The 57671-nt window shown below is 54.7% G+C and carries 40 protein-coding genes and 2 pseudogenes (2 of these 42 running past the window's edge); 28 read left to right on the forward strand and 14 right to left on the reverse strand.

The features are described from left to right. The 9 genes from B1C80_RS11800 to B1C80_RS11840 all read right to left on the reverse strand — a co-directional run. Positions 1-121 carry the 5' end (the start) of a cyclase family protein gene (locus tag B1C80_RS11800; RefSeq protein ID WP_077921299.1) on the reverse strand. 668 nt of this gene lie to the left of the window's left edge, so the window shows 121 of its 789 coding nt (coding positions 1-121); the start codon lies at positions 119-121; its stop codon lies beyond the left edge, outside the window. A 55-nt stretch (positions 122-176) separates the two neighbouring features. After that, on the reverse strand, positions 177-1649 hold the full coding sequence (locus B1C80_RS11805; protein ID WP_077921300.1) for a CoA-acylating methylmalonate-semialdehyde dehydrogenase: 1473 nt from the start codon (positions 1647-1649) through the stop codon (positions 177-179). Between the two features lie 63 nt (positions 1650-1712). Further along, positions 1713-2642: a TIM barrel protein gene (locus B1C80_RS11810; protein WP_077921301.1), complete on the reverse strand. Its 930-nt coding sequence runs from the start codon at positions 2640-2642 to the stop codon at positions 1713-1715. Positions 2643-2655: 13 nt separating this feature from the next. After that, complete coding sequence (locus B1C80_RS11815) at positions 2656-3099, reverse strand: DMT family transporter (protein WP_077921302.1); 444 nt, start codon at positions 3097-3099, stop codon at positions 2656-2658. A gap of 72 nt (positions 3100-3171) precedes the next feature. Beyond that, entirely contained in the window at positions 3172-5133 is a 1962-nt protein-coding gene (locus tag B1C80_RS11820; protein WP_077921303.1) for an FG-GAP-like repeat-containing protein, read from the reverse strand. Positions 5134-5323: 190 nt separating this feature from the next. Next, positions 5324-6829, reverse strand: a complete 1506-nt coding sequence (locus B1C80_RS11825; RefSeq protein ID WP_077921304.1) for a RagB/SusD family nutrient uptake outer membrane protein — start codon at positions 6827-6829, stop codon at positions 5324-5326. A 78-nt stretch (positions 6830-6907) separates the two neighbouring features. Continuing rightward, on the reverse strand, positions 6908-10312 hold the full coding sequence (locus tag B1C80_RS11830) for a SusC/RagA family TonB-linked outer membrane protein (protein ID WP_161492752.1): 3405 nt from the start codon (positions 10310-10312) through the stop codon (positions 6908-6910). 84 nt (positions 10313-10396) lie between these two features. Continuing rightward, the gene (locus B1C80_RS11835) at positions 10397-11419 is read right to left on the reverse strand and encodes a FecR family protein (RefSeq protein WP_077921306.1); all 1023 of its coding nucleotides are present in this window, start codon (positions 11417-11419) and stop codon (positions 10397-10399) included. Between the two features lie 73 nt (positions 11420-11492). Beyond that, the gene (locus tag B1C80_RS11840; RefSeq protein WP_077921307.1) at positions 11493-12185 is read right to left on the reverse strand and encodes an RNA polymerase sigma-70 factor; all 693 of its coding nucleotides are present in this window, start codon (positions 12183-12185) and stop codon (positions 11493-11495) included. Positions 12186-12970: 785 nt separating this feature from the next. On the opposite strand from B1C80_RS11840, the gene B1C80_RS11845 reads away from it, so the two are divergent. The 26 genes and pseudogenes from B1C80_RS11845 (at position 12971) to B1C80_RS11970 (ending at position 52468) form a co-directional block, all read left to right on the forward strand. After that, positions 12971-13567: an RNA polymerase sigma factor gene (locus B1C80_RS11845; RefSeq protein ID WP_077921308.1), complete on the forward strand. Its 597-nt coding sequence runs from the start codon at positions 12971-12973 to the stop codon at positions 13565-13567. Between the two features lie 57 nt (positions 13568-13624). Further along, positions 13625-14695: a FecR family protein gene (locus B1C80_RS11850; protein WP_077921309.1), complete on the forward strand. Its 1071-nt coding sequence runs from the start codon at positions 13625-13627 to the stop codon at positions 14693-14695. Positions 14696-14912: 217 nt separating this feature from the next. Beyond that, positions 14913-18371 carry a TonB-dependent receptor gene (locus B1C80_RS11855; protein ID WP_369822698.1) on the forward strand — a complete coding sequence of 1153 codons (3459 nt, stop codon included), beginning with the start codon at positions 14913-14915 and terminating at the stop codon, positions 18369-18371. 14 nt (positions 18372-18385) lie between these two features. After that, positions 18386-20200 carry a RagB/SusD family nutrient uptake outer membrane protein gene (locus B1C80_RS11860; RefSeq protein WP_077921311.1) on the forward strand — a complete coding sequence of 605 codons (1815 nt, stop codon included), beginning with the start codon at positions 18386-18388 and terminating at the stop codon, positions 20198-20200. 164 nt (positions 20201-20364) lie between these two features. After that, on the forward strand, positions 20365-22830 hold the full coding sequence (locus B1C80_RS11865) for a glycoside hydrolase N-terminal domain-containing protein (protein WP_077921312.1): 2466 nt from the start codon (positions 20365-20367) through the stop codon (positions 22828-22830). Positions 22831-22936: 106 nt separating this feature from the next. Continuing rightward, a complete protein-coding gene (locus B1C80_RS11870) occupies positions 22937-24613 on the forward strand; it encodes a glycoside hydrolase family 43 protein (RefSeq protein WP_077921735.1) in 1677 nt (558 codons plus the stop codon). A gap of 60 nt (positions 24614-24673) precedes the next feature. Further along, positions 24674-26956, forward strand: coding sequence for a glycoside hydrolase family 127 protein (locus B1C80_RS11875; RefSeq protein WP_077921313.1), 2283 nt, complete (start codon positions 24674-24676; stop codon positions 26954-26956). 32 nt (positions 26957-26988) lie between these two features. Next, on the forward strand, positions 26989-27507 hold the full coding sequence (locus B1C80_RS11880) for a VOC family protein (protein WP_077921736.1): 519 nt from the start codon (positions 26989-26991) through the stop codon (positions 27505-27507). 66 nt (positions 27508-27573) lie between these two features. Beyond that, entirely contained in the window at positions 27574-29181 is a 1608-nt protein-coding gene (locus B1C80_RS11885) for a glycoside hydrolase 43 family protein (protein WP_139361644.1), read from the forward strand. Between the two features lie 41 nt (positions 29182-29222). After that, positions 29223-31760, forward strand: a complete 2538-nt coding sequence (locus tag B1C80_RS11890; protein WP_077921314.1) for a glycoside hydrolase family 9 protein — start codon at positions 29223-29225, stop codon at positions 31758-31760. Between the two features lie 11 nt (positions 31761-31771). Continuing rightward, positions 31772-32602: a glycoside hydrolase family 97 N-terminal domain-containing protein gene (locus B1C80_RS11895; protein WP_077921315.1), complete on the forward strand. Its 831-nt coding sequence runs from the start codon at positions 31772-31774 to the stop codon at positions 32600-32602. A gap of 67 nt (positions 32603-32669) precedes the next feature. Further along, the gene (locus B1C80_RS11900; RefSeq protein ID WP_077921316.1) at positions 32670-34637 is read left to right on the forward strand and encodes a family 43 glycosylhydrolase; all 1968 of its coding nucleotides are present in this window, start codon (positions 32670-32672) and stop codon (positions 34635-34637) included. Between the two features lie 43 nt (positions 34638-34680). After that, positions 34681-35535, forward strand: coding sequence for a sialate O-acetylesterase (locus tag B1C80_RS11905; RefSeq protein ID WP_077921317.1), 855 nt, complete (start codon positions 34681-34683; stop codon positions 35533-35535). 130 nt (positions 35536-35665) lie between these two features. Then, entirely contained in the window at positions 35666-36583 is a 918-nt protein-coding gene (locus B1C80_RS11910) for an alpha/beta hydrolase (protein ID WP_077921318.1), read from the forward strand. 33 nt (positions 36584-36616) lie between these two features. Continuing rightward, the gene (locus tag B1C80_RS11915; RefSeq protein WP_077921319.1) at positions 36617-38290 is read left to right on the forward strand and encodes a beta-xylosidase; all 1674 of its coding nucleotides are present in this window, start codon (positions 36617-36619) and stop codon (positions 38288-38290) included. Positions 38291-38300: 10 nt separating this feature from the next. Continuing rightward, positions 38301-39356: pseudogene (locus tag B1C80_RS11920) on the forward strand (alpha-L-fucosidase); the annotation flags it as partial. A gap of 149 nt (positions 39357-39505) precedes the next feature. Beyond that, complete coding sequence (locus B1C80_RS11925; protein WP_236648738.1) at positions 39506-40942, forward strand: discoidin domain-containing protein; 1437 nt, start codon at positions 39506-39508, stop codon at positions 40940-40942. Between the two features lie 96 nt (positions 40943-41038). Then, positions 41039-42202 (forward strand): esterase, encoded by a 1164-nt coding sequence (locus B1C80_RS11930; protein ID WP_077921320.1) that lies wholly within the window; start codon positions 41039-41041, stop codon positions 42200-42202. A 13-nt stretch (positions 42203-42215) separates the two neighbouring features. After that, on the forward strand, positions 42216-43292 hold the full coding sequence (locus tag B1C80_RS11935; protein ID WP_077921321.1) for an alpha/beta hydrolase-fold protein: 1077 nt from the start codon (positions 42216-42218) through the stop codon (positions 43290-43292). A gap of 151 nt (positions 43293-43443) precedes the next feature. Next, positions 43444-44550 (forward strand): alpha/beta hydrolase-fold protein, encoded by a 1107-nt coding sequence (locus B1C80_RS11940; protein WP_077921322.1) that lies wholly within the window; start codon positions 43444-43446, stop codon positions 44548-44550. Positions 44551-44769: 219 nt separating this feature from the next. Next, a complete protein-coding gene (locus B1C80_RS11945; protein WP_369822699.1) occupies positions 44770-45987 on the forward strand; it encodes a glycosyl hydrolase family 8 in 1218 nt (405 codons plus the stop codon). Positions 45988-46272: 285 nt separating this feature from the next. Next, positions 46273-47412, forward strand: a complete 1140-nt coding sequence (locus B1C80_RS11950; protein WP_077921324.1) for an alpha/beta hydrolase-fold protein — start codon at positions 46273-46275, stop codon at positions 47410-47412. Positions 47413-47482: 70 nt separating this feature from the next. After that, the gene (locus B1C80_RS11955; RefSeq protein WP_077921325.1) at positions 47483-49405 is read left to right on the forward strand and encodes an alpha/beta hydrolase-fold protein; all 1923 of its coding nucleotides are present in this window, start codon (positions 47483-47485) and stop codon (positions 49403-49405) included. 148 nt (positions 49406-49553) lie between these two features. Beyond that, positions 49554-50357, forward strand: a complete 804-nt coding sequence (locus B1C80_RS11960) for an oxidoreductase (protein WP_077921326.1) — start codon at positions 49554-49556, stop codon at positions 50355-50357. A gap of 9 nt (positions 50358-50366) precedes the next feature. Continuing rightward, positions 50367-51281 (forward strand): AraC family transcriptional regulator, encoded by a 915-nt coding sequence (locus tag B1C80_RS11965; protein ID WP_077921327.1) that lies wholly within the window; start codon positions 50367-50369, stop codon positions 51279-51281. Between the two features lie 71 nt (positions 51282-51352). Further along, entirely contained in the window at positions 51353-52468 is a 1116-nt protein-coding gene (locus B1C80_RS11970) for an endo-1,4-beta-xylanase (RefSeq protein ID WP_077921328.1), read from the forward strand. Positions 52469-52541: 73 nt separating this feature from the next. On the opposite strand, the gene B1C80_RS11975 is transcribed toward B1C80_RS11970, so the two are convergent. Further along, a complete protein-coding gene (locus B1C80_RS11975) occupies positions 52542-52934 on the reverse strand; it encodes a RidA family protein (RefSeq protein WP_077921329.1) in 393 nt (130 codons plus the stop codon). A gap of 84 nt (positions 52935-53018) precedes the next feature. Further along, positions 53019-53999 carry a YafY family protein gene (locus B1C80_RS11980; protein WP_077921330.1) on the reverse strand — a complete coding sequence of 327 codons (981 nt, stop codon included), beginning with the start codon at positions 53997-53999 and terminating at the stop codon, positions 53019-53021. A 237-nt stretch (positions 54000-54236) separates the two neighbouring features. Between B1C80_RS11980 and B1C80_RS11985 the strand changes: the two are divergent. Continuing rightward, positions 54237-54461: pseudogene (locus tag B1C80_RS11985) on the forward strand (endo-1,4-beta-xylanase); the annotation flags it as partial. A 39-nt stretch (positions 54462-54500) separates the two neighbouring features. Here B1C80_RS11985 and B1C80_RS11990 read toward each other — a convergent pair. From B1C80_RS11990 to B1C80_RS12000, 3 genes are all read right to left on the reverse strand, one after another. Continuing rightward, positions 54501-55583, reverse strand: a complete 1083-nt coding sequence (locus B1C80_RS11990) for an acyl-CoA desaturase (RefSeq protein WP_077921331.1) — start codon at positions 55581-55583, stop codon at positions 54501-54503. 10 nt (positions 55584-55593) lie between these two features. Continuing rightward, a complete protein-coding gene (locus B1C80_RS11995; protein WP_077921332.1) occupies positions 55594-55923 on the reverse strand; it encodes a helix-turn-helix domain-containing protein in 330 nt (109 codons plus the stop codon). A gap of 288 nt (positions 55924-56211) precedes the next feature. Then, complete coding sequence (locus tag B1C80_RS12000) at positions 56212-57333, reverse strand: endonuclease/exonuclease/phosphatase family protein (protein WP_077921333.1); 1122 nt, start codon at positions 57331-57333, stop codon at positions 56212-56214. Positions 57334-57524: 191 nt separating this feature from the next. Between B1C80_RS12000 and rimP the strand changes: the two genes are divergently transcribed. Beyond that, positions 57525-57671: the 5' portion of a ribosome maturation factor RimP gene (gene rimP / locus B1C80_RS12005; RefSeq protein ID WP_077921334.1), read on the forward strand. The gene runs 363 nt beyond the window's last position; 147 of the gene's 510 nt are visible here — the first part of the coding sequence; the start codon lies at positions 57525-57527; the stop codon falls past the right edge of the window.

Here is a 57671-nt window from a genome sequence, read left to right on the forward strand (position 1 = left end):
AGGTAGGGTCTTCGGTGCTGATGGTATGACTGAGGTCCGTTACGACACAGTCGATGCCCAGGAAGTTGATCCGGGTCTGGAGGCTGAAAGGCGGGCAGAAGGCTTTTTGCAAGGTTGACATACGTTTTGATTCGCTAAGGATGAGGAGCAGAACCGCTCAGAACCGACCTGTACCGCTAGAACTTACGCGACCATTCTTTGGGCCACCGCTCCACAACGACTTTGGTTTGGGTGAAAAACTCGACCGCGTGCCGACCCTGCCCGTGCAGATCACCGAAGAAGCTTTCGTTCCAGCCGCTGAAGGGAAACTGCGCCATGGGAGCCGCCACCCCGATGTTGATGCCGATGTTGCCGGCCATGGCCTGACTCCGGAACTTGCGGGCGTTGGCTCCGCTGCTGGTAAACAGACAGGCCATATTGCCATATCGGCCGCTGTTGATGAAGGTCAGGGCCTCGTCTACCGTACCGAGTTCGATAAGGCTCATAACAGGGCCAAAAATCTCGGTGCGAATCACCTCGCCATCGAGCGGCAGGCCTTCCAGAATGGTGGGCCTGATGAAGTTGCCCTGCTCGAAACCGCTGATGGCCGGCTTGCGGCCATCCAGCAGCACCCGCCCCCCCTCCTGAATGCCTTTATCGATCAGGTGTTCGATCCGGGACCGGCTGTCTGGGGTAATGACTGGCCCCATCTCGACCGATTCGTCCAGGCCGAAGCCGGTCGTTCGGGATTTGGCCGACTCGTACAAGGCATCTTTGATGGCCCCCTGATCGCCCACGGTGATGATGTTGGACGCGGCCAGGCAGCGCTGACCCGCGCAGCCGAATACGCTGTCGGTGATGATCTTCACGGATATGTCCAGATCGGCATCGGGCAGTACCACCACCGGATTTTTGGCTCCTCCCTGGGCCTGAACCCGTTTTCCGTTGGCGGCTCCTTTGGCGTAGATGTATCTGGCAATCTGCGTAGACCCCACAAAACTGATGGCCTTAACGTCGGGGTGTTCCAGCAGGGCGTCTACCGTTTCCTTACCACCGTGGACCAGATTGATAACCCCCTCGGGCAGATCCAGCTGATCGATGAGCTCGAACACCTTCAGCATGGTCAGCGGCACTTTTTCCGATGGCTTTATGATGAAGGTGTTGCCGCAGGCGATGGCGTAGGGCAGAAACCAGAACGGAATCATGCCCGGGAAGTTGAACGGCGCAATGCAGGCGCAGACGCCCAGCGGCTGACGAATCATGAACTCATCGATGCCCGGCGCGATATTTTCCGAGAACTCGCTCTGCATCAGCACCGGCATGCCGCAGGCTACCTCCACGTTCTCGATGGCCCGCTGAATTTCTCCCCTCGACTCGGCCAGGGTTTTGCCGCATTCGAGCGTAATGGTCCGGGCAATCTCCTCGGCGTTGGCTTCGAGTAGCTGCTTCAGTTTGTAGAGCGGCTGTACCCGCTTCATGACGGGCACGTCGCGCCAGGCCGCAAACGCTCCGGCGGCTGCCGCTACCGCACTGGCCACATCGGCGGACGTATGGCTCCCCAGCGGAACAGTACCGATCACTTCCTGCGAGGCCGGGTTGATCACAGCCACCGTATTTTCTTCCTTACTTTTTGTCCACGTACCGCCGATATAATTCGCTAGAACTTCCATAAACCAGGGGAAAACAAATCTTGATTAACGCGTTTTTGACTGCCAGACGCTGGCGTATGTCGGCTAGGCTACGAACTTGTATCCCAGCTTTTTAAGGTAATCCCGGGATACTTTAGCCGACTCGAATTCTGTCATCGGCATCTTGTTTTTCCGGTCCGAATCGAGTTCGAACATGATCATGCCGGCCATGTCTTTCTTGCGGGGTTCGAGCATATCGAGGATTTTTTTCAGGTCTACTTTACCGGCGCCCAGGGGCGCGTAGCCGAGGTAGCCGTTGTCGTTGCCGCCCGAAAAATCTTTCAGGTGAACGTGCTGAACGAGTGGCAGAAAATCCTGTACGATCTTGACCGGGTCGCTGCCGCCTTTGGCCAGCTGCCCCACATCCGGCCCGAACTTCATGTAGTTCGTGTCCAGATTCTCCATGATGAAGTATACCTCTTCGCGGGTTTCGATGGGCGTACCCGTATGCGGATGGAGCGCGCAGACCAGCCCCATATCGGTGACGACTTTGGCGTACTCGTTCATGGAGTCGACCAGGTTCTTCTTATGCTCCTTGTAGTCGTAGCCGTCGCGTTTGATACCGGTGGGGCAGTATTCGACGACTTTGCCGCCGTTTTCTTTTAGCAGCTGCGCCCAGCGTTCCAGCTTCTTCCGCTCGGCCGGCCGTTTGGCGGGGTCCAGGACGTCGGTCATGCAGAAGGCCGAGATGATGGGAACGCCGTATTTCTGAACGACCTTACCGAATCCGCCCCGCTTTTCTTCCCATTCCTGAATAACCTGTCCGAAGGTCTCGAACGAATGGTAGCCTAGTTTGGCCATGTCGCTGAGCGAGGCTTCGAGGTTGTCGGCGCCGTATCCCCACAGGATGAAGGTGGCACCGATTTCGTTTTTTCTGGCGAGTTGTTCCAGGGCCAGGGTGGGCAGGGCCAGCGAGGCCGCGCCGGCCATACCGGCCACTTTGATAAAATCCCTTCGGGTCAATGGCGTATGCATAGATTTCAGGCTGTTATTTGGAAAATGTGCAGACGGCGGCCCCGGCAACCAGCAGCAGTGCCCCCACCACTTTCATGGCAGAAATGGGCTCCACTGGCGACCCCAGCGCGCCAAAGTGAGACAGGACCAGGCCGGTCACCACCTGACCGGCAATCATCAGGACGAAGGCGGTAGCGGCCCCGACTTTAGGAACCGTCCAGGCAATGCCGAACACCAGTGCGGCCCCCATAACGCCCGCCGTAAGCAGCCAGACCGGCACCTCGCGCAGCCGGGAAAACGCTTCGGTATCGCCGGAAGAAAAGCCGATCGCCAGGGCGGTAAGGGCACCAATACCCCAGAAGATAGCATTGCCTACTTTGGGATTCCGGATAATGGCGCCCACCTGGGCGTTCATGGTCAGGTGCAGGGACAGGATGACCCCGATGAAGAGCATCAGTACGATCAAATACATTTTCATGAGTTATGGCTAAGGGGTTTGGAATGAGGATTTATCGGATTGAAAGCCAGCACAACAGTCTGGCGGTGAGACTTATTCTGACCGGGACGGCTGTTTTTTAGGTTTGCTGCCAGCGGGGGTATTCCAGAAAATGAAGGTGCCCCGGTTGGTTGAGGTAACGATGTCGATGGCGCCGTCTTTGTTGATATCGACCGCGGTTACTTCGGAGCCCGCCCCCGAGCGGTTATGAATCAGTTCGGGCACAAACTCGGCCCCGCCGGGCGCTTTCGGATTCCGGACGGTTCGGTACCAGTACAGCACCGGCGCGCCGTACGAGTCGGGATCGTACATGTTGTCGAGGTGGGTGAAGTAGCGTTTGCCAACGATGAAATCGCGAATACCGTCGCCGTCTACGTCGGCATAGGTGGCGCCGTGGGGTTGCGAGAAGGTCACGTTACCGGCGCTCTTTGTCGAGTAGTCGTCGCTGATCATGTGGCGGGTAAACGAGATCGCACCGGCCCTGTCGCGCACCTGCTCGAACCAGGCCAGGCCAAAGCCATGTACGTTGAGGTTGGTGATCACATCGTTCAGCCCGTCGCCGTTGGCGTCGAATACGGCCATCAGCGTGCCGCCGATGTTACTACCGCGGTTGCCGTAGCGACCAAACGCATACGGATGGTACGCCCAGAGGGTTTCGGGCGTCTTTTGGTCGGGCTGCTCCCACCAGCCGTAGGCGTTCAGGATGTCGAGCCGGCCGTCGCCGTTGATATCGCCGGTTCCGATGCCGTGGGCCAGCGCGTAGCCTTTGTCCGAAATAATGAATTCTTTCCAGGGTTTGGTCGGGTCGGCTCTGTCGGGCTTCGCATACCGCAGGGAGCCGCTGGCCGCATACACCAGTTCGGGCTGGCCGTCTTTGTCGATATCCACCAGATCGGTGATTTCGCTCTGCACAGCCGGCAGAATATCGTAGCTTTTCCAGCGCCGGGACTCCCCTTTCGGGTTGATCAGCACACTGGCCCCCGACGGGCTGATGAGCACATCGGGCCAGCCGTCGCCGTTGAAGTCGTGCGTAAACTGCACGTGGGTGCGGGTGAACTCCTTCGATGGACTCACCGCAATGGCCGGAAAAATTTCCCGATGCTTCGTGTAGTCAGGCCCGTAATAGATGTAGGGACCCGCAACTACGTCCATGATGCCGTCTTTATTGAAATCGGCGGCATCGGCACCCCACGAATAGTACATATCACTGATACACTGCACGTTGAACCGGGGAGACGACTTTTCGGCCGGGTTCACGCGCATCGCAATGTCCTTGACCATGATGTCTTTGAAGCGAACCTCACCCGACCCGCCTGCGTAGAGCGCAATAGGACCGTATTCGTATGTAGCCGAATCGCCATCCACGGCCCCACCGATCTCGGCGCCATCGTTCAGAAAATTGCGGATGACGTTCAGCTCGACAAACGTTTCGACCATATTCCAGTCGTCGGCGCGGAAGTCCGTATTGGGTCGGGCCAGCGGCAGGTTGGCGGGGGTAGCGGGGCGGGGTGGCATAGCCCGGCGGGCGTTGGCCTGGGCGTCGTTCTTCGGGGGGGCCAGCCGGTAGTAGATACCGCCCGCATACCGCAACTTTTCGCGCTCGGTTATTTTCCCCTGCGCATCGATGGATACCGCATAAGGAGCCACTTCGTCTTTGTTGAGGGTCAGGAAAATACCCTTCATGCCCCGATCGGTTTTCTGCATCCGCAACAGCACCCCCGTTTCGGCCGAGGGGCTGCACTTGAACAGCGCATGAAGACCGACATCCTGATATGAACGATCCAGCACGAGCCAGCTCCCCCGGGAATCAGGCGCTAGCCGCGCAACGATCTCTCCGTTCTGCGCCTGCCAGTCGGCCTGCCCAACCACCTGGAACGAGTTGATATCGGAGGCCCTGACTACCTGGTCTGGCACAAACGTCTGACCGAACGCCGGCTTTTCAGACGCCGTCATATCCTGACCAAACAAGCTGGCAGACAACACCATTAAAGCAAATACACTTACAAACAGCCGCATGGAAGAGGTAGTTTAAACCAGGCCGGAGCGCCGGACTGTGGGAGAATAAGAAGCAGAGAGACAGGCGGGGGTCAGTCACCCGCAGCCGGTTTTCGGGAGCCGGGTGACTGACTTCGGACAACTGGTATGGTTTGAGGAAGGCATAGTTCGCCCAACCCACGCCCGTCTGGTACGATGACATGTCCTGCGTTTAGTAGCCCGGATTCTGCTTGATTTTGCCGCCACTCAAATTGATTTCGAGCTGCGGAATCGGGAATATTTCGTTGATGCCGTCGCGGAAGCCGGCGCCTTTGGCGGTTTTGTATTTTTCGCCGTAAGCCCGCAGCACTTTCCCGGCCCGGCCCTGGCGAACCAGCTCGAAGAAGCGCTCATACTCCTGCCCGAACTCGACCCGCTGCTCCTGCCAGATTCGTTCGCGAAGCGCCACTTTATCGGTCACCGTTACGTCGGGTAGTACTCCCGTTTTTCCCTGCCGGGCGCGGGCCCGAACCTGATTCAGGGCGTTCAGGGCAGCGGTTGTGTTTCCGTTTTCGTTGGCTGCTTCGGCGTACCACAGCAGTACTTTCCCCAGCCGCATGTAGATATCGTCTCGACCCGCCTGCAGCGACCCGGCAATGCGCTCATATTCGGGCACGTACACTTTCTTGTTCAGGTAGCCGGTGCTGCTGTTGCCTACGTTGGCCACGAGCCCGTCGGGCATGACATCGCCCGTTTTGTAGACCGACTGTTCCAGGCGGGGGTCGCCGGGCTCGAAAGCGCTGACAAAATCGGGGGTAGGGTTATTGAAGCCCCAGCCATTGCGGGCGCGGCTGGCCATCACGATGTTGATCTGATTATTGGCTGGCTGCGCACCCTGATCGTTCAGGAACTGCACCTGGAAGATATGCTCCCGGCTGGTTTCACCGGCCCGCAGAAACATGCCCATGTAATCGGCATGCAACGCGTACTCACCCGACTTGATCACTTTGTCGAACCATTCTTCGGCCTTGGCGAAATTATTCATATACAGGTAGACCTTACCCAGATAAGCCTGAGCGGCCCCTTTGGTGGCCCGGCCCCGGTCGGCAGCCGGGTACTTACTGGCCAGCGGGAGTACCTCGGCGGCTTCTTCCAGGTCTTTGATGATCTGGGCGTAGACCTGCTGTTTGGGCGTGCGCTCCATGTCGTAGGTATTCTGCGAAGCAGTCAGCACCAGCGGCACATCCCCGAAGGTTTTGACCAGATTGATGTAGTACCAGGCCCGCAGAAACTTGGCTTCGGCCAGGTACTGGTTTTTGAGGGCCGCGTCCATCTGGATGTTGGGTACGTTGTCAAGCACCAGGTTGGCCCGCCGTATGCCGATGTACTCCGTCGACCAGGCGAAGCGGGCCGCATCGTTGTCCGACTGAATGTTGAAGAGGGAAATCTGCTGCGCATACAGCTGATCGGACCCCGATTCGCCCCCTTTTTCGGTATCGTCAGACGCTACGTTGGCTAGTACCCAGTGCATATAGCCGGTTCCTACGTAGGTGCAGCACCAGTTATTACCGGCCAGCGGGGTATAAGTAGCGGTTACGGCCCGGCGGGCATCATCGGCGGTGATGTAGGCGCTGGAGGCACTGATCTGCGCCAGGGGTTCTTTATCCAGTACGCTCTTGCAGCCCTGCGAGGTGAACCAGCAAAAACAGGTTAATAAGACGTATGATAGTAGCTTCATGGCTAATGGGTCTTGGGTTTAAGGAGCGCTTTTGTGGCAGCGTGTTCACGGTAGCGCCGGAAAGCGCTTTGGACAATATCAAAGGCCAATGTTGACGCCCAGGGTATAGATCCGGGGCAGCGGGTAGTTTGTCTCGTCGATACCGATGTAGAGGGGGCTGTTGCCGCGGTTGCTACCCAGCTCAGGATCGAATCCGGGATATTTGGTGAAGGTCAGCGCGTTCTGAACCGACGCGTATACCCGCAGACTCCGCAGATTGACCACGCTCTTCGGAATGCGGTAGCCGATCTGGATATTCCGCAGCCGCAGATACGATCCGTCTTCTACGTAGTATTCCGACGAGCGCATGTTGTTATTCGGGTCGTTGGTATTCAGGCGGGGCACCGTATTGCTGGTGTTCGGGCCGGTCCAGCGGTTTTCCCAGACGTTCATGGTATAGTTGAAGAAGTTGGCGCCTTCCATTCTGAATTTCAGACCCATGAATATGTCGTTGCCGTAGGTGCCCTGCAGCTGCATCCGGAAGTCGAGGTTCTTGAACGACGCGTAGGACGTTAGCCCGTAGGTGAACTTGGGCCAGGGGTTGCCGATCACGGTCTGGTCATTGGCGTTAATGACGCCGTTGCCGTCCAGGTCCACGAAGCGGATATCGCCGGGCGCGGTTCCGGTGCTCTGGAACGCGTGGGCCGCAATTTCTTCGCGGCTCTGGAAGAGGCCATTGGTCCGCCAGCCCCAGAATGAAGCGATGGGGCTGCCCACCTGCGTAACGTTTACCAGACCAACAAAGCTGATGAACTGGTTGATGGCCGTCCCGGAGTTGCTCAGCGCATTTACCCGGTTCTGGTTGAAGGCGATATTGCCCGACACACCGTAGTTGAAACCACCGGGAATGCTGTTGTTCCGATCGTAGCCCAGCGACAGTTCAACCCCTTTGTTGGTCACGCTGCCTCCGTTTACGTAAGGGGCGTTCTGAATACCGGAGTAGCTGACAACCGGCACCTGCAGGAGCATGTCGGTCGTTTTCTTGTTGTACACGTCGACCGAAGCCGTAACCCGGTTGTTGAAGCCGGTAAAGTCGACCCCTATGTTGGTTTCTTTGGTCGACTCCCACCGCAGGTCCGGGTTACCCATGCTGGTGACGGCCTGGCCGCGTACCACCGTCTGCGGGTTGCCGAAGGTGTAGTTGATATTAGGCGTAACCAGCTCCGTGAAGGCGTAGTTGGGTAACGAGTTCTGGTTGCCCAGAGACCCCCATCCGCCCCGCAGCATCAGGTTATTCACCCAGGTGACCTCTTTCAGGAAAGGCTCTTCGGACAGTTTCCAACCCAGCGAAAACGAGGGAAAATACCCGAATTTGTTGTTCTCCCCGAAGCGCGACGACCCGTCGGCCCGGAAGTTCACCGTCGTGAAATACTTGCTCTTGTAGTTGTAGTTAATCCGGCCGAGGTACGATAAGATGCCCCAGGCGCCGGCGTCGCCCTCTACCCGGTTGCTTTGGGTCGACAGGTTGAGGTAACGCAGATTCGGATTCTGGGTCGCGTTCAGTGGCAGTCCGGCCGCGTAGGCCAGTATACCCTGCGTGTAGGATTCCTGAACGGTTACCCCGCCCAGAATATCGAACGTATGATCACCGATGTTTTTCTGGTAGGTCAGCGTGTTTACCCAGCTGTATTCACGAAAACGGCTGGTACTTTCGGTCAGGTTGGCTACGTCGTTGAAGTTACTGGTAGAGATACGATACGCGGGGTTGAACACCGAGTTCTCCGAATAGCCAATGTTGAAGTTATACTGAGAGCGGAAGGTCAGCCCCTCCAGCGGAATGATCTCCGCGTATACATTGCCATTGATGACGGGCCGCCGGGTGTTGTTGTTGGTGTAATTGATACTGGCCAAGGGGTTGCCGGAGTTCAGCGAGGTTGGCGAATAACCCCAGTTGCCATCGGGCATCCTGACCGGAATTTCGGGGTTGGCCGTCAGCGTACTGCCCAGTATCGACCCGAAGTTGAACTCCGATATCTGCTTATACTGCGCCAGACTACCCGACAGGTTCTGACCGACCCGGAGATACCGGTTAATCGTGTGCGACGAGTTGATCCGCAGGTTGGCGCGGTTGAAACCCGATCCTTTTATGATACCCTCCTGGTTGATGTAGCCCCCCGAAAAGAAGAACTTGCTGTTCTCGTTACCCCCGCTGGCCGACAGGCTCACGTCGGTCATGGGCGCTACCTGAAACACTTCTTTCTGCCAGTTGGTACCCTCGCCCAGGGCCGATGGATTCGGGTAGAGCGGCTGCTGGCCCGCGTTGACCAGACCTTCGTTATAGAGCGTTGCGTACTGAAACGCGTTGGTAACGGGGAAGTATTTCCGGATTTGCTGTACCCCCTGCGACAGGCTGACATCCAGCTGGGATTTGCCCGCCCGGCCTTGCTTGGTGGTGATCAGAATCACGCCGTTGGCGCCCTGAGCCCCGTAAATAGCGGCTGCGCTGGCACTTTTCAGCACCTGAATGCTCTCAATCTGGTCCGGCACCAGATCGAGCGGGTTGCTGTTCAGGTTGCCGTCCACGACGTAGAGCGGGTCCGAATTGTTGACGGTACCCGTACCCCGAACGCGGATCAGCAGGCCGGAACCGGGAGCCCCTGAATTTTGGGTTACCTGCAAACCGGCCACCTTGCCCTGCAATGCCTGACCAATCTGGACCACCGGCTCATCCTGAATTTCTTTGGCACTGATCGACCCAACGGCGCCCGTGATGTCACTGCGTTTCTGGGTACCATAGCCCACAACGACCACTTCGTTGATCAGCTTGAGATCGGTTTTGAGCTGTACATTGACAATGCTGCGGTTGTTGACCGCAATCTCCTGGGGCAGGTAGCCGACAAACGAGAAGATAAGCACGGCCGCGCTGTTGGGCGAGTTACCCTCGCTGATTCGGAAGGTATAATTGCCCTGCACGTCGGTGGCGGTTCCTTTCTGAGTGCCTTTCAGCAGGATGTTGACCCCCGGCAGCGCGCCCCCGCTCTCGTCGGTAACCCGCCCGGAAACGACCTGATCGGCCACTTTCAGGCTCAGTGTGCCGGCTTTACCTGACTGGGCGTCGGCCTCCAGCTGATGGCCGGCCATTGCCGTAGCCGTAACATGATCGGTCAGGCCGGGGGTAGCCGGGGCGCTGTTCGATACGCTTTTCCTACGATCCCGCTTCTCATCCAGAATCAGGTACGAGCCTTCTTTCACCTTCTTGTAACGCAGATGCGTCGGCTTCAGAATGGCGTTGAGGTTCTGCTCCAGCGGCAGGCTGTAGTTGATGCTGATGACCGACGTAGTCACGTTTTCGACTACCCCACCCTCAAAAATGATGTCGACCTGGTAGCGGTACTTGAGTTCCTGAAGAATATCCTTCAGTTTACGCATTTCCGATGTGGTGAGCTTCGGATTAATAACCTGGCGGCTGGAGGCAAAGGTCTGAGACCAGGCGGGCTGACTCATACAGGAAACAGAAAGCAATAGCAATCCTGCCCTCGCGAGTGGAGAGAATTTTTTCATGAATGAATAGGGCTTAGAAAGGATTAATTAATCGACTTCACTCAAACGCACTGTATTCCCGTCGCGGGTGACTTTAAGATCAAAGATTTCGGCAACGAGCTCCAGCAATTCATCGACATTATCGGCCCGGAACGAGCCTACCAGCGTTCGCTGGGCAATCGCACTGTCAGATATGGTTACCGACAGTCCGTAATTTTCGGTCAATAGCTGCCCGAACGCCTGTAAACTCATATTGTCAAAAACGAACCGGCGCTCTTTCCACTGTTCGTACACCTGCGGTTTGATCTGGTGCTGAATCTGCGGTCGGTTCGGCTGCTCCAGCGATACGAGGTCGCCGGGTTTGAGAAAAATCTGATTCTGCGTTTTGCCCAGATTGCAGTTGACCTGAACTTTGCCTTTCCGCAGCATGACATTGGCACGGTACGAGCGGGTATTTACGGTAAACTCCGTGCCGTGAACAACCACATCGAAGCTCTTATCGGTCTTGACCTGGAACTTCAGGTTATTGTCGGTATGGGTGACGACAAAACCAGCTTCGCCTTTCAGCCATACCTCCCGGCTTCGTTCGCTAAACCCGAATCGGGGCACGCGCAGCAGCGAATTAGCCTGTAAGAAAACCCGGCTCCCGTCTGACAGCAGCACCGGTTTCGTTTCGCCGTATACCGTCTGGTATGTTTTGTATAAGATCGTTTCCTGATACTGCCAGCCTAAAAAAAGCCCGCCAACCAGTACCGATGCGGCAGCCAGCCACCCCCAGGGCGACCTTACCCCCCGCCGTTGCGTGACGACCTCGAGCGGTCTCAGCTTGTCGGCATCCACATCGGCCAACCCGGATGGCACCCTGTTCATGTGGTCGACAAACCGTTGCAGCGGTTCCTCAAGCGCTGGCAGATACGAGGCATTGTGCTGTTCCCATTCTGACAACCAGGCATAGAATTGCTCCCTGTTTGCTTCGCTGCCTAGCCACTCTTCGATCTGCCGTTTCTGCAAGGGCGTCGTCTTATCAGCGAAGTGGTCGAAAAGAAGTTGTTTGTCTATAGCCGGAAGCATATGTTGAATCTCTATCTGAATATGTGGACAAATTGCCTGGGAAAACTACGTACTGTACCTGCCAATAAATTTATCAGCACAGCCAGCTTTCCAGCCAGGTGGTCAGGGCTATAACCAGCCATTGGTCTTTTAACCCCGATCGCAGCGTTGACAGCGCCTTGGCAATGTATACCTCAACGGTACGCACCGATAGCTTCAGCTCCTGGGCAATATCTTTCGCTTTCCGGCTTTCGAACCGGAACATGATAAACACCTTACGACACTGCGGAGGCAGTTCGGCCACCATCTTATCGATGCGGTGGTACAGCTCCTCGTACCGCATGATGGACTCGGGCAGATCGCCCAGGGGGGCCTCCTGCTTCTCGGCCGACTCAAGCGAACAAAGTTTTTTATGCTCGTTGGCCAGGTAGTTGTACGATCGATTCCGGACAGACCGAAACAGGTACGCCCGGTACGACTGACGCACCGACAGGTAAGCGCGGGTGTCCCAGAACGTATAAAATACATCGGCAACCAGATCCTCAGCTACCTCTTTGGAATAAACGAACCGGCTGGCGTGGGTGCACATGGGCCGGTAATAATGCCGAAAAAGCAGTTCGCAGCCCTTTTTCGGATCAGTCTCGAATACCTTCCGGATAAACAGCTCCGTATCGACGGGTAGCTTCACTAACTCATCCGGGGTTTCGTTGGCGGTCGGGTCACTAACTATATTGAAAGGTCTTTGAAAAGCACTGGTTGAGAGCGTCAAAGGAGCAACTGTCTCCATAAGTTAGCTATGATTAAGTTAGTTTTTCGGCCACCTATCTATAAGACAAAAAAGCCGATAGAACTACGTAGCTAATTTCTAATTTTTTCCAGAAAAATTTGGACAAATTCTCTTTACGGTAGGAATGACTAGGTACATATCACGTACCTAAAGCAACCACAAGTCTTTCTACAGCGCGTTGCCCGACCGCCAGGCAGTAGTTATACCCTTTCGTAGCGGTTGGTTGACATAGGCCGGGCACGGTATAGAAAATAGTACCTTCGTTTGTATGGCCGATCGTACAGCCCTGATCTCTTTCTATAACCTTGCTATAGTGGTTAACCCGAACATAATGAAGTGTTTACCAACCCGGTACTGAATCGACATCAGGTATGCAAGCAGACATAGGAAAGAAAGTTGCTATCAGGATTCCATATCGTTGTGTTAAAAAACCTTACTATCCAGATAATCTTATACTTAATAATGATATAAAAATACTTTTACTTTGTAGTTGCGGAATCTGCCTCTATACTCAACAACCAGGGAAACAGAGCCGATTAAGGTCACGGTACTTATCTGTCTCGGTTTCTACGAAATAACCGCTACAGGGTATATGAAAAGCCGGTTCCGTCTCCAAACCCGACCATTAACCAACTCGGCTCACCTGACCGGTACCTACGGACAGGCAGGCACATAGACCCACTGGAAGCACGAACTGAACCTGTACAGTACAACTCAATTTTCACCATACAACTGAAAGCGGAAAATTTACCCGTTCAGTTGGCGTAAGGGATCTCCAAACATTCATGCTAGCCCATACCGACGACAAAGATTTGTGGCAATTGTATCGTGAAGGCGATAGGCTGGCATTAGGTGGACTAGCCGAGCGCTACTATCGCGTGTTGAGACACTATGGGCTGAAGTTCATGGTCGATGAGGTCGTTGTTGAAGACTGCATACAGGAGCTTTTCTTACAACTCTGGCAAAACCGTCTGCAAATCGGCGACACCGAGTCGGTTAAACATTATCTGCTCAAAGCACTCCGCAACCACATTATCCAGCATATTAGAACCCAGAAACGGGTGTCGTACGAAGAACTGGACTGGGATACTTCAGTAGCAGAAGAGGCCGATTCGGAGTCCTTGCTGATTCATCAGGAATCTCTGAGCCTGCTGACCAAACGTGTTCAGAACCAGCTGGACCTGCTCCCTGCGCGGGAGCGCGAGGTGCTCTACCTTCGCTTCTACGAAAATTTATCGGTACCCGAAATTGCTGAGGTCATGCAGGTAAACCGGCAGTCGGTTTCCAATCTTCTCCAGAAAGCGCTTGGCAAACTCCGGAAACGCTGGCTCGTACACGCCCTGCTGATTAGTTGGATTTTTTTTCAAAAAAATTTGCTTTGAGAAGGGTATGAGCGGCCGGACTCTTCGTACTATCAAGGAATATAGTAGAATAGTTCAATGAGCCTGCCAACCCAGAACCTGGTAACCTTAGACGACTTTTTGCAGAGCGAGGACTTTCGCGTCTGGATGCGGGAAAGACGACCCGAGGATCAGCTGCGCTGGAAAACCTGGCTGGCCGAACATCCTGATCGCCAGGAAGTCTACGAACAGGCCGTTGCTACCTTTCTGGTTTTGCAGGGCACACAGCATACTATTTCCGACAAAGCCGTAAAAGACCGCGTGGAGCAGGTGATTCAGCAGCTGCCTCCCGCAACGGCTACGATCCGGCCGTTTAGCAACTGGCAGTGGGGTCGGTGGGTAGCTGCGGCTACCGTAGCCGGTCTGATCGGCTGGTGGCAACTGGGCTTCCCCCTATTCGATCCGCTGTCGGTTGCCAATACCCCGCCCAAACAGGCTACAAAACAGGACGCCTGGAAACTGGTGAAGAACTCGACCGGTCAGGCGCTGGTCGTGATTCTGCCCGACAGCTCGTCGGTACTGCTGTCTACCGGTAGTCAGCTGCGCTATCGCAAACAGAACAGCGGTTCGGTGCGGGAGGTGTATCTGCAGGGAGAGGGCTTCTTCGAGGTTACCAAAAATCCGGAAAAACCCTTCATTGTCTATGCGCCCAACCTAACCACCAAAGTACTGGGAACCAGTTTTCAGGTGCGTGCTTTCAGGCCGGGGGCAGCTTCCTTCGTAAAGGTAAAAACCGGCCGGGTAACCGTTACGTCTACCTCCTCGCCTACCGAAACGGTTCTGCTCACCGCCAACGAAGAGGCTAACCTCAAAACCAGCCATGAGCACTTTGTAAAGCACGAAACGCTGTCGGCCGACAATACAGACCGCATCCTCAAACAGCAATTCACCTTTGAGTACACCCCGGTACATGAGATCCTGAACCGGCTCGAAGAAAGCTATAACATGCCTATTCAGTACGACCGGGCTGCGCTTAGCAACTGTACGTTTACAGGGCAGCTCAACGACGTACCCTTTTTGGAAAAAATACGACTTCTGTGCCTGGCCACTGAATCTACTTTCGACGTGACGGACAACCTGGTAATCATCCATAGTCGCGGTTGTAAATGATTAATTCATTCACCCTTAATTAGCCCGAAACCAATGCAATAAATCTATCTATCACCTCACAGGGTGGTGGTATTCAGATACTTCCACTCCCTGTTGATAAATGTGTAAAAAAGACACATTTCAACGCCTTCCAAGGCATTTTCATCTCATGCGACAACTTTAAAAGCACAAAAACATGCATAACTGGTTGAACAGCCGCCAGGGTTGGGTCAGGCTAATGAAAGTTTCGAGCCTGCAAATTCTGCTGGCGCTTACTATTGTCAACATAAGCTTCGCGGTCAAAGGCAAAGCACAGGAAATTCTGAACCGGCGCGTTACCCTGAGCATCCAGAACCAGGATGTGGAAGAGGTAATCCGGCGAATCCAGGAACAGACAAAAATCCAGTTTCTGTTTAGCCGGGAAGTGATTCAGTCGAAACGCAAACTGAGCTACCAGGCCAAGAATGAACAGCTCCAGCAGGTACTGAACCGCTTGCTGACTCCGCTCAATTTAAGTTACGAGGTTGCCGGTCAGCAGATCGTTATCAAGCGAATCGCGACCGCACCCGTTCTTCCCCAGAACGCCCCCCGCGAATCCTCGATGGAAACCAGTCAGGATATACAGATCACGGGCCGGGTTATTGACGAAAAAGGCGAAGGGCTGCCCGGCGTCAACATCCAGATCAAATCGACAACGCGCGGTACTACCACCGACGAACGTGGTAATTACCGGCTGGCCGTTCCGGATGCCAACGCCGTGCTGGTATTCTCGCTGGTGGGCTTCACCGCCCGGGAGGTTACCGTTGGCTCACAGAACGCCATCAACGTTACGATGGCGCCTGATGACAAAACGCTGGATGAGGTGGTGGTCGTCGGCTACGGTACGCAGCGCAAACGCGACGTGACGGGCTCCGTTGTTTCGGTCAATGAAGCGACGCTGAAAGAAGTACCGGCTCCCAACCTGATCAACCAGCTGAAAGGCCGTGCTGCCGGGGTAACCATCGTCAGCAACGGCTCCACGCCCGGTAGCCAGGGATCTATTCGTATCCGTGGTAACCGCACGCTAACCAGCGGTCAGGCATCGGCAAGTGATGGCGCCGACGGCCCGCTGGTGGTGGTAGACGGTATACCGTTCGGCGGTCTGAACGACATCAACCCCGATGACATTGCCAATCTGGAAATCCTGAAAGATGCCTCTGCCACGGCTATTTATGGATCACGGGGTGCGGGTGGCGTTATTCTGGTTACCACCAAGCGGGGTAAAATCGGGAAACCGGTTTTCAGCTACGATGGCTACCACGGCGTAACGACCATCATGGACAAGTACAACGTCATGAACGGGCAGGAGTACGCCCAGTTTAAACAGGATGCAACCAAATACAACCGCACGGCTCCGGGCACCACAGCCTACCCGCTGACGATTAAGGAGCAGGAAGCATTGGCGGCCGGCGTTTCGACCGACTGGCAGGATTTGATTTATAAGCCCGGCTTCAACACCAACCACCAGCTGGGTATGCAGGGCGGTACTGACAACACCCAGTACTCACTGGGCCTGGGTTATTTCAACGAGACGGGTATTATTCCCAGCCAGAAATTCGAACGCTATACCATCCGGGCCACCATCGATCAGCGGCTTGGAAAAAGCATCAAGATCGGTTTGAATACCCTCAATACGCTTACCTACACCAACACACCGGGTGGGGGTGGCGTGCCGGGTGGCTTGGTTCGGTTAACCCCGCTGGCCTCTCCCTATAATGCGGATGGCACCGTAAACCTGTTTCCTTCGGAAGGGTCCATCGATGCGGCTAACATAAATCCGCTGACGATCATCACGAAACGAGATGCCTATCTGGGGCGTACCCGGTCGTTGAGAACGTTCAACAGTCTGTATGGCGAGGTAAACATCCTGCCCGGTCTGCGGTACCGGTTCAATGCCGGTCTGAACTTTAGCCAGTCCAACTATAATGGCTACAATGGCCCGCTTACCTATTTTAACCAGGCTCAGGTTCAGTCGTCGTCCAACGCCGAGATCAGCAATACCGAGTTCTGGGATATCAACCTCCAGCACCTGCTGTACTACGACAAAACATTTGGGAAGCACAAACTGGGTGTTACGGGTCTGTACGAGATCACCAAAAACCACTCGCTGGGAAGCCGGTTTACGGTAACGGGGGTACCGGCCGATTACATCAAAACGTCGAACTTCTCGCTGGCATCGGGCCAGCCGGTGGCTAACTCAGACTTTGGTAACAACTTCACCGAAACCGGTTTGCTTTCCTACATGGGTCGGGCCAACTACAGCTACAACGACCGCTACCTGTTAACCCTTACCCTGCGTCGCGATGGCTCGTCGACCCTGTCGCCTGCTAACCGGTACTTCAACTACCCGGCCATTGGCGCGGGCTGGAACGTGATCGAAGAAGGGTTTATGAAATCCATTCCGGCTATCTCGAACCTGAAGCTACGGGGCGGCTGGGGTATCTCCGGCAACCGGAACGTAGGCGCTTACGCCACGCTGGGTGCCCTGTCGGCGGGTTATTACAACTTCGGCCTGGGTACGGCCGGTCAGCAACTGGCCTATACCGTTACCAGCCTGCCTGCTACCAACCTGGGCTGGCAGTCGACATCGCAGGTCGATATCGGGATTGACTTTGGCTTCCTCAACAACCGGATCACCGGTACGGTTGACTGGTATCTCCAGAAAACCAAAGATATTCTACTCTCTGTGCCGCTGCCGCCGAGCAACGGTGCCGGCTCGACCCTGCAAAACCTGGGCCGCACAGAAGGCCGGGGTTTAGAAACATCGCTGACCTTCGAGATTTTCAGAAATCCCGGCGGGTTCAACTGGAGTGCCGACGTGATTTACTTCTTCAACCGGGAGAAAATCACCCAGCTCACCACACCAACCGAACTGTCCAATATTGGCGCCGGCTGGTTTGTGGGCCAACCCCTTTCGGTCATTTATGATTACAAGAAGATTGGCATCTGGCAGACCGCCGATCAGGAAAGCGGCCTGTTGGCCAGACAAACCGTACCCGTCCAGCGTCCCGGTCAAATCAGGGTTGAAGACGTAAACGGTGATAACCGCATCGACCCGGCCGACCGGCAGATTCTGGGCAATTTCCAGCCCAAGTGGGAAGGCGGCATTACGAACCGGTTTAGCTTCAAGAACTTCGACGCATCTATTGTGACCTTCGCCCGGATGGGCATGAAAGTAGTGGTGCCGTATCTGACGGGTAACTCGACGGGTTCGGGCGGGTTCGCCTTCTTCAACCAGGGCCGGGTAAACCAGGTTAAAACCGATTACTGGACGGATACCAACCCGACCAACGCCTTCCCGGCGCCGGATGCCGGTGGTGCTGTGCAATGGTTTGGATCAACGCTGGGCTATTACGACGGGTCGTTCGTTAAAATCAGAAGTATCAACCTGGGCTACACCTTCACCAGCCAGTTGCTCAAAAAGGTGGGTGCCAGTTCGGCCCGGCTTTACATAAACGCCACCAACCCGCTTATCCTGTATTCGCCCCTGGTTCGTGATAATCTGGCTATCGATCCGGAAGGGAACGGCTACGCTAGCGGTCAGACAACGCTGAATGACCAGGCGGGAAACCGGGCAACGCCGGAGCGCCAGATTTCGGTAAACCTCAACAACCCGCCGGTTCGCCAATTTACGGCCGGAGTAAACCTTAAATTCTAATCATTGACACTCCTATGAAATCGATAAAAGTTGGGGCCCTGCTTGGCCTTATGGCTTTATTAAGTACAGGGTGCGAAGAGATTCTGGAAGAGAATCCGCAGTCGCAAATTGTTCCTTCTTACTTCAACAGCCCTTCGGGGGTGCTGGGTGGTATTGCCGGTGTCTACAACGACATTCGGGGACAGTGGGGTACCGAAGGGTTTACCGTTGAGATGCAGGCCGGTACCGATGATTTTTTGCAGGGCGCCAGCTCGGGCGGGGGACCTGCCTACACCTACAACGGTCTGAACGGGAGTAATTTTGGCTCGGCCTGGGGCGTGGCTTTTCAGGATATCAACACGCTGAACGGCGTATTGCAGTACGGTGCTACCATCGATTTGCCGGAAGCCACCCGCCGTCAGTATCTGGCCCAGGCCAAGTTTCTACGCGGATTCTGGTATTTCTATCTGGTACAGACCTGGGGCGATGTGCCGCTCAGCACCACCTTTATTACGGTGCCTTCGCAGGCCGCTTCCCGTCAGCCAGCCGCCGACGTGTACGCTCAGATCATCAAAGACCTGACCGAGGCTGCTGCCGACCTGCCCAACACACCAACGGCGCCGTTCCTGGGTAAAGCCGCCACCAAACCCGTAGCGCAGCTGCTGCTGGCCAAAGTGTACCTGACCCGTGGATGGCTCAACAATACGGCGGCCGACTTCACCCAGGCGGCTACCATCTGCGCCGATATCATTGCCAACAAAGCCACCTACGGGCTCGACCTGTGGGCCGATTATGGCGATGCCTTCGTGCCGGCCAACGACTACGGCAAAGAAACCATGTTTGTGAGCGATCACGTGCTCGACCCGAAGTTTGGGTACTATCAGGTCGGCGCGGGTGCCAGTGGCGGTGCCGCCCAAAACCTGACGCCCTGGTTCACGACCTGGAACTACCCCAACAACAGCGGTGTCAACTCGTTCGTCAATGCCGCCGGTACGCTGGTCAACAGCGGCACCTCCGGTATGATCCGCGACTCCCAGTACGGCCGTCCCTACGTTCGGATGCGGCCCAACACCGACAGGCTGAAAACGGGGCCCAACACGGGTAAGAGCTATTTTCTCGATCAGGCCTTCACGAACCGGAACATCGATACCCGCTTTGCCAATTCGTTCACGACGGTCTACATCGCCAACACGTCGGTTACCAACACCCCTACAGCCGCCAACAACAGACGGGGTATTGGGTATACAACCGTGGTTGGCGCCGATACGGCCGTGTGGCTGCCCGATTTTGAAGTGGCGGGTGCTCCCCAGTTTGTCGGCACCAGACCCTTCAAAGGCATTGTTGTACCGCCCAGCCTGTGGAACAATGGTATCTTCCCGGCGCTGAAGAAGTTTATGGACCCCAGTCGCGGGGCTAACTTCAACGATCCCTCGACCCGTCCTGTTGTTTTATACCGCTTTTCGGATGTGTACCTGACGGGAGCCGAAGCCTACCTCAAAGCCAATGACCCTACCCGGGCAGCGGCACTGATCAATGTAGTACGGCAGCGGGCGGCCTTTAAAAAGACCAACACAGCCGCCCAGAACGCAGCCGCAGCTACGGCCCTGACCATCACCCCCGCTGACGTTACGGTCGATTTCATCCTGGACGAACGCAGCCGGGAGTTCTTCGGCGAATGGCAACGGTGGCATGATCTGGTCCGGACACGTTCGCTGGTACGCCGGGTGCAGGCCTGGAACCCCGAAGCGGCTGCCAACATCAAGGACTACCATATGCTTCGGCCAATTCCCCAGACACAGATAGACCGGGTTGTTGAAGGACCTAAATTCCCGCAAAACCCTGGCTACTAAATTTTTACAAGTAGCAGTAGTATCAGATGGAAGAGGCTATTTTAGTCCTCTTTCATCTTGTTTTTGGGTAGTTGGTCTGTCGTTTTTGCTGGTAACTTTGGCAGGCCGCATACCATCCGTTCGCCATCGAGGCCATCGAATCTACCCCTTTTAGTGCGTTTTAGATGAGACACTTTCTTTGCTTGCTTCTGCTGGCCCTACCGATCCAGGTCTTTTCGCAGACCAGTTCAGCGCTCAAACTCTGGTACAACAAGCCGTCGGGCCAGACCTGGGAAAATGCCTTACCAGTCGGTAATGGCCGTCTGGGAGCAATGGTATATGGTAACGTAGTCCGGGAAACCATACAACTCAATGAGCACACGGTCTGGAGCGGAAGCCCCAACCGCAACGACAATCCGGATGCGCTGACGGCTCTGCCAGAGGTTCGTCGGTTGATCTTCGAAGGGAAACAGAAAGAAGCGGAACAACTGGCTAACAAGGCGATGATTACCAAAAAGTCGCACGGACAAATGTTTCAGCCGGTTGGTAATCTGCACCTTACCTTCAACGGACACGAAAACTTTACTAATTATTACCGGGATCTGGATATAGCCCGAGCCGTTGCCAGCACATCGTATACGGTAAATGGGGTAACCTACACCCGCGAAGTGCTGGCTTCGTTCCCCGATCAGGTACTTGTTATGCGGCTGACCGCCAGCCAACCGGGCCGGCTGTCGTTTTCCGCTTCTTACTCCACTCCTCAAGTTAACGCGAAGATTACCGTTAACGCAGCCCGCGACCTGACCATTGCCGGCGTCACATCGGATCACGATGGGGTCAAAGGTATGGTCAGGTTCAAAGGCATTGCCCGGATAAAAACCGAAGGCGGCTCGCTCGCAACCACCGACACCTCCCTCACGGTGCAGGGCGCCAGTGCTGCCACCATTTATCTGTCAGTAGCCACCAACTTCAACAACTACAAAGACCTCAGTGGCGACGAAAACGCCCGGGCAGAAACGTACCTCAACAAAGCCTATCCCAAACCCTACGCGGCTATTCTGACATCACACGTAGCCGCGTACCAAAAATACTTCAACCGCGTGGGGCTGGACCTTGGCTTAACCGAAGCCGCCAACCTGCCAACCGACGAACGACTAACGAATTTCCGATCAGTCAATGACCCCCAACTCGTCACGCTCTATTACCAGTACGGCCGTTACCTGCTGATTTCGTCGTCGCAGCCTACGGGTCAGCCCGCTAACCTGCAAGGCATCTGGAACAACAGGATGCGCCCCCCCTGGGACAGCAAGTACACCATCAACATCAACGCCCAGATGAACTACTGGCCCGCCGAGAAAACCAACCTGGCCGAGTTGCACGAGCCGTTTTTACGGATGGTACGCGACCTGTCGGAGACCGGTCAGGAAACGGCGCGGGTCATGTACGGCGCCCGCGGCTGGATGGCTCACCACAACACCGACATCTGGCGGGCAACGGGCGCTATCGACGGGGCCTTCTGGGGCATGTGGGTGGCCGGTGGCGGCTGGACGAGTCAACACCTCTGGGAGCATTACCTCTACAATGGCGACAAAGCTTATCTGGCCACGGTTTACCCGATCCTGAAAGGAGCCGCCACATTTTATGTGGACTTTCTGGTGGAGCATCCGAAATACCACTGGCTGGTCGTAAATCCCGGCAGTTCGCCCGAAAACGCACCGCAGGCCCATGGTGGCTCATCGCTCGATGCGGGTACGACCATGGATAACCAGATTGCATTCGACGTTTTCACGACCACCATCCGGGCGGCCGAACTGCTGAAACAGGATGCCGCTTTTGTCGATACGCTGAAGCTGATGCGCAGCAAACTGCCACCCATGCACATCGGCCAGCATGGGCAATTGCAGGAGTGGCTGGAAGATATTGACGACCCCAACGACAAACACCGCCATATTTCACATCTGTACGGCCTGTTTCCATCCAATCAGATCTCGGCTTCCCGCACGCCCGGCCTGTACAATGCGGCCAAAACAACCCTGATTCATCGGGGCGATGTGTCGACGGGCTGGAGTATGGGCTGGAAAGTGAACTGGTGGGCACGTTTGCAGGACGGTAACCATGCCTACACGCTGATTCAGAATCAACTGACGCCACTTGGCGCTAACAAGGAAGCCGGGGGTGGAGGCACGTACAACAACCTGTTCGACGCGCATCCACCCTTTCAGATCGATGGCAACTTTGGCTGTACGTCGGGCATCACCGAAATGCTCATGCAAAGCGCCGACGGAGCCGTTCACCTCCTGCCCGCCCTGCCCGACGTATGGCCGACCGGTAGCATCAAAGGAATACGGGCAATCGGTGGCTTCGAGGTGGTTAATATGGAGTGGAAAGAAGGCAAGCTGACGAAGCTCGATATAAAGTCTAACCTGGGCGGTAACCTGCGCGTACGTACGCCCAACGCGCTGAAAGCGGGCAAAGACGTAACGTTAAAACAGGCATCCGGTCCGAATAGCAACCCATTTTACGCGGTTGAGACCACGCCTACACCCATCATTGCCGCCAACGCTAGCCTGACAGCACCCGTACTGAAAGAAACCAGGCTGTATGACATAGCCACTCAGCCGGGGAAAGTGTATTCACTGGTGGGGCAGTAAACTTTTTGTTTTTTGTCATTACTCCTGCCGCACCGGCGGACCGGTCGGGATGACAAAAAAAGCGAACGACAAAACAGTCATTAAAAACGTGAAAATCAAATCATTGATGGAAAGATATATTGCCTCTTTTGCCCTGATTCTGTGCTGTTTTATGTCCAGCCACATCGCATCGGCGCAGACCACCCTGACCAACCCCGTCCTGACCGGTTTTTACCCCGATCCGAGCATTGTTCGGGTGGGGCCTGATTATTATTCGGTGCATTCTACGTTTTCGTATTTCCCGGGTTTGCCCATCATGCACAGCCGCGACCTGAAAAACTGGAAGCAAATCGGCAATGTGATCAACCGGCCTTCGCAAATGGAGTTCATGGGCGAGCGGATGACCCGCGGGTTATTTGCCCCAGCCATCGCGTATTACAAAGGGACCTACTATGTGACGTGTACGGATATCGACCATGATGGAAATTTTGTCGTGACGTCCAAAAACCCGGCGGGTCCCTACAGCAATCCGGTGAAAATTCCGCAGGTACGCGGGATTGACCCGTCCATTTATTTCGATGAAGAAACCGACAAAGCCTACATCATTTACAACAGCGATGCGCCCGACCGCAAACCCCTGTACTCGGGCCACCGCACCATCCGGATGTACGAGTTCGATTATAAGAATTTGACCGTTGTCGGCGAAGAAAAACAGTTGGTAAATGGTGGTGTAGACCTCTCGAAAAAACCCGTTTGGATCGAAGGACCCCACATTTTTAAGCGTAACGGCTGGTACATTCTGTATGCGGCCGAGGGCGGAACCTCCGTGAATCACTCGCAGGTGGCCTTGCGCAGCCGGGATGTTTGGGGGCCTTACGTACCATTCGAAGGCAATCCGGTGCTGACGCAACGAGGCTTACCGGCCGACCGACCCAACCCGATTACGTCGGCGGGGCACGCTCAATTTATCGAAGGTCCCGATGGCAACTGGTATTCGATTTTCCTGGCGGTACGCCCCTACGAAGGCGATTATTACAATACAGGCCGTGAAATGTTCATCGCTCCGCTGACGTGGGTAAACGACTGGCCGATGATCGAACACGGCGAAAAGGCCATTGAATACCAATACAAAACCAACATTAAGGAGGTAAAGCAGAAAGGGGCTTTGCCGCAAAGCGGCAACTTCGCGTATACGATGACGTTCGACAAAGGGCTCGATCTGTCGATGCTTTTTTTGAGAACGGTTGATAGCAGTTCGTTTAAAACGTCGAAGGCCAATGGACTGACACTTACCCTCAAACCCGAAACAATTTCAGAAGCAGGAAATCCTTCGTTTGTGGGCAAGCGTCAGCAACACTTGTACAGCACCGCCGAGACAGAACTGAGCTTCTCGCCCAAGTCAGACAATGAGAAAGCAGGTTTGGTGATCTTTCAGGATGAACGTCATTTTTACTTCGCGGCCAAATCAAAAAAGGAAGGCAAAGACGTGATTCAATTGTTCAAGAGCAAAGACAAAACGCTGGAACTGGTAACTGAAGCCCCTCTGAATTCATCTGCTGCGAAACTAAATGTCAAAATACAGTCGGAAGGGGCCTTGTACAGTTTTTACTACTCGACTGATGGAAAAAACTGGAACCTGTTGAAAGACCAGGTTGACGGCAAGTTTTTGAGCACGAAAGCGGCCAACAGCTTCATTGGCTGCGTATACGGTCTATATGCCACATCATCAGGCGAAAAATCCGAAAATTCGGCATCGTTCAAGTACCTGGCCTACAAAGGCGACGACCCGATGTATAAGAAGTAATTTGTCATCCCGACGTCAGGACCGGGCCGCCGGGATGACAAAAGAAAAACAACGTTACTATTGAAAACGACCCTACTCCATATCGCCCTCCTCCTGCTGACCAGCGTTTCAGCACTGGCGCAGATGCAACCGTTCGCCTTGCAGAACGTTAGGCTGACGGGCGGACCATTCAAAAATGCGCAGGATGTTGACCAGCGGTATATCCTGGCCCTGAACCCGGATAAACTGCTGACACCGTACCTGATCGACGCTGGCTTGCCGGTAAAAGCGCCACGATATGGTAACTGGGAAAGCTCGGGGCTGGACGGGCACATTGGTGGGCACTACCTGTCGGCGCTGGCCATGCTGTATGCCTCGACCGGGGATGCCGAGCTGAAAAAACGACTCGATTACATGGTCGATCAACTGGCACAGTGTCAGGCCAAAAATGGTAACGGCTACGTGGGCGGTATTCCGCAGGGCAAGGTGTTCTGGGAGCGGATTCACAAAGGCGACATCGACGGCAGCAGCTTCGGACTTAATAACACCTGGGTACCGCTCTACAACATTCACAAGCTGTTTGCGGGCCTGCGCGATGCCTATGAGTACGCCGGAAACAAACAAGCCAAACAGGTACTAATCGGCTTGGGCGACTGGTTTGTTGAGCTGATCAAACCCCTGTCCGACGAGCAGATTCAGCAAGTGTTGCGCACCGAACACGGCGGCATCAACGAAACGTTCGCGGATCTCTATATCCTGACGAAAGACCAGAAATACCTCGAAACGGCGCAGCGGATTTCGCATCGGGCCATTCTGGAACCGCTGATGGCGAAGCAGGATAAACTAACCGGATTACACGCCAACACCCAGATTCCGAAAGTGATCGGGTTCGAGAAGATCGCTACGCTGACGGGTAAAAACGACTGGTCGGAAGCGGCCCAATACTTCTGGCAAAACGTATCGCAGACGCGCAGTGTGGCTTTCGGCGGAAACAGCGTACGGGAGCATTTCAACCCGACCACGGATTTCAGCCAGGTGTTGAAGTCGAATCAGGGGCCGGAAACCTGCAACTCGTTCAACATGCTGCGGCTGAGTAAAGCCCTGTTTCTGGACAAAAATGACGTCAGCTACGTTGATTTCTACGAACGGACGCTCTACAACCACATTCTGTCGAGTCAGCACCCCTCAACAGGTGGGTTCGTATATTTCACCCCCATTCGGCCCAACCATTACCGGGTGTATTCGCAGCCCGAAACCAGCATGTGGTGCTGCGTGGGATCGGGCATTGAGAACCACACCAAGTACGGCGAGCTGATCTACAGCCACTCGGCTAATGACCTGTTCGTGAACCTGTTCATTCCATCAACGGTGAACTGGACCGACAAATCCGTCAAGCTGACCCAGCGCACCGATTTCCCATACGAAAACGGGGCTGAATTACTCATCGAGACAACAAAACCACAGGAGTTTTCATTGAACATCCGTTACCCAAAATGGGCCGAAAACCTGGTCGTTCTGGTGAACGGCAAAGAACAGCCGGTCGATGCGAAACCGGCCAGCTACGTGGCCGTTCGTCGGAAATGGAAGTCGGGCGATAAAGTGACGGTCCGTTTCAATACCTCGACACGGCTGGAATATTTGCCCGATGGCTCGAACTGGGCGGCCTTCGTAAACGGTCCCATTGTGCTGGCCGCTAAAACCTCTACCGCCGACCTGACGGGTCTTTTTGCCGACGATAGCCGGATGGGCCACGAAACAAAAGGCAAATTGTACCCGATCACCAACGCCTACGCGCTGGTAGGTGAGCCAACAACGTACCTGAAGCGCCTGAAACCGGGTAAGAACCTACATTTTAGCCTGGACTCGCTGACGCTGCAACCGTTCTACGAGGTGCACGACGCCCGATACCAGATGTATTTTCAGACGTTTACCCAGGCGGCCTATGATGAGCAGAGAGCCAGGTTGAAACAACAGGAAGCCGAAGCGCTTGCCCTTGAAGCACTAACCATTGACAAGGTGAATTGCGGGGAACAGCAGCCCGAAGTCGATCACCAGTATAAAGGTGAAAAGAGCGATTCGGGCTACGACGACGAGCAGTTCTGGCGACGTACCCGATCCTCTATCAGCTACCAGTTGCAAAACAAAAACCGGGCGGGTAAGTACATCGACATTCGTGCTTTAGATACTATAAAGCCGGAGACAGTACGCTTTCTGATCAACGAAAAAACGGCCCAGATTCTTTCTGCCGACGGGAAAACGATCCGATTAAACGCAGATGATACTGAAGCGATTACGATAAAAATTATAGCTACCACCGGAACAAATACTCCGCGCTTTCACCAAATCAGACTCATAACGAACTAACCATGTTTCTTGTCAAAAAGAACAAAACAACAATGCTTGCCCGTAAATGTGTCAAAATAACACTATTCATCATTGGATGTGCTTTACCATCCTTTGGGCAATCCAACTTCACCAGCAAAACCATCGGCGTAGGAGTTGTCGTCGCTGATATTGACCGCTCGGTGGACTTCTATGTCAATGGCATCGGCATGGTCAAAACCGGCAGCTTCACCATCAACGAAGACTTCGGCAAGCGCTCCGGCCTGACCAATGGTGTAGCCACGAACGTAACCATCCTGAAACTCGAAAACAGCCCCGAAGCCACCGACTGGAAACTGATGAGCTTCGGTAAAAAAGCGTCGCACCCGAAACCCACCTACATCCAGGACGATACGGGTATGCAGTATATCACCATTCAGGTAAAAGCCCTTCAACCCATCATCGACCGGCTGACGCAGATGAAGGTGAAGTTTCTGGGTAGCACGCCCACACCCCTGAACGCCAAAGCACACTTCGTTTTCGTGCAGGACCCCGATGGTAATTTCATCGAGTTGATCGGGCCGCTTCAGTAGCCATTTTTTGTCATTCCGACGTCAGGACCTGAACGAAAAAATATAGTAGCGAAAACTATCATTAGAATGCTCATTATCAACCGACTGCACCAGCAACTGCTACTCCTGTCTTTGACGATTGCGTTGTTGCTAACCCAGGCTATGGCAATTGCCCAAACGGCCCAAAACCCGGTCATTTTTGCCGACGTGCCCGACATGGCCATGATCCGGGTAGGCAACACCTACTACATGAGCAGCACCACCATGCACCTGAGTCCGGGCTTGCCCATCATGAAGTCGAACGACCTGATCAACTGGCAGCTGGTCAGCTACGCGTACGATACGCTGACGACAGTAGACGCGATGAGCCTGAACAACGGCAAAAGCACCTACGGGCGCGGGTCGTGGGCCAGCAGCCTGCGTTACCACAACGGACTTTACTACGCAACGACCTTCGCGCAGACCAGCGGCCGAACTCACATCTACACCACGAAAAATATCGAAAAAGGCCCGTGGAAAGAAGTGTCGTTCAAGCCGTCGTACCACGACCACAGCCTGTTTTTCGATGATGACGGCCGAACGTACCTGATCTACGGCGCGGGTAAACTCCGACTGGTTGAACTTACCGCCGATGCTACTGGGGTAAAACCCGGCACCACCGAGCAGGTCATCATTGAAAACGCCAGTGCACCCTCCGGTACGGGTGGTGGCCTACCAGCGGAAGGGTCGCAACTCTTCAAGGTGAAAGGCAAATACTACCTCTTCAATATTTCGTGGCCACGTGGCGGCATGCGGACAGTCATCATCCACCGCGCCGACAAGATCACCGGTCCGTGGGAAGGGCGTGTGGCCTTGCAGGATCTGGGCGTGGCGCAGGGCGGATTGATCGACACGCCCGATGGGAAGTGGTTTTCGTACCTGTTTCGCGACTTCGGCGGAGTAGGTCGCATTCCGTATCTGGTGCCCGTCGAGTGGAAAGACGGCTGGCCCGTACTGGGCGAAACCGGCAAAGTGCCCCAAACGCTCAACCTACCCGCCAGCAAAGGCCTGATCCCCGGCATCGTAAACTCCGACGAGTTCACCCGCAAAAAAGGCGACCCCGCCCTGCCGCTGGTGTGGCAGTGGAACCATAACCCCGACAACAGCCTCTGGTCGGTATCGGAACGGAAAGGGTTTCTGCGCCTGAAAACCGGCCGCACTGATACCTCCTTCGTGATGGCCCGCAACACGCTGACCCAGCGGACCATTGGCCCCGAATCGACCGGGTCGACAATGCTGGATGTGTCGAACCTGAACGATGGTGATTTTGCCGGCTTGAGTCTGCTGCAAAAGAACTACGGGCTGGTGGGCGTGAAAATGGAGAACGGTGCGAAAGCCATTGTGATGGTCAGCGCCAGTTCGGGTAAGCCGGTGGAGGTGCAGCGCGTGCCGCTGGGCCAGAACACGGTCTATCTGAAAGCCGAATGTGATTTCCGCGACCGCAAAGACACCGCTCACTTCTTCTATAGCCTCGACGGCAAGACGTGGACGGCCATTGGCGACCCGTTGAAAATGCCGTACACCATTCCGCACTTTATGGGCTATCGATTCGGCCTGTTCAATTACGCCACCGCTTCGGGGGTCCGACCACAAACGGGCGGTTTCGCCGACTTCGATTACTTCCGGATCAGCGACAAACTGGTCCAAAAGCAATAACCCACTCCCCGCTCCTGCCTACCTAAACCCTTACCCTTGCCATGAAAAAAACACTGACCTATTCAGGCCTTCGGGCAACGGGCCTGCTCCTGTTGCTTCTGGTTACGACAGCCGCCTTTTGTCAGAGAACCAAACTGAACAATGCGGAATATTTCGAAACGCCGGGACTCAACGTATTGGTTTTCAGCAGCCAGTATAACGGGATGTTTTTCGACGAGAAAACGGCCGGTATCGAGATGATTCACCACGGCGTACGTACCTCGACGGGCGGAGCGGTGCGCCTGCAGCACACACCCGAACAGTGGGATCTGGTGCCCAAAATGACGTCGCGCAAAGTAGACAAGGCAACCAACAGCATCGAGGTCGGGTTGCGCTATCAGGAAGTTGATTTCGACTCGCGGGTGGTGGTCAGCGCCAAAGGCAATGGGTTCGACATCAGCGTGTACCTCGACAAACCACTACCCGCGAAAGTGGTTGGCAAAGCTGGCTTTAACCTGGAGTTTGTGCCGTCTGCTTATTTCGAGAAGTCGTATATGGCCGACGGTAGGCCAGGTACGTTCCCGCTGTATCCGGCCAGCAACACCAAAACAGAGCCACTCTCCGAGAAGATTCAGCAGTTTGGCATCCACAATACATTCGAGGAGCGGGGCAAGCCCGAATTCATCGTACCGGCCCCCCTGACGACGGGCAAAACCATGGTGCTGGCCCCCGATGATCCCGAACACATGGTCAGTATCCAGTCGGAGACGGAGTTGATGCTGTTCGACGGGCGGAATCTGGCTCAGAACGGCTGGTTCATTGTACGCAGTCTGCTGCCCGCCGGAAAAACCGGCAAGGTACTGACCTGGTATCTGGAACCCAATGTGATCCCCAACTGGAAACGCGCCCCCGTGATTGAATTCTCGCAGGTAGGCTACAACCCGGGGCAGGAAAAAGTGGCGGTGATCGAGTTGGATCAGGCGGATCAGGCGCTGAAAACGGCGTCGCTGGTTCAGGTGATGGCCGATGGCAAACAGGTGGAGAAATTGAAGGGAGCCGTCACAAACTGGGGCAAATTTCTGCGCTACAACTACGCCAAATTCGATTTTACGTCGGTCAAAGAGCCGGGCGTATACTACATCCGGTACGGCGATCAGAAGACCAATATCTTCCCCATCGCGACCGACGTATACGAAAAGACCTGGCACCCAACGCTGGACGTCTGGTTTCCGGTGCAAATGGATCACATGACGGTGAACGAAGCGTATCGCGTATGGCACGGAGCACCGTTCAAGGACGATGCGTTGCAGGCGCCACTCAACCAGCAGCACTTCGACGGCTACTCGATGGGCGACAAAACCGATACGAAGTATAAACCGCTGGAGCGTATTCCGGGGCTGGGCGTGGGCGGCTGGTTCGACGCGGGTGATTTCGATATTCAGACCGGCTCCCACAACACCACGATCCTGAACTTCGTGGATGCCTGGGAAAAGCTGAAACTGACCCGCGACGAAACCCGCATCGATCAGGCCGGGCAGTATGTCGATATACACCGACCCGACGGCAAACCCGATCTTCTCCAGCAGATCGAACACGGCACGCTGAACCTGGTGGCGCAGGTCAAAAACATCGGGCATCCCGTTCGGGGCATTATTGTGCCGAACCTGCACCAGTACCACCACCTCGGCGACGCGAATACCGAAACCGATAATCTGCCCTACAACCCGAACCTGAAACCCTACGAGTCGGACGGAAAATCGAGCGGTACTATGGACGACCGCTGGGCCTTCACCACCCGCTCCGCGTTCCTCGACTACAATACGGCCGCAGCCCTTGCCGCAGCCAGCCGGGCGCTAAAAGGTTTCAACGATACCTTATCGACGCAGGCACTGACATACGCGAAGAAGCTGTGGGACGAAAACGACGGCAAAGTCAACACCGACACCTCCCGCTTTGCCATGTTCCGCCGGAATACCGAAATGGCCGCGGCACTGCAGCTCTTCATGACCACCAAAGACGACCGCTACGCCAAAAAATTCAACGACGCCATTTGGCCTGCCCTCGACCGGAACGTTGGGCAGGGCCTGACGGCGGCTCTGCAAGCGTATCCGTTTATGGACAAGGCCTATCAGATAAAGCTGAAAGACTATGTGGTCAAGTTCAAAGCGGCAAACGATGAGCTTACCAAACAGAATCCATACGGCGTTCCGGCGGGTACGCGGGGCGGCTGGGGCAGCAACCAGCAGGTAATCAGCTGGGCCATTACCAACTACCACGCCAACCGGCATTTTCCGGACATCATCAGCCCGGAATATGTCTTCAAAGGACTGAACTACATTTTCGGCTGCCACCCGTACCACAACCTCTCGTTCGTGTCGGCGGTGGGTACGCGATCCAAGAAGATTACCTACGGCAGCAACCGCGCCGATTTCAGCTACATCGCTGGTGGGGTAGTTCCCGGCATTATGATGCTGAAGCCCGACTTTCCAGAGAACCGCGAGGACTGGCCGTTTCTGTGGGGCGAAAACGAGGTGATCATCGACATCTGCTCGGCCTACATCCTGCTGGCCGGCGCGGCTAATGAATTAGTCAAAAAGTAACGTAACCCGTTATGAAATACCTTATTTCCCTGTTGCCACTCTGGGTTTACGCGTATGCAGGCCCTGCGCAAACGCCGAATTCTATCGTGAGCAGCCCCGACGGCAAATTGCAGGTGACGCTATCGCTGGATGGTGGGAATCCGACCTACAGTGTGTCGCTAAATGGCAAACCATTTGTCGTGAAATCGCCCCTCGGTTTAAAAACGAATGTGGATGATTTCACGGAAGGACTATCCGTGGGAAAAGCGCTGGCCATCAGCAAACTTGACAACACCTACGAGTTGCCGAACATCAAGCAAAGTAAGGTGCATTACGTGGCCAATGAAGGCGTCATTTCCTACTCGAAGGAAAACAGACCCGCCATCGACATTACGTTCCGGGTGAGCAACAACGATGTGGCGTTCCGGTACAAAGTGTATCCGCAAAAGGCGTCCCGTTCCTGCGTGATCAACGAAGAAAAAACAGGCTTTACGTTTCCAGCTGGTACCACCACGTTTCTGTCGGCGCAAAGCAAAGCGATGGTCGGTTTTGCCCGGACCATGGACTTCATGAAAACCGTGCCCACCACCTGGGACGAAGTGCGCTACATCGACGGCTATCCGGGCAGGTACGTTGTCCTGGCTCGTCGGCAGGGTACGAAATGGTACGTAGCCGGGGTAAATGCCCAGAAAGAGTCTCTCAAGCTGAAGATCAAACTACCCATGATTGCCGCCGGTGCCGAGTACACGCTCTACAGCGACGATGCGCAATTGACCAGCAGGGTGACCACGGCCAAACTGCCGAAAAATGGGGAAGTAGACTGGGTGATCCCAACAAACGGGGCCGCCCTGCTAGTGAATTGAGGGAAAGCGAGTACGGCTACTTTTCCCGAGAGCCAATATGAAAAGGATACCGAAACCTGGTAGTTGAATGAACCCAAAAAAAACATATACACGGCTAGCCATCCTGGCACTTTCCCTAACCTGTGGTTCCCTGTTTGCCCAGAGCAACACAGGCGATAAATCATTCTATAACGAAGTAAAAACGTACGTCAATCCCGTTTTGCCCGGTGATCACCCGGACCCGACGATGTTGCGCGTGGGCGACGATTTTTACCATTGCGGGTCCAGCTTCCATTTCACGCCATACCTGCCCATCTACCATTCTAAAGACATGGTGCATTGGGAGGTGATCAGCCGCGTGGTGCCGCCAACGGCCAGTTTCGTCACCGACCGGCCCTCAGCGGGTATCTGGCAGGGAGCTATCACCTATTTCTACGGCTCGTACTGGATTTACTTCTCGGCCAACGGACAATGGTTCTCCAAAGCCAGCGACCCCAAAGGACCGTGGTCGGAGCCGGTGCGGGTAAAGGGCGACCCGAAAACGGGACCGTTGGGTTACGACAATTCCATTTTTGTCGATGATGACGGCAAGCCCTACATGGTCATCAAGAACGGCCAGAAAACCAACCGAATTCAGGAGTTGGGCCGGGATGGGCAGTTAACATCCTCGGTCATTGATCTCGACTGGGTCAACGCTAAACTCCAGTACAGCTGGGCCGAGGGGCCGGTGATGTGCAAGCGCAACGGCTACTACTATTATTTTCCGGCGGGCGACGTGTCGGGCGGGCAGTACGCCATGCGCGGTAAAGCTCTCACCGCCGACTCGACCCAATGGGAACGCCTGGGAGAGTTCTTCAAACCCATCACCGATCCCAAAACGGGCTTCCGTCGCCCGAACCACATTTCGGCCCCCATTCAGCTGGCCGATGGTACCTGGTGGACCATTGGACAGAGTTACGAAAAGCCGCTCCAGGGAGCCGACTGGTCGGGCATGGGTCGGCAGACGAGCCTGTATCAGGTGATCTGGGAAGGTGACCGGCCGTGGGGTATGGCCCCTACGACGAAGCCGGTGATAAAGCCCAACCTGCCCAAATCCGGCATCTTGTGGCGTAGCGCACAATCTGACCAGTTCGATAACGAAACGCTGTCTATGAACTGGCATTTCCTGAACAAACGGGCGGCCAACCGCTATTCGTTGTCAGACCGGAAAGGCTGGGTACGTCTCTCGCCCGATACGGCCCGCGTACACCTGATGCAAAAGGAGACGGACCACTATTATTCCGCCGTTACCCGCGTTGACCTCAATGCCGAAGATGCCACTACAAAAGCCGGCCTATACCTGACCAACGGGAACCAGCGGGTCTTTGTGCAGCTCTACAGCGGCTTCGACAATGGCAAAAAACTTGTCTTCAAACTCGATACCGCCATCCGCACGGTTCCTAATTCGGTCGGTAACGAGGTTTGGCTGAAAGTAGAGCGGAATGAACACCAGTTGACCGGCTACTACAGCGGGGACGGTAAGAAATGGACAGCCATAGGCGCGCCTATTAGTGCGGTGAGTCTGGATAAGGTCCAGCCCAACTACAATTCATGGGTGGGCACCAGCGTAGGCCTGTTTGCCGAGGGCAAACCTGCCGACTTTGACTTCTTCGTCTGCAAAGACAGCTTCTCCCCTCTCCCGGCCGTGGGGTACAGCAATTACTATGGCGTCGAAAAAGTGGGCGAAACGGCCGAGGCTGGCGTCACCAACGACTCCGACCAGGGTGGCTGGTTCATGCTGTCGGGCGTTGATCTTGGCAATGGAAAAGATGCGGCCAAACAGATTCAGATCCAGCTATCGGCCGCTGCGTCAGGTACGCTGGAAGTGTGGCTCGACGATCTGACCACGGGGAAAAAGATAGCCAGCATTCCGTTCAAATCAACCGGGGGAAAGGCAAACTGGAAATCGGTAAGCCAATCCATCAAAGGCATTGCAGGCCATCACGATGTGTTTGTGAAATTTCCGTCGGGACAGGCCAAGGTCGCAACAATTAAAACTATTCAATTTCAAAAATAGCAGGGTCTCTACCGATACGACACCTCCTAAACCGACTAAATCCATGCAAAAGCGAACTGGTAGTTTCCTGTTGATCGGGCTCTTTCTGCTGAGCCTGAACGCCGTGGCGCAGGACAAGAACTTCTACATTTTCCTCTGTTTCGGGCAATCGAACATGGAGGGTAACGCCCGAATCGAAGCGCAGGATACCGTCAATGTGGACCCCCGTTTTCAGGTGATGGAAGCGGTAGACTGCCCGGCCATCAACCGGACGAAAGGCAACTGGTACACCGCCAAACCGCCCCTTTGCCGCTGCCGTACAGGGCTTACACCCGCCGATTATTTTGGTCGGGAGTTGGTAGCCAATCTGCCCTCAACAGTCCGCATTGGCGTAATCAATGTCGCCGTAGGTGGCTGTAAGATCGAGTTGTTCGACAAGGATCAGTATACGTCATACACCACCAACGTACCCGGCTGGATGAAGAACATGATCAGGGAGTACGACGGTAATCCATACGGCCGGCTGGTCGAGATGGCGAAGCTGGCGCAGAAAGACGGGGTAATCAAAGGTATTCTGCTGCATCAGGGTGAGTCGAACACGGGCGATACGCTATGGACCAAAAAGGTGAAGGTGGTGTACGATAACCTGATGAATGACCTGGATCTGAAGCCTAAAAAGGTACCACTGCTGGCCGGTGAAACAGTAGGCGCTGATCAGAATGGCAAATGTGCGAGCATGAACAAGATCATTGCCACGCTGCCGCAAACGATCAAAAATTCGCACGTGATCTCGTCAGCAGGCTGTACGGATTCGGCTGACGACCTGCACTTCAATGCCGCTGGCTATAGGGAGTTAGGGAAACGCTACGCGACGCAAATGCTATCGTTACTCGGCTATAAACCGACGGCAACGAACTGATAAATAAGAGGAGACTGGTTAAACTTTCTCAATGGTTTGCCCTAACCCCCAACCCCCTGAAGGGGACTTTGCTCATGCTTGGATTAAGCCCCCTTCAGGGGGTTGGGGGTTAGGGCGAATATCTACTATTATGAAACGCTTTCGTTTAAACTATACATGCACTGTAGCAGCGCTGGCAAGCGGGCTACTTTTGGCGTCGCTGACCGCAAACGCGCAGGAAATTATCCCGTTATATACGGGAGCCGTACCCAATTCCAAAGCGTCGGACGTGCAGGAATCGGCGGAGAGGGGTATGTTTAGAGGGGTTACCAAGCCCACGCTGGAATACTTTAAACCTGCGGCTGACAAGGCGTCTGGCACTGCTGTCATCATCATTCCGGGTGGTGGTTATAGCGTGGTGGTGTACAACGGCGAGGGCGTAGGTACAGCAAAAGCGCTGGCCGAAAAAGGCATAGCTGCATTTGTGCTGAAGTACCGTTTACCCAGCGATGCCATCATGACCGACAAAAAAATCGGACCGTTGCAGGATGCGCAACAGGCCATTAAACTGGTTCGGGAGAATGCGACCAAATGGGGAATCGACCCCGCAAAAGTAGGTATCATGGGCTTCTCGGCGGGTGGCCATCTGGCTTCGACGGCCGCCACGCATTTCGAGAAAGCGTATGTCGACAACACCAGCAACACCAGCCTGCGCCCCGATTTCCAGATCCTGGTTTATCCTGTTATCAGCATGCGCGACAGCCTGACGCACGGCGGTTCACGCGACGCCCTGCTGGGCAAAAACGCGTCACGACAGGATGTTGAGCTGTTCTCCAACGAGCTACAGGTTCGCGCCAACACGCCCCCAACGTACCTGACCCACGCGGCCGACGACAAGCTGGTCGATGTAGACAATAGCATCATGTATTTCGAAACCCTGCGACGCCAGAAAGTGCCCGTCGAAATGCACGTCTACCCCAAGGGCGACCACGGTTTTGTTTTTCGGCACCCCGGCTGGATGGACCCCCTGTTCGCCTGGATGAAAGTAAATAACTGGATTAATAATTAATGGCCGATTCGTTAAGCCAAGCTATTTGACCACATGAACCGATTCGCCTTACTTTTTCTAGTGTTGATATGTTGTCGGGTTGCGTCCGCGCAACAGTCGCCGGTTTCCATTCAGGTGGATGCGAACAAACCTGTGGGCGAGATGAAGCCGTTCTGGGCGTTTTTCGGCTACGACGAACCCAATTATACGACCCGGAAAGATGGCCGAAAACTGCTGAGCGAACTGCAACAGTTGAGCCCAGTGCCGGTCTACGTCAGAGCGCATAACCTGCTAACCTCCAAAGGAGAAAGCCCCGACCCTGATCTCAAATGGGGATTCACCGATGCCTATAAAGAAGACGCCAACGGCAAGCCGATCTACAACTGGGTGACCGTGGACAGCATTGTGGATACCTACGTGAAACGGGGTATGAAGCCGCTGATGGAAATCGGGTTCATGCCGAAAGATCTGTCGTCGAAACCCGAACCCTACGCCCACACTTGGAGCAAAAACGGCACCATCTGGACGGGCTGGACGTACCCACCCAACGACTACGACAAATGGCGCGAACTGGTGTACCAGTGGGCGAAGCATTCCATCGACCGTTACGGAAAAAAGGAGGTGGCTTCGTGGCTCTGGGAAGTCTGGAACGAGCCGGACATTGGCTACTGGTCCGGTACGTTCGACGAGTACTGCAAAACCTACGACTATGCCGCCGACGGCCTGAAACGGGCCTGTCCCGAATGCACCATCGGCGGGCCGCATACGACCAGTCCGCGCAGCGACAAAGCGTACTCGTACCTGACCCGGTTCATCGAACATTGCCTGCGGGGCAAGAACTACGCAACCGGCAAAATTGGTACGCCACTGCAATACATTGGCTTTCACGCCAAGGGGAACCCAGAGATCGTAGACGGGCACATCCGCATGAACATGGGCGTGCAGCTGAAGGACGTGCAGCGTGCCTTTGAAGCGGTCAACTCGTTTCCCGAATTAAAAAACATACCCATCATCATCGGCGAATGCGACCCTGAAGGCTGTGCCGCCTGTTCTGCCACGCGTGATCCGAAATACGGGTATCGCAACGGGACGATGTATTCGAGTTACACGGCGGCTTCGTTTGCCCGCATCTACGAGCTGATGGACCAGTACAAGGTAAACCTGCGCGGGGCCGTAAGCTGGTCGTTCGAGTTTGAAGACCAGCCGTGGTTTGCCGGTTTCCGCGACCTGGCCACGCACGGCGTCGACAAGCCGGTGCTGAACGTGTTCCGGATGTTCGGGAAGATGAACGGTCAGCGGCTTTCGGTACAAACCGGCAACGGATTGAAGGCGACCAACATCATCGCTAACGGCGTGCGGGCCGCAAACGACGTAAACGCCATCGCCAGTAAAGGTGCCAACTCGGTTTGCGTGATGGTCTGGAATTACCACGATGACAACCTGACCGGCCCAACGGCTCCGGTAGAGCTGACCGTGAGTGGCCTCGGCAAAAACAAGGTGCAGGTTCGCCATTACCGGGTCGATGACCGACATAGCAACTCGTTTGAAGCCTGGAAGTCGATGGGTAGTCCGCAACAGGTGTCAGCCGATCAGTACAGGGCGCTGGAAAAAGCCGGACAGCTACAGGAACTGACGCCCCCGACCTCGAAAGCCGTCGCTAATGGAAAAACGACCTTAACCTTCGACCTGCCCCGGCAGGGTGTATCCTTCGTTCAATTGACTTGGTAACGTATAACCCATGAAACCGATGCCTACATCCATTTTCGTACAACTGGCGCTCTGTTTGCTGACGAGCCTGGCCGGATTGGCCCAGCCTGCTCCGCCGAAACCCGTTGGTCCGCTGCCCAGCGAGAACCAGTTGCGCTGGCAGAAAATGGAGTATTATGCCTTCATCCATTTTTCGATCAACACCTATACCGACATGGCCTGGGGCCTCGGCAACGAAGACCCGAAGCTGTTCAACCCAACAAAGCTGGATTGTCGGCAGTGGGCCAGGATCTGCAAAGAGGCCGGGATGACGGGTATTATTTTCACGGCCAAGCACCACAGTGGCTTCTGCCTCTGGCCGTCGAAATACACCGAGTATTCCGTCAAGAATGCACCCTGGCGCAACGGAAAAGGCGATGTGGTGCGCGAACTGGCCGATGCCTGCAAAGAATACGGCCTGAAGTTCGGCGTGTACCTGTCGCCCTGGGACCGGAACCATGCCGATTATGGCAAACCCGAATACATCACCTATTTCCGCAACCAGCTGACCGAACTGCTGACCAACTACGGCGACATTTTTGAAGTCTGGTACGACGGGGCCAACGGCGGGTCGGGCTACTACGGCGGGGCCAACGAGACGCGCAAGATCGACGCGAAAACGTATTACGACTGGCCCAATACCTACAAACTCGTGCGGAAGCTACAGCCCAACATCGTGATCTGGAACGACGGGGGCGACCGGGCCGATCTGCGCTGGGTAGGCACCGAAGCCGGGTACGTGGGCGAAACCAACTGGAGCCTGTTGAATGCGACCGGAGACGTACCAGAAGAGATGTTACGGCATGGTGTCGAGAACGGCAATGCCTGGGTACCGGGCGAAGTGAACACGTCGATCCGGCCCGAATGGTTTTACCATGAACGCGAAGACCGGAAGGTAAAAACGCTGCCCCAACTGATGGATACGTATTACAATTCCATCGGCCGAAACGGGACACTGCTGCTCAACTTCCCGATCATGCCCAACGGCCTGATTCACGAGCTGGACGAGAAAGCGGTGCAGGCCTTCGCTAACGCCCGAAAAGAAGCCCACTGTAAACAGGCATTGATCTGGGCCGAACAGACTGGCGCCGGTAAGTATAGCATCCAAAAGGCGGGTCGGGCTACTACGGCGGGGCCAACGAGACGCGCAAGATCGACGCGAAAACGTATTACGACTGGCCCAATACCTACAAACTCGTGCGGAAGCTACAGCCCAACATCGTGATCTGGAACGACGGGGGCGACCGGGCCGATCTGCGCTGGGTAGGCACCGAAGCCGGGTACGTGGGCGAAACCAACTGGAGCCTGTTGAATGCGACCGGAGACGTACCAGAAGAGATGTTACGGCATGGTGTCGAGAACGGCAATGCCTGGGTACCGGGCGAAGTGAACACGTCGATCCGGCCCGAATGGTTTTACCATGAACGCGAAGACCGGAAGGTAAAAACGCTGCCCCAACTGATGGATACGTATTACAATTCCATCGGCCGAAACGGGACACTGCTGCTCAACTTCCCGATCATGCCCAACGGCCTGATTCACGAGCTGGACGAGAAAGCGGTGCAGGCCTTCGCTAACGCCCGAAAAGAAGCCTTTGCCGTAAATCTGGCGAAAAACGCGAAAGTAACGGCCTCTGAGGTTCGCGGAAAAAGTGTGGCCTACGACGCCAGCAAAGCCATCGATGCCGATCTGGAGAGCTATTGGGGCACGGATGATAACGTGCGCAGTGCATCGCTGACGCTGAACTTCAACAAACCCACCACGTTCAACCGGTTTCTGGTGCAGGAGCCCATCCGACTGGGGCAACGGGTCAAAGCGTTCAAAGTTGAGGCCCTGATTAATGGTAACTGGAAAGAGATTGCCAAACAAACGACCATTGGCTATAAACGCATACTCCGTTTCCCTACTGTCGAAGCCACGCAACTGCGCCTGACCATTCTGGACACCAAAGGCAGTCCGTTGATCTCGAATCTGGCTGTGTACAATGCCCCCCTGATTCTATCGCCCCCGGTCATCACCCGCAATCAGGCGGGCGACATTGAAATCAAGCCCGGAGATAACGAATCAGAATTGTATTACACGCTTAACGGGAGCACACCAACAGCAAAAACGAATAAATACACGACTCTGGTGAAAACCAGTGGCGGTAAAGTTGAATTAAAGGCCATTGCTTACAACCCCTTCACGAAGCAAAGCAGCGTCGTCAGCGAGGAAAAATTCGACATCGCCCGCTCGACCTGGAAGGTTGTGAGCACCGATGCAAAGTCGGCTTATCAGGCGCTGGATGGCAACCCCGGCACTTCCTGGCAGCAGCCCAAGAGCCAAACGATGCCTGCGGAGCTGGTCATTGACTTGGGAAAGGAAGAAAGTCTGGTCGGTTTCCGGTACCTGCCCGCCCAAAACTGGTGGGAAGAGGCCAGCATCATCACCCATTATCAGTTCGAAGTATCCACTGATAACGTGACCTGGAAGCGGGTGAGTGAAGGCGAGTTCTCGAACATCAAAAACAGTCCGGTCTGGCAAACCAAATCGTTTGAGCCTACCAAAGCCCGATACATCAAACTACGCGCCTTGAAAAATACGCAGGAGGGCTCGGCGTCGGGCTACGCGGAAGTAGATGTCATTACACAGTGAACCATGCCCCCAACCCCCTAAAGGGGGCTTTGCTGACGCAAGAGAAAGCCCCCTTTAGGGGGTTGGGGGTGAAAAATAGAAAACCCTAAACCAACCATGAATCAACAATTAACCCGTCAGTTATGGCTTCTACTAGCCCTGATTGGCCTGTGCACCGGGGCCCTGGCCCAACCGCCCCGTGGTCCACTGGTGGTGTCGCCCCAGGTGAACGCCGACAAGACCGTTACCTTCCGCTATCAGGCCCCGCAGGCCAAAGTGGTGGAACTGAGCGCGCAATTTGAAAAAGGTCCGGTGGCCATGACCAAAGATGCGCAGGGTATCTGGAGCGTGACGGTCGGCCCCGTCAAACCCGACATTTACCCCTACAACTTTCGGGTAGATGGCGTCTCCGTGATGGACCCCGCCAACGTTGCGTTCTTCCCCAACGAGCGGTTCAAAGCCAGCCTGGTCGACGTACCAGGCGATCAACCGTTGATTCATGCTATGCGCGATGTGCCGCACGGGTCGATCAACTACGAATATTACCCGTCGATGGAAGGGACAACGGGCTCACTGGTAGTCTATACGCCACCGGGATATGACCAGAATCCGTCGAAGAAGTATCCGGTCTATTACCTCATCAGCGGTACGACGGATACGGAAGAAACTTTCTTCAAAGTAGGCAAAACCAATCTGATTCTGGACAACCTGCTGGCCGAGGGCAAGGTGAAGCCGATGATCATTGTGATGCCCTACGGCAACATTGCCGCACGGGTTGCTGAACAGAAAGGGGGTTCAAAACCCGCCGATCCAACCGTTCGCGATGGGGCCGATGCGGTGAAACGGGCCAATGATTTCACGACCGATCTGGTGAGCAATGTCATTCCGTACGTCGAGAAAAGCTACCGGGCTATTCCCAACCGCGAGAACCGGGCCATTGGTGGCTTCTCGCGCGGGGGTGGGCAAACGCTCCGGGCCGCTTTCAGCAACATGGACAAGTTTGCGTATGTGTGCGCCTACAGTTCGTACCTGTCGCCCCAGGAAATGGACGGTAATTTCAGCCAGATCGTGGCCAAACCTGAGCAGACCAACAAGCAACTCAAGCTGCTGTGGGTGAGCGTCGGCAGCGATGATTTTCTGTACAAAGGCACCGTGGAATTTATGGATTACCTGAAGGCAAAAAAGGTGAACTACAAAAGCCTGATCACCGACGGCGGCCACACCTGGATGAATGTAAAAACGTACGTTGCCGCCACCACGCCACTGCTGTTCCAACCATAAACCCTACCGAACCATGAACTGTATTTTATCTATTCTGCTGGTTGCCGTTTTGGGAGTTTCGGCCATAGCGCAGCAACGCCCACCCGCCATCAGTTCGCCCGATGTGCATAAAGACCACAGCATCACGTTCCGGTTCTTTTCCCGAAACGCGAAAAAGGTGATGGTGTCCGGCGAGTTTTTGAAAGAACCCGTCGCCATGACCAAAGACACCTCGGGCATCTGGAGCGTGACGGTGCCGCCGGTGAAGCCGGACATCTACCCGTATAGCTTCACGGTCGACAGTGTACAAATCGCCGACCCCAGCAACACCTACATCTTTGCCAACGAGCGATTCAAACGCAGCATCGTGGACGTACCCGGCGATCAGCCGCTGGTGCATTCGTTGCAGAACGTACCCCACGGCAAAATCAGCTACCGCTACTACAAGTCAGGTACGCTGGGCACCACCCGTCAGTTGCTGGTATACACCCCGCCCGGTTTCAACCCCAACGGCAAGACCAAATATCCGGTGCTGTACCTCATTCACGGCGGTTCTGACACCGAAGAAACCTGGACCAAAGTGGGCCGGGCCAACCTGATTGCCGATAACCTGATTGCACAGGGGAAAGCCAAACCGATGCTGATCGTGATGCCCTACGGCAATGTTCGCCCCGCCCCGATGGCTGATTTTACCAAAGACATGGTGAACGACATTGTCCCGTTCGTGGAGGCCAATTACCCCGTCATCAAGGAAAGCAAAGGCAGGGCCGTGGCCGGTTTCTCGGTCGGGGGTGGGCAAACGCTGAACATCGGCCTGAACAATCCCGATACGTTCGCCTATGTGTGTTCGTATGCGCCCTACACGGCTACCGAAGAATTTCAGAAGAACTTTTCGAACTGGTCGCCGGACGCCGGAAAGCTCAACAGCCAACTGAAGCTGTTCACTGTCAGCGTCGGCACGGAGGATTTTCTGTATGAGCCGGTGAAGAAGAACATCGCCATGTTTCAGGAAAAGAAAATCAAGGTAGAGCCGCTGATTGTGCCGGGCGGCCATACCTGGATGAACTGCAAACTGTATTTGGCGAATACGTTACCGCGGCTGTTTAAATAGAACTGTGACGGGATGACACACCGATTTTGAATTATTACGATCTTACCCCAACCCCCTGAAGGGGGCTTTTTCTACTTGCGGGCAAAGCCCCCTTCAGGGGGTTGGGGGTAAGACAATCCGTTCAATTCCCCTAACATAAACCTATACCCCAATGACCATCAAACCAATTGCTGCATTCGTGGTAGCCACGATGATGAGCGTCAGCTGCTTCGCGCAGACAATCCAGGAAGATTTCAAACCCTCCTCACTCAATCAACCGGGGCAGGAGTACCCGCAGGTGAACTCGCAGGGCTACGCCCGATTCCGGATCCATGCTCCCAACGCCGATAGCGTCCGGGTGAGCCTGGGATTGGGTGGCCGGGGCGGCACCATCCTGACTAAAGGAGCTGACGGATACTGGACCGGAACCACCGCAGGCCCTATGGATGAGGGATTCCATTACTACAACGTCACCATCGACGGCGGGAAGTTCAACGACCCCGGCGCCAAGAACTACTACGGCTCCGTTCGGTGGGAAAGTGGCATCGAAATACCGGCCCACGATCAGGATTTTTATGCGCTGAAAGACGTACCCCACGGCAACGTTCAGCAGATTCTGTTCCCGTCAAAAAGTACGGGCACCCCCCGTCGGGCGTTTGTATACACGCCACCGGGCTACGAGAAAGAGAAGTCGAAAAAGTATCCGGTGCTGTACTTGCAGCACGGCTGGGGCGAAGACGAAACTGCCTGGAGCAATCAGGGACACGCTAACCTAATCATGGATAACCTGATCGCCGAAGGAAAAACCAAGCCGTTCATCATCGTAATGACCTACGGCATGACCAACGAAGTGAAGTGGGGACGGATGCGCGATTTCAAGATCGATGGTTTCCAGACGGTATTAACTGAAGAGTTGATTCCGTACGTCGATGCCAACTTCCGCACGATGGCGAACCGGGATAACCGGGCGATGGCGGGCCTGTCGATGGGCGGTATGGAAACCAAAACGATCACCCTCAACAAGCCCGAGGTGTTCGGTTATTACGGCCTGCTCAGCGGTGGTGTCTATGCGCCGGATGACCTTAAGGACAAAGCCAAACCAAAGCTGGTGTTTATCAGCTGCGGCAGCAAAGAGCGGCCCGATGGCGTGAAGAAAGCCGCCGAGGACCTGAAAGCCGCCGGGTACAACGCCGTTTCGTACGTATCCGACAAAACCGCCCACGAGTTTCAGACCTGGCGCCGAAGCCTGCACGAGATGGCCCCAATGCTGTTTAAGTAAGTTACCCCCAACCCCCTGAAGGGGGCTAATGCGCTGCCGGGGTACACTTGCATGAGCATTAGCCTCCAGGAGGTTGGGGTAAACTCTGCAACGGTGGACCGCCATGTGTTTAAACGCCTATACAAGACCCGAAAATCTATGAGAAAGAAATTAGTATACAGGACGGGAAATCGCTGGTTGCTCCCAGTTTTGACCGGTGTCTTTTTGATAACGGCACCCATGGTGGTGGCTCAAAAAAAGAAAACGGACAAACCTAAAGCAGCGGTTCAGGTAGGCAACTACCGCAATCTGTTTCGCGAAGCGGGCTACAAACAGGCCGACATCGACGCGAAACTGGCGAAGGCGTATCACGACATCTTTGAAGGACCGAACAAGGTATACTTTGAAGTTGGGGATACGATGGCCTATGTGTCGGACGTGAAGAACAAAGACGCCCGAACCGAAGGCCTGTCGTACGGCATGATGGTAGCCGTTCAGCTGGATAAAAAAGACGTCTTCGACCGGATCTGGCGGTGGTCGAAAAAGTACCTGCAGCACCAGAGCGGCCCACGCGAAGCCTATTTTGCGTGGAGCATCAACCCGCAGACGATGAAGAAAAACTCGGAAGGGTCGGCCTCCGATGGCGAGTTGTACTACATCACCAGTCTGCTCTTTGCGGCCAACAAATGGGGCAACAACACCGGCATCAACTACTACGGCGAAGCCCGGCGGATTTTGGATGCCATGTGGAAGAAAGACGGTACCGGCAACATCTACAACCTGATCAACACCGACGCCAAACAGATTTCGTTCGTACCCGAAGGCAACAACTACAAATGGACCGACCCGTCGTATCACCTGCCCGCGTTCTACGACGCCTGGGTACTGTACGCTAAAGACGGGCACGAAGCCTTTTACAAGGAATGCGCCGACACATCACGGGTATTTCTGCACCGGGCTTGCCATCCGGTAACGGGGCTTAACGCCGATTATACCGAGTTCAGCGGCAAGCCGCACGATACCCGCTGGTCGCCCTCGGCGTTTCGGTACGATTCGTGGCGGGTGCCCATGAACATTGCGATGGACTATACCTGGTCGGGTAAGGACAAAGCCTGGCAGGAGGATTACGCCAAACGGTTTCAGGGCTTCCTGCGCTCAAAAGGCATGGATACCTACGAGGATCAGTTCAACCTGGACGGTTCGCGGCCCGAATTCATTTTGCAGGCCGGACCGGTGAAGAAACTCCGCCACTCGCTCGGGCTGGTATCGACGGCCGCGACGCTCTCGCTGATTAACAAAGAAAAGAACAGCCGCGATTTTGTGGATGCCCTCTGGAACGCCAAACTAGAGCCCTTCGAGGATGGCTATTTCGACCCGTATTATGATGGGCTGCTGTATCTGTTCAGCCTCATGCATTTGAGCGGAAAATATCAAATGATCACGCCACAGGCCCGTTAGGCAAGTCACGGCATTGCTAACCAGCTGTTTAAAACAACCCATATTCCCCATAAAGCGAGCTACCAATCCCGTAGGGATTCAACAGCGCAGCGTCGGTAGAAAAAAAGACGCACCCAAATCACCAGCGTGCCGTAGGTACGCGACATCCGAGCGGGTTGCGTACCTACGGCACGCTGTAAATGAACGGGACGATATCGGTTTTCTTTCTACCGACGCTGCGCTGTTAAGCCCCTAACGGGGCCTAATCTTAAACCTCTAATTACCAACCCTTTACCATGAAATAACATGAAGACATTATTCACCTTACTCATCGGGGCAATGACCCTGATGGGACCGGCTCTGGCTCAGACCGGGGGCGTACCGGCTTCGACCAATATTCCGGGGCAGAAGTACCCGCAAATACTGCCCGACAATCGGGTGGTGTTCCGCGTGAAAGCACCCGATGCCCGCAAGCTGCAAATCGACCTGATGAAGAAGTACGACATGGTGAAAGACACCAGCGGCTTCTGGACCGTAACGACGGAGCCTGTTGGTGAAGGGTTTCACTACTACTCGCTCATCGCCGACGGTATCGCCATCTGCGATCCGGCGAGCCAGACGTTTTACGGCATGGGGCGAATGGCCAGCGGCATCGATATTCCCGACAAGGACATGGACTACTATCAGCCCAAAAATGTGCCACATGGCCAGGTACGTTCGGTCAATTACTACTCCGACATGACCAGAGCCTGGCGCCGGGCTAATGTATACACGCCCCCCGGCTACGACGAAAACCCGAAGAAGCGCTACCCCGTGCTGTACCTCCAGCACGGCTCGGGCGAAGACGAAACCGGCTGGCCCACGCAGGGTAAAATGGACTTTATTCTCGACAACCTGATCGCCGAAGGAAAAGCCACGCCCATGATCGTGGTGATGGAACGCGGCTATGCCACTGACCCCACCAGGCCCGTCAGCACAACCAATGGCATGGCCCCCAACGTATTTCCTGAGCTATTGGTAAAAGAGGTAATCCCGATGATCGACAAGTCGTTCAGGACGCTGACCGACCGGGATAGCCGGGCCATGGCGGGCCTGTCGATGGGCGGTTTCCAGACGTTCCAGACCACGATGACTAATCTCGACAAGTTTGCCTATATCGGCGGGTTCAGCGGAGCGGGTCGGTTACAGCCGGGCGCCGACGGCCAACAGCTTTACGACGGGGCTTTGGCCGATGCCGATGCGTTCAACAAGAAGATGAAGCTGGTGTACGTAAGCATCGGCACCAAAGAACCGGAGCGCATGTATGCGGGCGTGAAAGGCTTTCATGAAGCGCTCGACAAAGCGGGTATCAGGCACGTGTATTATGAGTCGCCGGGTACGTTGCACGAGTGGCAAACCTGGCGCCGGTCGCTGCGGCAGTATGCCAGTCTGATATTTAAGAAGTAACGCTTTTTTGTCATCCCTCCTGTCGCCGGGATGACAAAAAAACCAATTGCAATCACTTAATATGCTATCAATGAAACGATTCATGTACATAATGGCTACCCTGAGCCTGCTGAGCTTCGGTAGTCACGCCCAAAAAATTGAGAAAGAAATGCCGAAAGGCTTCGATCAGGTCCGTTCGGGAATTGCCACGGGTAAACTGGATTCGATCAGCTATCCGTCGAAAACCGTGGGGACAACGCGTAAGGCGCTGGTGTACACCCCGCCGGGTTTCTCGAAGAAGACAAAATACCCGGTGCTGTATCTACTCCACGGTATCGGTGGCGATGAAAAAGAATGGTTGAAGGGGGGCAATCCGCAGGTTATTCTGGACAATCTGTACGCCGAAAATAAACTCCAGCCCATGATCGTGGTGATGCCCAACGGCCGCGCCATGAAAGACGACCGGGCGGTAGGGAATATCTTCGACAAAGACAAGGTAGAAGCGTTCGCTACGTTCGAGAAAGACCTGCTGAACGACCTCATTCCGTTTGTCGAAAAGAAGTACCCTACCCTGACCGACCGGGAACACCGCGCCATTGCCGGCCTCTCGATGGGCGGTGGGCAGTCGCTGAATTTCGGGCTGGGCAATCTGAACAGGTTCGCCTGGGTCGGCGGTTTTTCGTCGGCTCCCAACACCAAACGCCCCGAAGAACTGGTTCCCGATCCCGAAGCCGCTAAAAAACAACTGAAACTGCTGTGGCTTTCGTGCGGAGACGCCGACGGGCTGATCTCGTTTAGCAAACGTACCCACGACTATCTGTACCAGCACAGCGTGCCGCATATCTACTACGTGGAGCCGGGTGGGCACGATTTTAAAGTCTGGAAAAACGGACTGTACATGTTCTCGCAGTTTCTGTTCAAACCTGTCGATAATGCCTCGCTGACCAAATATACGGTGCTGGGAACACCCGCTTCGACCAACATCCGTAACGTCAAATACCCGCAGATTCTGCCCGACAACCGCGTAGTCTTCCGCGTCAAAGCCCCCGACGCCCAGAAAGTACAGGTCGACCTGGGTAAGAAGTACGACATGGTGAAAGACACAGCCGGTTTCTGGACCGCTACAACCGATTCCATCAGCCGGGGCTTCCATTATTACTCGCTGCTGATCGACGGGGTAGCGATTGCCGACCCGGCCAGCGAAAGTTTCTATGGCATGAGCCGCATGGCCAGCGGCATTGAGATACCCGACAAAGATGGAGCCTTTTACGCCATGAAAGACGTACCCCACGGCGACATCCGCATCAAACGCTACCTCTCGAAGGCCACTAATAGCTGGCGTGAAATGTACGTGTATACCCCGCCCGGCTACGACAAATCGACCGACAAATACCCGGTACTGTACCTGTTGCATGGCGGGGGCGAAGATCAGCGCGGCTGGGCTACCCAGGGCAAAACGGACCTGATTCTCGACAACCTGATCGCCGAAGGCAAAGCCAAACCGATGATCATCGCCATGCTCGACGGCAACGTGAGCGCCAGTGGCCTGGCCGGTTTCAACGAGAACGTGCTGAAGGCGTTTGAAAACGAACTGAAGCTGGGCGCCATTCCCTTTGTGGAAAGCAACTTCCGGGTCGAGGCCGACGCCAAAAGCCGGGCGCTGGCGGGCCTGTCGATGGGTGGGTTGCAGACGCTGTACGCGGGCATTAAAAACACGCCGATGTTCTCGAGCCTGGGCGTGTTCAGTTCAGGCTGGTTTGCCAATAACCCCAAGCTGACCGACCCGCAGTATGCGTTCATGAAAGATAACGCGTCGACCATTAACTCAAACCTAAAGAACCTGTGGATTTCAATGGGCGGTAAAGAAGACATCGCCTACCAGAACTGCCAGATCATGATGAAGAAGTTCGACGAGATGGGCGTCAAATACAGCTACAGCGAATACGCCGGTGGCCACACCTGGCCGGTCTGGCGGCACGATTTGATGATGTTTAGCCAGGTGCTGTTTAAATAGCCGAACTCGGATCTGCATCGGGTTGCTTGACCGTGGAGCAACCCGACGCGAACTGGAATTCGTATACAACATTCAGGAATTCGATGTACCTCCTGCCTGCACCTGCGGCTGACCTTTGTCTCATCAATCAACCAAACCAAATTGAACCATGAGCAAGGTAATTTTAATCACAGGCGCGTCGTCGGGTATGGGTAAAGAAACCGCTAAAACGTTGATCGCCGAAGGGCACAAAGTATATGTGGCTGCCCGGCGAATTGATCAGATGCAGGATCTGCAACGGGCAGGCGGCTTTGCCCTGCAACTGGATGTTACCAACGAGGAAAACATCCAGCAGGTAGTCGACACCATCATCGAGCGGGAGGGGAAAATCGACGTGCTGTTCAACAATGCCGGATACGCCATTTACGGATCGGTCGAGGAAATTCCGATTCAGGAGGCCCGGCGGCAGTTTGAGGTGAATGTGTTTGGCCTGGCCAGTTTAACCCAGAAAGTTATCCCGTTTATGCGCGAAGCCCGGTCTGGCACCATTATCAACACCTCCTCGATGGGGGGCAAAATGTACACCCCGATGGGTGCCTGGTATCATGCGTCCAAGCACGCCATTGAGGGCTGGAGTGATTGCCTGCGTCTGGAGTTGAGCCAGTTTAACATCCAGGTCGTCATTCTGGAACCCGGTCTGATTGCCACTGAGTTTGGTGACGTGATGAGTGGTCCGATGGTGGCTCGGTCTGGCAGTGGCCCCTACGCCAACATTGTGAAAGGGGTTGCCAGTGCAGCCTCGATGGCCATGTCGCCAGCCTCGGTGATTGCAAAAACGGTGTCAGCAATTGTCAGGAGTCGCAAGCCCAAAACGCGCTATCGGGTGGGTAATCTGGCCAAGCCGATGGTCTGGATGCGGGTCAATCTGGGCGACCGGCTGTTCGATAAAATCATTATGAGTCAGGTAAACTAAGCAGGTCGTATGGCAGCCGTTCATCACCTTGAAACCATCAGCGAGCTGAATCAACTGTTCAGCCAGGATAAGCCCCGGCATCCGCTGGTATCGATTATTGACTTTACCCGCGCCGACATCAATGCACAGGACGGGGTGCTGATGACCTCGGGGTTCTACTCCGTCATGTTCAAAAATTACTGTGTGGGCGACGTAAAATATGGCAGAAAGCAGATCGATTTTCAGGAAGCAACCTTGTTCTGCATTGCGCCCCGGCAGGCCATCACCATTGAGGATGATCGAAATAAACAGGAGGAGCGGATTGGCTGGGGGTTGTTCTTCCACCCCGACCTGATCCGGGGCACTTCGCTGGCCGGTAAGATGAAAGACTATACCTTTTTTTCGTACGAAGCCAGCGAAGCGCTACACCTCTCCGACAAAGAGCAACAGACGTTACGTACCTGCATTCAGACCATCGACCAGGAACTGGGCGAAAACATTGACCGGCACAGTCAGACGCTGATTGTCTCGACCATCGAACTGCTGTTGAACTACTGTTCACGGTATTACGACCGTCAGTTCATCACCCGAAAGTCGGCGAACAGCGATTTGCTGATCCGGTTCGATCAGGTATTAAAGGCGTATTTCGACGATAAGCAGCTTCGGACAAAAGGGTTGCCCACGGTAGGCTATCTGGCAGACCAACTGGCACTCTCCGCCCACTACCTGAGCGATCTGCTTAAGAAAGAAACCGGCCAAAATGCACAGGATCATATTCACGCGTACCTGATTGAAGAAGCCAAAACGAACCTGCTCGGCTCACGAGCCAGTGTGAGCGAAATTGCTTATCAATTAGGGTTTGAGTATCCGCAGTATTTCAGCAAGTTGTTCAAAGCAAAAACAGGTATGACGCCTGCTACCTATCGAACATCAGCTACGGCATAGGTAACAACTGACTCTCAATAACTGGTAAGAAACCCTTAACAACGCATACAACTTTAAACGGTATAAACCTCATGTATCTCAACAGACACGTCTTTGCCACCAGCACGGCCGCACTCTTGCTGGCAACCGTTATCCTGCCCTTTGAATCGGCATCTGCCCAAACCATTCCCTCGCTGAAAGACGCCTTCAGGAAAGATTTCGGCATCGGCACCTGCCTCAACAATGCCCAGATCGACGAACGGGACCCCAAAACGACGGAATTTATAGTACGTCAGTTTAACATGGCCACACCCGAGAACATCATGAAGTCGGCGCTGCTTCATCCAAAGTGGGATACCTACAACTTCGAGATGGCCGACAAGCTGGTGGCGTTTGGCAAAAAGCATAACATCAAAATCAATGGTCACACGCTGGTCTGGCACAGTCAGTTACCCCCGTTCATCAGAGGCATTAAAAGCCCGGATTCGATCCGGACGTTCTTTACCGACCATATCAAAACGGTGGCCGGGCGTTACGAGGGTAAAGTCTTTTCGTGGGATGTCGTCAACGAAGCCCTGAACGAAGACGGAACCCTGCGAAAATCGGTCTTCCTGCAGCACCTCGGCGACGATTACATCACGGAAGCGTTCCGGCTGGCGCAGCAGGCAGCTCCCAAAACGGAACTGTACTACAACGATTACAACAACGAGCAACCTAAGAAGCGCGCGGGCTGTATCGACATCGTCAAAAAGATAAAAGCCGCCGGGGTGCGCATCGATGGCGTGGGCATACAGGGGCACTGGCATGTCGGCAAGGTACCCTTCGCCGACATCGAAGAAAGCATCCTCCAATACGCAGCTTTGGGCGTAAAAGTGATGTTTACGGAGCTGGATATCGAGGTGTTGCCACGCAACTTCCAGGGAGCCGACGTCGGCGCGCGCATGACCGCTAACGAGCAATCCAATCCCTACGTGAACGGACTCCCCGACGCGGTGCAGCAACAGCTAGCCGCCGATTACGAGAATCTGTTCAAGCTCTTTCTGAAGCACAAAGACAAAGTCACCCGCGTCACGTTCTGGGGCGTCAACGACGGCGATAGCTGGCTGAACGGCTGGCCCATCCGTGGCCGGACCAACTACCCGCTCCTGTTCGACCGCAACAACCAGCCTAAACCCGCTTTCGAGAAGGTAATTGCGCTGAAAAAATAGCCTGCCGGAGAGATAACTGTTCATCGCCAAAAGGGCCGGACTAGTCCGGCCCTTTGTCCTGCTAGCGAGCGAATTACTTCACGACGGTCGCTTCGAGTTCAATGGATGCTGTCTGGTAAAGCCCTTTCACTTCAATCAGCGTAGTCGCCTGCTTGAGGCCATGCCTGGCCGTAAATCCCTGATAGAGATCCACACAGGTGGTGAAAAACTCGGCCGTTGAGGTCGTAAATACATTCATGCGGACAATATGTTTGCATTCGTAGCCGGCCTCGCTGATGAGTTGTTCCACATTCTGAATCGTCTGAAGAAACTGAGTTCTCATATCGCCCGAGCTGAGCTGCCCGTTGGCATCGATGGCTACCTGTCCCGAGCAGTAAAGCGTCCCTTCGACCTGCTTAACCTCCACAGCTTGCGCCGAATTGGTGTACTCACCCCACTTCCAGGGATCGATTGTTCGTTTTTCCATTATCCTGTTTGTTTGCGGTTACTTCAATAAAGCGATCGCTCATTGAACAAGACAAAGGTCATGGCCTCTAGCGACAGCCTTATGTCATACCCCAGTGGCAGGCGCAAAAAACTGATACGACCGCCTGGCCAGTTCGCTCAACTCCTGGAGTAACTCGGCTGGTTCGAGCACCGTAACGGCTCCTGCGTAGGGTAACAACCAGGCCGCTATGTAGGGCATTGATCCGATAAAAAAAGTCATCTCTATTTGGCCATCCGGCAGTAGCTGCTCGTACGCCCAGCCAAATTGGTGTTTTGTATCGTACAGCCGCTGAACCGATTCGGCTGGCACCGCAGTCGGCTGCAGGCGAATAACGACCTTCTCCCTTCCTCGCCGGGTAGCCTCCTGTGCCCAGTAGTAGGCCAGGGTCTCAGACCGAGCCACAAAAGCTTCGGCTCGGATGGACAAGTCCTGGATGCGGTCTAATCGAAAATTACGAAACGCTTGCCGTAGTCGGCAAAAACCCACTAGGTGCCATTGCTGGCTTAGGTACAAACCGATGGGCTCCACATCCCGTGTGGTGACCTCGGCAGAAACGGCTGCCCTGTAGCTGAGCTTGACGACTCGTTGCTGGGTAATGGCGGTAACCAATTGCTGATAAGCATTTGGGCGGCTGTGCAATTCGCCCGGTCCAACCACCTGAATGTGGGGAGCGAACGTTTCCAGGTGATCGCGGTCAGTGCGTCGTAGGGCAGCCCGCACCTTGTCCATCGCCGAGCCCGTGAGTTGCGCCGTAGACGTATCGGTTAACCCAATCGCCAGCTTTTCGGCTGTGAGCAGGGCCATAGCTTCCTCACGGGTAAACATGATAGGGGGTAACCGATAGCCATCTACGAGCGTGTAGCCTTTCCCGTCCTGCGTCACGATCGGAACACCAGCCTGTTCGAGGGTTCGGATGTCGCGGTAGATAGTACGGGTGCTGACCGAAAAGCGCTGGGCTAATTCAGTCGCTGACAAAAGCCGTTTGGTTTGCAAGAGGGTCAACAGGGTGACCAGTCGGGTAAGGCGGTTTGTTTCGTGATCCATGGTTGATTGGCACACTACCGTTGAGCAAACAAACCAAGGAAGCCAGAATGGATTGACCAAATCTATCCGTCCATTTTTAGGGATAGACTTGCCATAGTATGCCGGAGATTTTTTCGGGCAGCCACCTAAGAGGTGTAAAAATAAGATTTTTGTTGAGTGGGAGTCGGATAATTCTGGTCAGCATGCTTTACCGACTAACGATGGCAAAAACGATTGTGACTACTGATAGCCACATCACCCGCCAGTGTTCAGAACCAACTGGCTACCGATTACGAAACCCTGTTCAAGCTCTTTCTGAAGCACAAAGACAAAGTCCCCCGCGTCACGTTCTGGGGCGTCAACGACGGCGATAGCTGGCTGAACGGCTGGCCCATCCGTGGCCGGACCAACTACCCGCTCTTGTTCGACCGCAACAACCAGCCTAAACCCGCTTTCGAGAAGGTAATTGCGTTAAAGAAATAGAGCCAGCACCCGGTCAGATGGGTGCCGGCTGGTTATGGCTTATACCGGCCGGCCCAGTTTCTGAAGCAGCCGGAAATGGGATACCAGCGCCGAACCAAAGCTGTGGTTCTCCAGGTAGGGCAATCCGAACTCCTGCGCCGTATTTTTTACAATGGCCGTAATAGCCGGGTAGTGAATATGGCACACCTTCGGAAACAAATGATGCTCGATCTGCCGGTTCAGGCCACCACAGAAGAAAGCCGCGGTCCGGCTGCGGGGCGCAAAATTGGCCGTCGTCTCCAACTGGTGTATAGCCCAGGCATTTTGTACCGTACCGCTCTCGTCGGGCTGCGGAAAGGTAGTACCTTCTACCGCATGAGCCAGCTGAAAAACAAGCCCCAGTACCAGCCCTTCGACCAGGTGCATGACCACAAAACCGATCAGCAGCTGCCACCAGGTGATGTCAAGCACCAGCATGGGCAGCACCAGGAAGAAGAAATAATAACAGGCCTTTGAAAAGAACAGCCGGACATACTCCCGGCGCGGATGCGTCGAGTTGTCATGTTGACCAATCTGCTTCTTGAAGAACTTGACGTAATCTTTCCGGAATACCCACGACAGCGACGCCAGTGCATAAAGCGGGAACGTATACCAATGCTGATACCGATGCCACGGATGCAACGCTTCCTGAGCATCGAGCCGAACGAGTCCCGGAGCTACCTCAATATCTTCGTCATGACCCGGAATATTAGTGTAGGTATGGTGAACCACATTGTGGGTTATGGTCCAGACGTAGGGATTGGCCCCCAGCAGATAAAAGCTGTTACCCAGCATCCTGTTTACCCACCGGCGTGACGAAAAAGCCCCGTGCAGCGCATCATGCGATACGTTGAACCCAATAAAGGCAGCAAACATCCCCAATAGCATAGCCAGCCCCAGCATGGCCCACAGGCCAAACTGATTCGACAGGATAAGGCCATATAGGCTCATATACCCAATCAGGAAGAAGCTGGCTTTAGCCCACATGGCTCCGTTGGCGTGGGGCGACAAAGCCTGTTCGGCGAAGTAAGCGTCGACCCGTTTTCGGACCGTGGGGAAAAAAGCTGACTTGTTTTTATTAACGAATTTCAATTGGGCAGACATAGTTGGATGCTTATTGGATGAGTTGACCGATTAGCTGAATCTGCCTCAATATGGGCAGCGCCATCCGTCCTTGTGGGGTTAGCGAATACTCTACTCGTGGCGGAATCTCGGCATATGCTTCGCGTTTCATAATACCCAGCGATACCAGAGCTTTCAACTCACTGGCCAGTACTTTCTCGCTTACCTCGGGCAACAAATCACTTAGTTGACTGTAGCGAAGCGTTTGCTCGTTGAGCAGCAAAATGATATACAGGCGCCATTTGCCACATATAACTGACAACGCATTGGTAATCAGGAGCAGGTCCGGCTCCGGCGGCAGCTCAGAGCGGTCGCTTGACATAACTGGTTTAGGTTGGCAGACTATACAGCCTGCATACACACGCTTACGAAACAGACTATCAGAACAAACGGGAACGCATCGGTTGGGGCACGTACCTGACTACTAACGTCAATATACCGACAGCGTATGGGAGAAAGTCGATCACGCTGCTACTGAAACACCCAAAGACCGAATGAGGGGAGGGAAAAGAAAAGAGATTGTAGCACCACAATCACTATACTGTACGAAACTGACTTACGACGCAGTAAGTTCCTAACTTACTATATTAAAATTGTAGGGTACCCCGTATCACTTTAGCTGGTATGTACCCACAATGGGGTAATGATCCGAATAGCTAACGTAGTTGAGCGTCTCAAAGTTAAGGATGTGCAGCTCAGGATCATAAAATTGGTGATCGATTCGAATAAAGCCCGGTAGCCGGTTGTAGGTAAAACCAAAACCACGCCCGCTGGTTTCGAAACTGTTGGGTAATGCCTGCCGCATGCGCTCGTAGACAACGCTGTAGGGCGTGTCATTATGATCGCCGGTCACCACAACCGGATAGCGACTGCTCCTGATGTATTCTTCCACCCGCCGAACCTGCTCCCGCCGGCTGATAAATCCGGACCGCAGCGCGCTCAGCACCCCCCGCGTTTCGTGCTTCACGCCAGTCAGTTCGTCCTGCCGCAATACCTTGCCTACCCGGATTCCCATCGACTTAAGATGTACGTTGATGACGCATATGGTATCCGTACCGATCTTGATATTGGCCCATACGATGCCGTTGAAGCCGCTGAACGGTTCGCGCCCCGAGGATACAATAGGATAGGTCGAGAAAATAGCCGCACCGATCGGCCCATTCCGCGCGGTGGCCAGTTCAGGATGCAGCAATACGGAGTATACATAGCCGCTCTGCCGAAACCGGGTAATCAGATCGTAATCCTTCAGGGCCACGGAATTGTAAAACTCCTGCAAACACTTGATGGGGGCCTCGTAGCGGAGCACGTAATTAGCCACCCGGCGTACCTTCGGCGAACTTTCCGGGTAGTTTACCTGATCATCGGTATACCCAAATCCCTGCACGTTATAACTGAAAACCCGAAACGGAACAGCATTGCCCGTAGGCTCAACGGGGCTGTTCCAGACAAAGGTGCGCGGCCCGAACAGGATCATGCCAATGACAAGTACCAGCCCCGACAACCAGCTCCGCCAGGGACGACTTGTCAGCCAGAAAAAAACGAACAGCAGATTCAGCCCCCACGCAAACGGTATTGAGATCATGATCATGCCCGATAACCAGTGTTCAGTTGGCATGGACTGCAGCAGCCAGTACGCAAGGGCGGTGTAGAGAACCAGCAGTAAGTTGAGCGACCACAACAGCGAGCGAAAAAAAAAGGCAATAAATCGGCTAACCTGTGTTCGAACCGTCATGGTGTCTGATCATTGAGCTGGACGATGCTCCTCAAAAGCCCAAAAGTACGGTATAATGGCCGAAACGCCCACAAACCTAGCCTGGTCAGCACTTGCGAAGCCCACAAAAAAATACTATCTTTGCACCAGAAATGATATTTAGTGTTAATGAAAAAAGGGAGTCGCACTCCCTTTTTTGTTAGCCCTACAGTATGGACGACAAAACACGACTAACCGAATTACTGCAGCCTTACCTGAATAACGGCCAGTTTTACCCTGTTGACCTTCAGGTAGTTGGCCGCCAGGGGGGCCGGATTAAGGTAACCATTTTACTCGATAGCGACGAGGGGATTACCATA

It is taken from the genome of Spirosoma sp. 209, from assembly GCF_002006735.1.
Taxonomy (GTDB): Bacteria; Bacteroidota; Bacteroidia; order Cytophagales; family Spirosomataceae; genus Spirosoma; species Spirosoma sordidisoli.

Bases quoted from the DNA above. Each gene is read 5' to 3' on its own strand.
- B1C80_RS11805 (WP_077921300.1), bottom strand. From the start codon at position 1,649: ATGGAAGTTCTAGCGAATTATATCGGCGGTACGTGGACAAAAAGTAAG.
- B1C80_RS11810 (WP_077921301.1), bottom strand. From the start codon at position 2,642: ATGCATACGCCATTGACCCGAAGGGATTTTATCAAAGTGGCCGGTATG.
- B1C80_RS11815 (WP_077921302.1), bottom strand. From the start codon at position 3,099: ATGAAAATGTATTTGATCGTACTGATGCTCTTCATCGGGGTCATCCTG.
- B1C80_RS11820 (WP_077921303.1), bottom strand. From the start codon at position 5,133: ATGCGGCTGTTTGTAAGTGTATTTGCTTTAATGGTGTTGTCTGCCAGC.
- B1C80_RS11825 (WP_077921304.1), bottom strand. From the start codon at position 6,829: ATGAAGCTACTATCATACGTCTTATTAACCTGTTTTTGCTGGTTCACC.
- B1C80_RS11830 (WP_161492752.1), bottom strand. From the start codon at position 10,312: ATGAGTCAGCCCGCCTGGTCTCAGACCTTTGCCTCCAGCCGCCAGGTT.
- B1C80_RS11835 (WP_077921306.1), bottom strand. From the start codon at position 11,419: ATGCTTCCGGCTATAGACAAACAACTTCTTTTCGACCACTTCGCTGAT.
- B1C80_RS11840 (WP_077921307.1), bottom strand. From the start codon at position 12,185: ATGGAGACAGTTGCTCCTTTGACGCTCTCAACCAGTGCTTTTCAAAGA.
- B1C80_RS11845 (WP_077921308.1), top strand. From the start codon at position 12,971: ATGCTAGCCCATACCGACGACAAAGATTTGTGGCAATTGTATCGTGAA.
- B1C80_RS11850 (WP_077921309.1), top strand. From the start codon at position 13,625: ATGAGCCTGCCAACCCAGAACCTGGTAACCTTAGACGACTTTTTGCAG.
- B1C80_RS11855 (WP_369822698.1), top strand. From the start codon at position 14,913: ATGAAAGTTTCGAGCCTGCAAATTCTGCTGGCGCTTACTATTGTCAAC.
- B1C80_RS11860 (WP_077921311.1), top strand. From the start codon at position 18,386: ATGAAATCGATAAAAGTTGGGGCCCTGCTTGGCCTTATGGCTTTATTA.
- B1C80_RS11865 (WP_077921312.1), top strand. From the start codon at position 20,365: ATGAGACACTTTCTTTGCTTGCTTCTGCTGGCCCTACCGATCCAGGTC.
- B1C80_RS11870 (WP_077921735.1), top strand. From the start codon at position 22,937: ATGGAAAGATATATTGCCTCTTTTGCCCTGATTCTGTGCTGTTTTATG.
- B1C80_RS11880 (WP_077921736.1), top strand. From the start codon at position 26,989: ATGCTTGCCCGTAAATGTGTCAAAATAACACTATTCATCATTGGATGT.
- B1C80_RS11885 (WP_139361644.1), top strand. From the start codon at position 27,574: ATGCTCATTATCAACCGACTGCACCAGCAACTGCTACTCCTGTCTTTG.
- B1C80_RS11890 (WP_077921314.1), top strand. From the start codon at position 29,223: ATGAAAAAAACACTGACCTATTCAGGCCTTCGGGCAACGGGCCTGCTC.
- B1C80_RS11895 (WP_077921315.1), top strand. From the start codon at position 31,772: ATGAAATACCTTATTTCCCTGTTGCCACTCTGGGTTTACGCGTATGCA.
- B1C80_RS11900 (WP_077921316.1), top strand. From the start codon at position 32,670: ATGAACCCAAAAAAAACATATACACGGCTAGCCATCCTGGCACTTTCC.
- B1C80_RS11905 (WP_077921317.1), top strand. From the start codon at position 34,681: ATGCAAAAGCGAACTGGTAGTTTCCTGTTGATCGGGCTCTTTCTGCTG.
- B1C80_RS11910 (WP_077921318.1), top strand. From the start codon at position 35,666: ATGAAACGCTTTCGTTTAAACTATACATGCACTGTAGCAGCGCTGGCA.
- B1C80_RS11915 (WP_077921319.1), top strand. From the start codon at position 36,617: ATGAACCGATTCGCCTTACTTTTTCTAGTGTTGATATGTTGTCGGGTT.
- B1C80_RS11930 (WP_077921320.1), top strand. From the start codon at position 41,039: ATGAATCAACAATTAACCCGTCAGTTATGGCTTCTACTAGCCCTGATT.
- B1C80_RS11935 (WP_077921321.1), top strand. From the start codon at position 42,216: ATGAACTGTATTTTATCTATTCTGCTGGTTGCCGTTTTGGGAGTTTCG.
- B1C80_RS11940 (WP_077921322.1), top strand. From the start codon at position 43,444: ATGACCATCAAACCAATTGCTGCATTCGTGGTAGCCACGATGATGAGC.
- B1C80_RS11945 (WP_369822699.1), top strand. From the start codon at position 44,770: ATGGTGGTGGCTCAAAAAAAGAAAACGGACAAACCTAAAGCAGCGGTT.
- B1C80_RS11950 (WP_077921324.1), top strand. From the start codon at position 46,273: ATGAAGACATTATTCACCTTACTCATCGGGGCAATGACCCTGATGGGA.
- B1C80_RS11955 (WP_077921325.1), top strand. From the start codon at position 47,483: ATGAAACGATTCATGTACATAATGGCTACCCTGAGCCTGCTGAGCTTC.
- B1C80_RS11960 (WP_077921326.1), top strand. From the start codon at position 49,554: ATGAGCAAGGTAATTTTAATCACAGGCGCGTCGTCGGGTATGGGTAAA.
- B1C80_RS11965 (WP_077921327.1), top strand. From the start codon at position 50,367: ATGGCAGCCGTTCATCACCTTGAAACCATCAGCGAGCTGAATCAACTG.
- B1C80_RS11970 (WP_077921328.1), top strand. From the start codon at position 51,353: ATGTATCTCAACAGACACGTCTTTGCCACCAGCACGGCCGCACTCTTG.
- B1C80_RS11975 (WP_077921329.1), bottom strand. From the start codon at position 52,934: ATGGAAAAACGAACAATCGATCCCTGGAAGTGGGGTGAGTACACCAAT.
- B1C80_RS11980 (WP_077921330.1), bottom strand. From the start codon at position 53,999: ATGGATCACGAAACAAACCGCCTTACCCGACTGGTCACCCTGTTGACC.
- B1C80_RS11990 (WP_077921331.1), bottom strand. From the start codon at position 55,583: ATGTCTGCCCAATTGAAATTCGTTAATAAAAACAAGTCAGCTTTTTTC.
- B1C80_RS11995 (WP_077921332.1), bottom strand. From the start codon at position 55,923: ATGTCAAGCGACCGCTCTGAGCTGCCGCCGGAGCCGGACCTGCTCCTG.
- B1C80_RS12000 (WP_077921333.1), bottom strand. From the start codon at position 57,333: ATGACGGTTCGAACACAGGTTAGCCGATTTATTGCCTTTTTTTTTCGC.